The following is a 57671-nucleotide window of genomic DNA, read 5'->3' as shown; positions in this document are numbered from 1 at the left end:
CGACGGCCTGCGTTCGATGGCTCATCCCGGGACCGCCTACGACGATCCTCTGCTCGGCAAAGACCCGCAACCCGACCACATGCGCGAATTCGTCGTCACCGAGCAGGACAATGGCGGCGTGCACCTCAATTCCGGCATTCCCAACCGGGCGTTTTATCTGGCGGCCAAGGCGCTGGGTGGATTCGCCTGGCAGGGCGCAGGCCATGTCTGGTATGACGCGCTGTGCGACCAGCGCCTGAGCAGCGAAGCGTCCTTCAGCGAATTCGCAAATCTGACCATCGAGCATGCGTCCAGGCGCTTTGGTGCGGAAGAACGCCTGGCAGTGGCGCAGGCCTGGTCTGATGTAGGTGTCGAAACCAATCAGGAGCCATCATGAAAACCTTGCCAATGCTGGGGGACGACGCAGTGATCCATCTCTCGCGCCAGGGTGGCGTCGCCGCCATTCACGCCCTCACCCGCCCGCGCAGCATCGAGTTTGCGCAATGCGACATCGAACAGCGCTTGCGTATCTGCACCGTACTTGAAGGCTGCCTGGCATTCGCCGAACCGGCTTCGGGCCGGGGCGATCAACGCTTCTTTGAAATCGAAGTGCACTACCGCAGTGGCGAGCAGGATGACCGGATGGTGTTGAAGGTGCCTGAAGAAAAGGCCCCGGGTAATCTGGTGCACTTGTGGGACAAGGGCGAAGTGTTGTGAGTCCGATATTACCGGCACTGCAGGAGCAAACTTGCCCCCACAGTAACCAGCTCATCGCGCAAGCAGGCGGACCTATTTCTCCACCGGCGTAATATCCACAATCGTCCCGTTGGTGATCATCACCATCATGTACTTGTCATGCACCTGCACCCACTGCGCTTGCTCTACCGGGGCTTTCAGACCCTTGGCCTTCCAGTTCTTCAGGGCTTTTTCAGGGCGCTGGTAGATGTCCGGCGCGCGGTCGTTGACGTTCAGTTCACGGGTATTGGTGGCGCTGGGCTGAACGGTTTTTTCAGGTGAGTCAGCCGCTTGAACAATGGGACTGATACCGGCAACGCCAGCGGCAATGACCAGGGCGGCGATGAGGGTTTTGCTGTTCATGGTGGATTCTCCAGAAATGTTGTAGTACCTGAACTCCGACTACGCGGGTCGAAAATCATTCATTCAGGGCGCAAACATTCCCTGGCACCGGCAAACATGCACCATTCATACAATCATTGCCGGCTCGTGGCAGACGCCTGCTGCGGCAGGCTTTATCCTTGTGGCCCCCGCCGTACCGAGTCCTGGAGTCAGTCATGCCCCACGAAGGCAACCTGTTGCAAGCCGCTGTCGTCTTTCTGTTCGCGGCGGTGCTGACCGTGCCCCTGGCAAAGCGCCTGCAACTGGGCGCGGTACTCGGCTATCTGTTTGCCGGGATGATTATCGGTCCAGCGGTGCTGGGCCTGATCGGCAATCCACAGAGCGTCAGCCATATCTCCGAGCTTGGGGTGGTGTTGCTGCTGTTCATCATTGGCCTGGAACTGTCGCCTCGACGGTTGTGGGTGATGCGTAAAGCAGTGTTCGGGGTGGGCCTGGCGCAGGTGTTGCTGACCGGTTCGGTGATTGGTCTGACCGCGCTGTTCATGTTCGGCCAGTCGCTCAACAGCGCCATCGTGTTGGGTCTCGGGCTCGCCCTCTCCTCCACCGCCTTCGGCTTGCAGAGCCTCGCCGAGCGCAAGGAACTGACCAGCCCCCACGGCCGCCTGGCGTTTGCCATCCTGTTATTCCAGGACATCGCGGCGATCCCGTTGATTGCCATGGTGCCGCTGCTGGCGGGAGGCGATCACACCTCCACCGTCGCCGAGGATGTGAATCACGGGCTGCGGGTGCTGGGCAGTATCGCCGTGGTAGTGATCGGTGGACGCTACCTGCTGCGGCCGGTGTTTCGTGTGGTGGCCAGGACCGGCTTGCCTGAGGTCTCCACCGCCACCGCGTTGCTGGTGGTGATCGGTACGGCGTGGTTGATGGACCTGGTCGGGGTATCCATGGCCCTGGGCGCATTCCTTGCCGGATTGTTGCTGGCGGACTCGGAGTATCGCCACGAACTGGAAGCGCAGATCGAACCTTTCAAGGGATTGCTGTTGGGGCTGTTTTTCATCAGTGTGGGCATGGGCGCCAACCTGAGCCTGCTGCTGAGCGCCCCGATCACGGTGCTCGGCCTGACCCTGTTGTTGATCGCGATCAAGCTGCCCCTGCTGTTTGTCGTCGGGCGCCTGGCCGGTGGTTTGGGCAAGGTCAGCGCGATTCGCCTGGGTATCGTGCTGGCGGCTGGCGGCGAGTTTGCCTTTGTGGTGTTCAAGATTGGTCGCGACCAGGGTCTGTTTGAACCGCGCCTTTATGATCTGCTGGTATTGACCATCACTTTGTCGATGGCCGTGACGCCGCTGCTGTTACTGCTTTGCGCACGCCTGGTGAGCCCGAAGGTGCAGCCGGTGGTGGTGCCGGAGAAATTTCGCGAAATCGACACCGATACCCCCCGCGTGGTGATCGCCGGCATGGGCCGCATGGGGCAGATCGTTGCGCGGATCCTGCGGGCGCAGAACATCAAGTTCGTCGCCCTCGACACGTCGGTGGAAACCATCGAACTGTCCCGCAGCTTCGGCGGAGTGCCGGTGTTCTACGGCGATCCGATGCGCCCGGAAATCCTCAGCGCCGCCAAGGTCGAGCAGGCGGAATACTTTGTGATTGCTACCGACGATCCGGACACCAACATCAAGACTGCCGAGGTGGTTCACAAGCTCTACCCCCATATCAAGATCATCGCCCGGGCCCGCAACCGCCAGCATGTGCACCGCTTGGTGGACCTGGGTGCAGAGGCGATTCGTGAGACCTACTATTCCAGCCTGGAAATGAGCCGGCGCACCCTGGTTGGGCTGGGCCTGACCCAGGCCCAGGCGGATGCGCGAATCAAGCGGTTCAAGCACCATGACGAGCAGGTGCTGGAAGCGCAGCATGCGATTTATGACGATGCGGCCAAGGTGCTGCAAACCGCGCAGGAAGCCCGGGCGGAGCTGGCGAAGTTGTTTGAGTCGGATCAGCTGGAGGAGGAGAAGTTGGGTAAGGGTTGAGGTTTTTAGTGAATGGAGGACCGCTATCGCGAGCAGGCTCACTCCCACAACGCGGTACATCTGGATAAACGACAAACTCAAAGGAATCCACAATGGCCACTGACCAACCCGCCCCTGCTCTCAAGGAAATCTTCAACGCCGAGCGCCTCAAGCATATCGCCGCCGAGATGACCGCGGTGTACCCCGAGTTCAAAGCCCGCGCTTTCCTGAAAATGGCCAACGAAGGCCTCGACGGATTGTCGATCATGCAGCGCATGGCCCGGGTCAGCGAATGTCTGCATGCAGTGCTGTCCTTAGGCTACGAAGAATCCCTGGTCATCCTGCGCGCCCTGGCCCCTCGGTTGAACAGCAGCTTCGTCAGCCTTTCCTTGCCGCATTACGTGGCGACCTACGGCGGCCACGCCTTCGAAGCATCCATGGACGCCCTCAGGTACTTCACCGCCTTCGGCTCATCCGAGTTCGCGATCCGGCATTTCCTGCGCAGCGACTTCGAGCGAACCCTGGCGGTGATGCAACAATGGTCGCTGGATGAAAACGAGCACGTGCGGCGCCTGGCCAGCGAAGGCAGCCGGCCGCGTTTGCCCTGGTCGTTCCGGCTGGAGCGGATTCAGGCAGATCCGCTGCTTGCAGCGGGGATTCTCGATAACCTCAAGGCAGATGACAGCCTTTATGTGCGCAAGTCCGTGGCCAACCATCTGAACGACATCACCAAGGACCATCCCGACTGGGTGCTGGACCTGATCGAGGGCTGGTCGCTGGACAATCGCCACACGGCGTGGATCGCCAGGCACGCGCTGCGCAGCCTGATCAAACAGGGTAATCGAAGGGCGCTTGCAATAATCGGCGCGGGCGGCAAGGCCGAGGTCGAGATCACCCAAGTGCAAGTCGAACCGGCAGTGATCAGGCTCGGCGAAAAAATCACCCTGTCGTTTAAAGTGCAATCGACGGTCGAGCACAGTCAGCGGCTGGTTATCGATTACGCGATCGACTACGTCAAGGGCAACGGCAGCACCTCGGCGAAGGTGTTCAAGCTCAAGGCGCTGACCCTCCCGGGCCAGGCCTGCGAGCGGGTCGCCCGTGGCCAGCAGATCAAGGAACTCACCACCCGCAGGCATTACGCGGGCAGGCATGCGGTGCATATCCTGGTAAACGGCGAGCGCCTGGCCACGACGGCGTTCGAGATCCTGCCCTGATACACGGGTTCTTTGGCGTACTCCCCGTAGGAGCTGCCGAAGGCTGCGATCTTTTGATTTTACAAAACAAGATCAAAAGATCGCAGCCTTCGGCAGCTCCTACGCGGGGGAACGTTGTTTGCAGGTTAATCCTCGCCCAGCAGCAACCCCTGCTCACTCTCACACAACGCCACCACGTAATCCCACAACACCCGCAACCGCACCGATTTGTGCAGCTCGCGGCGGGTGCTGATCCAGTAGCTGCGCAGGATGTTTTCGTCCGGCAGCAACGGCACCAACCCCGGATCGGCACTGGCCATGTAGCACGGTAGCACCGCAATCCCCAGTCCCGAGCGCGCCGCCTGCTGCTGGGCGATAACGCTGGTGCTGTGAAAGACCACCTGGGGGTTGCGACAAAAATTGTTGAGGAACATCAGTTCCTGGCTAAACAGCAGGTCGTCGACATAGCCGATCCAGGCGTGCCGGCCGAGGTCCTCGCGGCTGCGCAGCGGCGGTGCGCGATCGAGGTAGTCCTGGCTGGCATAAAGCGCCAGGCGATAGTCCGCGAGCTTGCGGGTGACCAACATGTCGGCTGCCGGCCGCTCCAGATGGATGCTGATCTCGGCTTCGCGGTTGAGGATGCTGACAAAACGTGGCACCGCCACCAGTTCCACTTCCAGTCCTGGATAGCGCTCGAACAGGCCATTCATGCGGCTGGCGAGGAACATGATGCCCAGCCCTTCGGTCACCCCGACCCGGATCTTGCCCAAGGGCGCGGTCGACTGGGTGATTTCTTCCTGGGCCAGCAGCGCGACATTTTCCATCGCCTCGGCATGTTTGAGCAGCGCTTCGCCCGCAGGCGTCATTTGATAACCCTGCGCGTGCTGCACAAACAACGCCGTGCCCAAGCTTTTTTCAATGGCGTCGATATGCCGGGCGACGGTGGCATGGGTGGTGTTCAACCGCCGCGCGGCGGTGAGCAAGCGCCCGCTGCGCTGCAACTCGAGAAAAAACCGCAGGTCATTCCAATCGAACATGAATCGTCCTTAGGGCTAAGCTGTTTAAAAACGCACAGCGGCTGCGCAAAAACTAACATTCTTTAAACGAAAGCTAACAACTAGGATGACCGACAACAAGAACAACAATACGAGGTCAGGGATGCAGACTTCCCTTGATGAATTCGACTACATCGTAGTCGGGGCCGGTCCGGCCGGTTGTTTGCTGGCCAATCGGCTCTCGGCCAACCCGCAACACCGGGTGCTACTATTGGAAGCCGGCGGCCGCGATAACTACGCGTGGATTCATATTCCGGTGGGTTATCTGTTCTGCATCGGCAACCCGCGCACCGACTGGTGCTTCAAGACCGAGGCGCAACCCGGCCTGCAAGGTCGTGCCCTCAGTTATCCACGAGGCAAAGTGCTCGGCGGTTGCTCTTCAATCAACGGCATGATCTACATGCGCGGCCAGGCTGGCGATTACGACAGCTGGGCGGCTGACGGCAATGCTGGCTGGAGCTGGAACGACGTGCTGCCGCTGTTCAGAAAAAGCGAAGATCATTTTGCCGGCGACTCACAATTTCATGGCGCAGGCGGAGAATGGCGAATCGAGCGCCAGCGTCTATCCTGGCCGATTCTTGATGCGTTTCGCAGCGCAGCCGAACAAAGCGGCATCGCCAGCATCGACGACTTCAATCAAGGCGATAATGAAGGCTGCGGCTACTTTCAGGTCAATCAGAAGGCCGGGGTCCGCTGGAACGCGGCCAAGGCGTTTCTCAAACCGATCCGCCACCGGCCCAATCTCACCGTACTCACCGACGTCGAAGTCGACCGCGTGCAGCTGGAAAACGGCCGCGCATCGGCGGTAATCACTCGTTACCAGGGACAACTGAGAACCTTCAGGGCTCGCCAGGAAATTGTCCTGTGCGCTGGCTCGGTGGGATCGCCAAGCATCCTGCAGCGCTCCGGCATCGGCCCTCGCCCCCTGTTGGAAAAGCTCGGCATCGGCGTTGCCCATGAGCTGCCAGGAGTCGGCGGCAACCTGCAGGACCACCTGCAACTGCGGCTGATCTACAAGCTGGAAAACGCCCGCACCCTGAACCAGATTGCCGGCAGCGTGTGGGGCAAGATGGGCATGGGCCTGCGCTACCTTTACAACCGCAGCGGACCACTGTCGATGGCGCCCAGTCAGTTGGGCGCGTTTGCCCGCTCGGGGCCGGAGCAGACTTCGGCCAACCTCGAATATCACGTGCAGCCACTCTCGCTGGAGCGCTTCGGCGAGCCGTTGCACGCTTTCCCTGCCTTCACCGCGTCGGTCTGCGACCTGCGGCCGAAAAGCCGCGGACGCGTGGAGATCCGCAGCGCCAACGCGCAGGACGCACCGCTGATCCAGCCCAATTACCTGAGCCACCCGGAAGATTTGCGCGTGGCCGCGGACGCCATTCGCCTGACCCGCCGCATCGTCGCCGCGCCGGCGCTTGGCCGCTTCAAGCCGGTGGAATATTTGCCCGGGGACAGCTTGCAGAGCGAAGAAGAACTGCACGAAGCAGCTGCGCGGATTGGCACGACGATTTTCCACCCGGTCGGCACCTGCCGCATGGGCAGTGACCCGAACGCCGTGGTCGATGCGCAGCTCAGGGTGCACGGTATTCCTGGCTTGCGCATTGCCGACGCCTCGATCATGCCTAGAATCATCTCGGGCAACACCTGTTCGCCTACGCTGATGATTGCGGAAAAGGCCGCTGAACTGATCCTTAATCCAGCCACAAGGACTATCAACACGCCAAAGGAACTGGCCACCAACCTTTGAGATTCAACACCACCCTGTAGGAGCTGCCGCAGGCTCGGGCCGCGATCGGACGATCTTTTGATGTTGCATTTTTAAGATCAAAAGATCGCAGCCTTCGGCAGCTCCTACAGGGGAATGCATACATCGAAGTAGCGCCACCAGCCCACAAGGCCGACGGCGACAGTGGAACAACAAAAACAATCACTGTGAGGGATACCGATATGTCAGAACATGTTCAGCCGCTGGAGTCCGTGGGCCATGCAGAGATCGGCCGCGACACCCGCAAGGTTATCTTCGCCTCGTCACTCGGGACGGTCTTCGAGTGGTACGACTTTTTCCTCTACGGCGCCCTCGCGGCGGTCATCAGCAAGCAGTTTTTCGCCGGGGTCAACGACACCACGGCGTTCATCTTTGCCCTGATGGCCTTCGCTGCAGGCTTCATCGTGCGGCCGTTCGGCGCGCTGGTTTTCGGGCGCCTGGGCGATATGATCGGGCGCAAGTACACCTTCCTCGCCACCATCATCCTGATGGGTGTGGCGACGTTCTGCGTCGGCCTGCTGCCGACCTACGCCAGTATCGGCATTGCCGCGCCTATCATCCTGGTAGTACTGCGCATGCTTCAGGGCCTGGCCCTGGGCGGTGAGTATGGCGGCGCCGCGACCTATGTGGCGGAACACGCGCCGATGGGCAAGCGAGGCTTTCACACCAGCTGGATTCAGTCCACCGCGACCCTCGGCCTGCTGCTGTCGCTGCTGGTGGTGCTGGGTTGCCGCTACTTCACTGGCGACCAGTTCGAAGTCTGGGGCTGGCGGATTCCGTTCCTGTTTTCCATCGTGCTGCTGGGCATCTCTACCTGGATCCGCCTGAGCCTGCACGAATCGCCCGCATTCGTGAAAATGAAAGAGGAAGGCAAGCTCTCCAAGGCGCCGATTCGCGACTCCTTCGGCAAATGGGAAAACCTCAAGGTGGTGCTGATCGCCCTGTTCAGTATCAACGCCGGACAAGCCGTGACCTTCTATGCAGCGCAGTTCTACGTGCTGTTCTTCCTTACCCAGTTCCTCAAGATGGACCCGGCCCTGGCCAACAGCTTGCTGATTGTCAGCGTGATTATTGGCGCGCCGTTCTTCATCTTCTTCGGCTGGCTCTCGGACAAGGTCGGGCGCAAACCGGTGCTGATGCTCGGCTTGCTGCTCGCGACCGCGCTGTACTTCCCAATCTTCAAATCCATCGCCCATTACGCCAACCCGGCCATCGATCAGGCCAGCCGCCAGTCACCGATCACCGTGCTGGCCGACCCGGCCACCTGCACCTTCCAGTTCGACCCGGTGGGCAAGGCGAAATTTGACAGCCCGTGCGACAAGGTCAAGACCTTCCTGGTCAAGCAGGGTCTGCCCTACAGCAGCGAAGCGGCCCCCGCTGGTAGCGCCGTGCAGGTCAGTGTCGGTGACGTGAAACTGGATGGCTTCGACGAAGCGGCCTTGCGCGGTGCGGTGACCCTGGCGGGGTATCCGTCGCAAGCCGATACGCAACAGGTCAACAAGACCATGATCGTGACGCTGATGGTGGTGCTGATCATCATCTCCGCCATGTGCTACGGCCCACTGGCAGCGCTGATGGTCGAACTGTTCCCGACGCGCATCCGCTATACCTCGATGTCCCTGCCCTATCACATTGGTAACGGCTGGTTCGGTGGGTTCCTGCCGACCGTGTCGTTCGCGCTGGTGGTGTACACCGGAGATATTTTCTACGGGCTCTGGTACCCGGTGTTGATCACCGGGGTGAGCCTGGTGGTGGGGTTGATCTGTTTGCGTGAGACGAAAAACGTCGATCTGGACACCAACTGACGGCAGACGAAAAAACGCCCCGCACATGCGGGGCGTTTTGGTTAACCTGAGTACATTGGGTCACTGCAATCACCAGACCGAGGCATCTGTCTTCATGATCATTTCTTCTGCATCCGACTATCGCGAGGCGGCTCGCCGCAAACTCCCGCGCTTTTTGTTCGATTACATCGACGGCGGGGCTTATGCAGAGCATACGTTGCGGGCCAACAGCGCCGATCTGACCGGCATCAGCCTGCGCCAGCGCATCTTGAAGAACGTCGAGACTCTCAGCCTGGAAACCAGCCTCTTCGAGCAGAAACTGGCCATGCCAATGGTGCTGGCACCGGTCGGCCTGACCGGCATGTTCGCCCGTCGCGGCGAAGTCCAGGCGGTCAGGGCCGCGCAAAACAAGGGGATTCCCCTGTGCCTTTCGACGGTGTCAGTGTGTTCGATTGAGGAAGTCGTGGCGCAGAGTCAGCAGCCGATCTGGTTTCAGCTGTATGTGCTCAAGGACCGCGGCTTCATGAAAAACGCGCTCGAACGGGCCAAGGCCGCCGGGGTGAAAAACCTGGTGTTCACCGTTGATATGCCGACACCTGGGGCGCGGTATCGGGACGCGCATTCGGGCATGTCCGGACCCTATGCTTCGACCCGGCGCATGCTCCAGGCCGTGACCCGCCCCGACTGGGCGTTCAACGTCGGCCTGATGGGGCGCCCGCATGACCTGGGCAATATCTCCAGGTATTTGGGCAAAGCGGTGACGCTGGAAGACTACATGGGCTGGCTGGCCAACAACTTCGACCCGTCGATCAGCTGGAGCGACCTGGAGTGGATTCGCGAATACTGGCAAGGACCGATGATCATCAAGGGCATCCTCGACCCGCAGGATGCCAGGGATGCGGTCAGCTTTGGTGCCGATGGCATCGTCGTGTCCAACCACGGCGGCCGTCAGCTGGACGGCGTGCTCTCGACCACCCGGGCCTTGCCGCCCATCGTCCAGGCTGTAGGCAGCGACCTGACCGTGCTGGTCGACTCGGGCATTCGCTCGGGGCTGGACGTGGTGCGCATGCTCGCGCTGGGTGCCAAGGGTGTGCTGCTGGGACGCTCGATGGCCTACGCGCTGGCCGCCGATGGTCAACGCGGAGTAGAAAACATGCTGGATATCTTCGCCCGGGAAATGCGCGTGGCGATGACCTTGACCGGGGTGACGTCGATCGATCAGATCGACGAAACCACGTTGGTGCAGGCCCGGAACCTGTAATCAAAAACTCGCCTTCACCGACATCATGAAATTACGCGGGTCGCCATAGTAATTGCCGAATGTCTCGGTGCCGATGGTCGCGTAGTAGCGCTTGTCGAACAGATTGTTGCCATTGAGCGCCACCGACCAGGTGTCGTCGATGCGGTAACCGATGCGCCCGTTCCAGATGGCATAACCGGACTGGCTGAGCTTTTCCCCCGACGACGGTGAGACCCGGAAGTTATCACTCTGGGCGTTCACTCCTGCACCGATGGTGAACTTTTCCAGTGCTCCAGCGAGCGCATAGTCACCCCACATGCGCAGCACATGGCGTGGCACGTAGCTGTTGAACGCTGCGCCATTCAGGCTGCTGTCGATATCGTCGAGCGTCCTGGTCTGGGTGTAGGTGTAGCCGGCGAGCAACTGTAGGCGCTCGATCACTTCACCGCTGATCTCCGCCTCGAAACCCTGGGCTCGCACCTTGCCGGCGTTGACGTAGCAGTAGCCGTCCGACGACGGGCAGGAGGAGTTGTAGTCGGTCTGCGCCTGGTCCTTCTGGATAGTGCGGAACAGGTTGAACGAGCTGTTCAGGCGACCGTCGAACCAGGCGCCCTTGATCCCCAGTTCGTAGCTCTGGCCCACCAGCGGCTTGAGCGCTGCACCGTCTTCGGAGCGGTAGTTACCTTGCGGGGTAAAGATATCCGAGTAGCTGGCGTAGGCGGTGAGGTTGTCGTTGAGGTCCAGCAGCACACCGGCGAACGGCGTAACCTGGCCGGTCTCGGTGGTGCTGGAGTGCTCGGAGGTTGCAGAATTGATGAACACGGAGTCGGTGTCGGAGTTGTACCAGCTCACCCGCCCACCCACGACCAGGGTCAGGGGATCCGCCAGCTTCAGACGCAAGGTCGAGTACAGGCCCTTCTGTTTGGTGACGGAATTGACCGGGCCACCGCGAGAAGAATTGTCGATGAAGTAACTGTCATCGGGCTCGGGGATATGTTTATCGGGGTTGAACACATTCTGCCGTTGGGGCAGGAACGCCACCGAATAGAAGTCGTCCTTCTTCGAGCGACTGGCGTTGAAACCGACCACCAGCTCGTGTTGCTGGCCAAACGCGGCGAACTTGCCATCCACGTAGGCATCGAGTCCGTAATCGACTTGATCATAGTCGTACAGGCTGCCAAGCATGCCGGTGGTACCAACGCCAGGAGTGACTGCGCCGGAAGCGAAGGCGTACTTGATGTCCTGGGTGTTTTTTGTGTAGACGCTGGCGACCTTCAGCGCCCAGTCCTCGTTTAGCTGGTGCGTAACGTCGCCAAACACCGTGGTGCGCTGGCTGCGCCAGGTGTTCCAGGACGGATCCAGGCAGGTGGATCGACTGAGTTTCAGGTCGCTGCCGTCCCTGTAGCGCGGCAGCCCGCCCCAACATGGGTTGGCATCGACGTCTTCATAGGCAACGCCCAGGCCCAGGGTCGTGTCGGGGCTCAGGTCGAAATCGAGCGCGCCGTAGTAGACCTGGTCCTTGCGACTCGCGTCGTCGACGAAGTAGTGCCGGCTCTGCTCGGCCACGACTGCTCGGCCGCGCAACGTACCCGACTCGTTCAGCGGGCCACTGGTATCAACCTGACCACGGTAGTTGTCCCAGCTACCGCCGGACAGGGTGATGTCGGTATGCGGCGTGCTGGTCCCGCGCTTGCGAACGAAGTTGACTCCGCCGGCCGTACCGCCCGAGCCTTTCATCATGCCTGCAGCGCCGCGCAGCACTTCGACCCGGTCGTAATAGGCCATGTCACCGCTGAAGCTGTCGGCCTGGACGTAGAGGTTGCCCATGTCCAGCGGCACCCCGTCGTACTGATACTGGCCGGACATGCGAAAGCCCCGGGAATAGAAATATTTGCCACCCATGGTCGAGTCGTACACGGTAATGCCCGGGGTCTTTTCCATGACCTGGTCGATGGTGTTGAGGTTCTGGTCGTCGAGCATCTTGCGAGTGATGACGGTGACCGACTGCGGTGTTTCCCGCAGTGAGTGTTCGCCCTTGCCGATGGTGACGGCGCCCGTGGTGTACGAGCCGCTGTCTTCGGTGGTGGCGCCGAGCAGTTGGCCGTTGATGTTGGTGGCGCCGAGCTCGAGCGCTGAGCCGATCGTGGGAGCAGGACGCAACACATAGGTGCCATTGGCTTGTGGCTCGGCCTGCAGACCGCTGCCTTGGAGGATCCGGGCGAAGCCTTCACTGGTGCCGAATGCGCCTCTGATTCCCGGGGAGTTGAGGCCTTGGGTCTGTCGCGCATCGAACGAGATGGCGGCACCTGCGGCACTGGCGTAATGGCTGAGCACTTCGGTCAGGCTGCCGGCGCCGATGTCGAAGGTTTGCACTGGATTTTGCTGTTGCGTGGGCGCGGCATTCGCTACGGCTGGCCATGGGCCAATGGTGGTTGCTGCGAGCAATCCGAACTTTACTGCGATCGCCAGACGACCTGGCGTGTATACCCGAGACATGCTTACTCTCCCCCAGAACCCATCAATAAAAACTCACTGAGGGATGAGCCGAACGGTGGTGATAAAAAGTGCAAAGTGGTTGGAGATTATTTGCATTCAGGGCCATTGCTTTCCCTGCGTAGGAGCTGTCGAGTGCAACGAGGCTGCGATCTTTTGATCCTGCTTTGCGTACATATCCGTTTCTGCGGTAACGGCTTCCATTGGTTCCGCTTTTACAGCGGGTCACTTGGAACAGCGCCAAGTAACCAAGCGCTTTCTGCCCCACCACTCGGCACCTTGCCTAGGCTCGGTGTGCCCTCACTCCGGCATTGCTCCGCGGGCCCGCCGCGATGGGCCCTCCCTGGCCCAGCGCGGCTAAACCGGCATCCTTGCCGGTTTACCCGCTACGCAATACCTGCGTTCGGCCAGCGTGGTTAACGGGGCGTCCGCGATCAAGAACCGGGCCGTGGCGGCCTTCGGGCCGACCAAGGCATCAAGCTGGCGCGCTACGCTGGTTCGTTCGCGCACATCCTTTCTGGCTGACGCAATTCCCTGCTACTGAGAAACCGTCACCCAATACCGGCTATGCCTGGTAACACGCAACGAAAACCCACTCTCCAACGCTGCCAGCGCCATGTCCGTGTTATCAATCGGAAACGCCCCTGACACCCGCAAATCAGCAATACGAGGGTCACATCTCAGCACCCCCGACCGATACCGTGAAAGGTCTGCGAGCAAGTCAGACAGCGGGCGGTCGATGGCGATGATGCTGCCCTGTTGCCACGCCCCCACCGACGCATCGTTGCGCCGCACCGAGCCCAGCGTCAGGGCATTGAAATCCATGCGCTGGCCAGCCTCCAGGCGCACCTTCGAGGCGCCTGCACTGACCTCAACAGCTTTCTCCAGCACCGCCACCTCTCCACCCTCGGCCTGGGAGCGGACGATAAAACGTGTTCCCAACGCCAGGATCTCCGCCTGCGCGGTGAATACCTTGAATGGGCGCCGCGCGGGATCTGTGCCTGTTGTCACCAGAATCTCCCCACGCACCAGCTCCAGCACTCGCTGCTGGCCATCGAAGCGGATGTTGACCGCAGTATCAGTGTTGAGCAGTAATGAACTGCCGTCCGCCAGCCGAAACTCGCGGCGCTCGCCTACCGCAGTGCTGACGTCGGCGACCAGGGCTGCAGTGGTTTCACTGCGCCAGCCCAGCCATCCTAAAGACCCGGCGGATGCCAACACCAGCACACTGCGCAGAACCTGGCGGCGAGATCTGTCCGCGCCACGCAGGGCCGGTGACGCCAGGCTTCCCGGAACGCTGGCCATCTGCTCACCCACGGCCGTTATCCGCTGCCAGGCCAGGTGATGGGCAGGATCAGCGTTTACCCATTCACTCCACGCCGCTCGATCCACGTCGCTGGCAAACCCGGATTGCAGCCTGGCGTACCAGCGGGCTGCCAGGCTGATCGCCTTCAACTCGTCTGATGACAGACTCATGCCAGCTGCAACTGAATCTGCATCAGGCAGCAATGCTCCATGGCCTTGGCCATGTGGTTGTTCACCGTCCGCACGCTGATGCCCAGGCGCTCGGCGATCTGTGGGTAGGTCAGGCCGTCGAACTGGGACAAAATAAAGACTTGTTTGACCTTACCCCCGAGGCCCTGCAGCAGCCGATCGATTTCCATCAACGCCTGCAACAGGATCGCCTGCTCTTCCAGCGACGGATGCTGGGATTCCGGCATCGCTGCCAGCGTTTCCAGATAGGCCTGTTCCAGCGAGCGACGCCGGAACAGGTCCACCAAAAGGCCTTTGGCGATCATCGACAAGTAAGGTCGAGGTTCGCGGATCTCCAGCGCGTTGCGCGCCTTGATTACCCGGACGAAGGTGTCCTGCGCCAGGTCCGCCGCATCGAACGTATTGCCCAGGCGCTTGCGCAGCCAGCCGTTCAGCCAGCCATGATGGTCGCAGTACAGCTCATTGACGGCACTGCGCAGGGACAATTCGTGGGTGGACATGACAATGGAATAATTCGCGACTGATAATGACTCGCATTGTCATATTTGTTACAGATGATGGCAATAGCCAAGCATTGGATCAAACCTCGGCTTCAAGCAGTTCGAATTTCACCTGATCGGGGTAGAACGCCACATAACCCTTGATCTGGTCGACTGATATCTTGGGGTTCTCATAACTCCATACCGCATTGGCGCCTTCATGTCCCGGAATCTGCAGGCTGAAATACGTCGCATCGCCCTTGTACGGGCAGTAACTGGTGTGATCGGTGCGAGCGTAGTACTTCTCGTCGATGTCTTCGCGCGGGACGTAGTACACCGGCGGGTAATTGGCCTCCATCAGGATCAACGCCCGCGCGGACGCCGCCACCTGGATTCCGTGAAATTTCACCAGCAGACAGCCCGGTTGCTCTGCGATGGTAATGACAGCAGGGGGAGTTGACGTTGACATGGAGTGGTTTCCTCTTGGAAGACTTGACTCAATCGGTGCATAAGCCCGGGCAGCCAAAGCTGCGCCAAAACCTGTATCAACAGCTATCAGGTATAACCCAAGTTAAGCCTGCGCGAGCGCTTCACAGCCGAACGGAGCGCACAAGCCCGGCAACAACCGGACACTCCAAACCTGTACATCCATACAGATAAAGGTTGATCCCTCGCGCGGCAACCGCCATTCTCTGCACCTCTCGCACACTGAACAATGATGGTGGTCATGCGGCTGTACCTCTGTGAAAAACCTTCCCAGGCCAAGGATATTGCGGCCGTGCTCGGTGCCCGACGTCGGGGCGATGGCTGCTGGCTGGGAACGGACGTCACTGTGACCTGGTGCATCGGACACCTGCTGGAAACCGCGCCGCCGGATGCCTACGACGCACGCTACAAGCGCTGGGTGCTGGCGGACCTGCCGATCATTCCGGACAAATGGAAAATGACCGTCAAGCCGCGTACCGCCGGCCAATACAAGACAGTCAAGCGCCTGCTCGGTGAGGCGGATGAGCTGGTGATTGCCACGGACGCCGACCGCGAGGGTGAAATGATCGCCCGGGAGCTGGTCGAACACTGCCGTTATCGCGGGCCGATCCGCCGGCTGTGGTTATCGGCGCTGGACGACGCGTCGATTCGCAAGGCCCTGGCTGCGCTCAAGCCGGGAGCCGAGACCTTCAGCCTGTATCACTCGGCCCTGGGCCGCTCAAGGGCCGACTGGCTGATCGGCATGAACATGAGCCGATTGTTCACGCTTCTGGGTCGCCAGTCCGGCTATCAAGGGGTGTTGCCGGTTGGTCGGGTGCAAACGCCGACCCTGCGCCTGGTGGTGGATCGCGATCGCAGCATCGCCGATTTTGTCCCGGTCGCCTACTGGGCCATTGACGTGCAACTGCTGCACGACGGCACCACCTTCACCGCGCAGTGGCGGGCGGCGTCCGAGGTTTGCGACGATCAGGACCGCTGCCTGAACCCGCAACTGGCCCGGCAGGCGGCAACAGCCATCGCCCACGCAGCCAGCGCCCGGGTGGTCAAGCTGCGCACCGAGCGCCTGCGTGAAGTGGCTCCCCTGCCCTTCGACCTGGGCACCCTGCAGGAAGTCTGCTCGAAAAAACTCGGCCTGGGCGCCCAGGAAACCCTCGATATTGCCCAGGCACTCTACGAAACCCACAAGGTCATCACCTACCCTCGCAGCGACTGTGGTTACCTGCCCGTGAGCCAGCACAGTGAAGCGCCCGGAATCCTGGCCGCGCTGAAACAGGCCGACCCCGGCCTGAACGCCTTGAACGATCACCTGGAACCGCACCGAAAGTCCCGCGCCTGGAACGATGCCAAGGTCAGTGCCCACCACGGGATCATTCCCACGGCGGCGGCGAAGAATCTCGAGCGGCTGGCCGGCAAGCAGCGAGCGGTTTACACCCTGATTCGCGCACGTTACCTGGCGCAGTTCCTGCCCAACCACGAGTACGACCGCACCCAGGCCGACTTTGATTGCGCCGGCGAAGCGTTGCGCGCAGTCGGCAAGCAGATCATCGAACCTGGCTGGAAACGCGCCCTGCCAGAAGCCCTGGCTCCGGCCAAGGGCCGCGAGGCACCGGCGCCGCAAACCCTCCCGGCACTCGCCGAGGGGCGTGACTGCCAGGTGGCCGACGTCAAGCTCAAGGACCTCTGGACCCAACCGCCCAAGCCCTTCACCGAAGGCGACCTGATCAAGGCGATGAAAAACGTCGCCAAGCTGGTGGAAGATCCGCTGCTCAAACAGAAACTCAAGGACACCACCGGCATCGGCACCGAAGCCACCCGCGCCTCGATCATTCAAGGCCTGCTCGACCGGGGTTACCTGGTCAAGAACGGCAAGGCGCTGGCTGCCACTCCGGCGGCGTTCAGCCTGATCGACGCGGTGCCGCGGGCCATCGCCGACCCCGGCACCACGGCGATCTGGGAGCAGGCGCTGGACATGGTGCAAAGCGGCGAGATGAGCCTGGAGGAATTCGTCACCAAACAGGCGGCCTGGATGAGCAAACAGGTGGCCCGCTGCTCAGGGCTCAGCCTGACCATCAGCGGTCCTGCCAGCCCCGCCGGAAGCGGGGCAACACCATGGAAGAACAAACGCAAACCTGCCAAGCGCAAACCCGCGACCAACACCCGGCGCGCGGCAAAACCCGCGAGCAAAACCTGAGGGCACTTCGCAGCCATGCTAATGGTCTAGTGTTGCTCAAGCCCGGCGTCAGCCCTCTTTTCTGAAAAGGCCTCGAACATGATCATCGTCCATCACCTGAACAACTCCCGCTCCCAGCGGATTCTCTGGCTGCTGGAAGAGCTGGCGATTCCCTACGAACTGAAACGCTACCAGCGTGACCCGAAAACCAACCTGGCACCGCCGGAGTTGAAAGCGGTGAACGCCTTGGGCAAATCCCCGGTCATCGAGGATGGCTCGCAGAAGTTGATCGAGTCCGCAGCGATCATCGACTACCTGATCCGCCGGCATGGCGAAGGTCGCCTGCAACCTGATCCGGCAACTGCGGCCTATGATCAATACGTGCAATGGCTGCACTTCGCCGAAGGCTCGGCGATGCTGCCGCTGATGCTCAATCTGTACGTGGGTCGCCTGGGAGAAGCCGGCGCGCCATTGCTGCCACGGATCAACTCGGAAGTTGCCAATTACCTGGGCTACCTCGACACAGCGCTGAGCAAATCCGATTATCTGCTGGGCAGTGAATTCAGCGCTGCGGATATCCAGATGAGCTTTATCGGCGAGATCGCCAGGGCCCAGGGCAAACTCGCTGGATATCCGCACATCGCAGCCTGGGTCGAGCGCTTCCAGAAGCGCCCTGCCTACGCTGCGGCACTCAAGACCGGTGGGCAGTACGATTTCGCCCCACACTGATTGACCCAACCAGGAGTCACTTGGGATGCCCTCGGTAGAACTGCACGCCGCCCAGCGCGATGACCTGCAAACCATCGAAAACCTGATGCAGTTCTACATGTACGACTTCAGTGAATGGCTGCCACTGAAGTTAGCAGGGCACGGCTTCTTCAGTATCGAGCCGAAACTGGACTACTGGAGAAGGCCGGCCACCCAGGCTTTTCTGATCACAGTCGACGGCGAACTGGCCGGCTTTGCGACCGTCGACAATGAAACCCATCTCGAGGGCGCGCAATTCAACCTGGCTTATCTGTTCGTCAGCCGACGCTTTCGTGGCCAAGGCGTCGCTAAGTTTGTCGTCTCTGCCCTCTTGAGCCGTAACCCGGGTCAATGGCAAATTTTCCATATCGATGCCAACCAGCCTGCACAGAGGTTCTGGGCGGGCCTCATGCCAGTTCTCACTGGCAGCAAGTGCAGCGTGCATCAACGGCCAGTTGACGGCTATCCCTGCACCTTTTACCGCTTCGAATACCGGCCAGCGTCAGCCTGAGTGGGGCTCTGCGCTTCGAATCGCTAATTCCAAACTGCTTTGTCGGACAATATGTAGTGACTGAAAATAATCACTACATAACCATTGACGCCTCCGATTTGCCTCTGCATGATGCAGACATCTCCCCGATCGGGAGTACGGCAACATGTTTGAGCAAGCTCGTCTGACCGCCGAGCTGTTATTCCCGGATACACGCTGCCCACAAGGCAGATTGAAGAAGCTGACCTGGCCCGAACGTCCAGTACAAGGACGAGAAGCGCTGGCGATCAATCCTCATGAAGCTTGTGGCCGACCCTCAAAAGTCGGCAGTGGCCTCCAGGCTTTCGCTGCTTCTCTTCGTTGTGACGCTATTGCGTAGCAGTTATTCAACACGACTACATGCAACAGACGCGAGACCTCGCCACATTCGGCGGATGAACGCTGACGTCCTGGTTTCGGTGCCAGGGATCAACTAACCGATGGGCTACCTGTATTAGCGAACCAACTTTGAAAGATCACCAAATGGTCAAGGGGCATATCATGAATCTGAACAATCAACCTACTATCGAAGAACTGGCTCGCATGTTCGCTGCGCAAAAAGACAGCCATGACAGTCATATCCTGTGGATCAGCAAGTCGGGCCAGGTTCATATCGACTGCCTGGCAACCAACGCCGATGAAGCGGAATTCGACAAGCAGAACCAGAACCTGCTTGCCCGACTGAAGATGTACCGTCGCGGCCAGGGCTATGTTGGCAAGAAGGCTGCCGCCGACAAGGATTTCATCGGTAGTGTTCTGCAAACGCTGAAACAGGCGTGGGCATCGATGCAGAACCACAATGAAGTTCGGGTGATTGACCGTTTCTACTGATACTTCAAACATTTGAACTGAAAAGGGCCCGCTCTCACTGAAGAGCAGGCCCTTTTTTTGTAGCTTGAATTGCCTTAGCGTTTAACGCCCAGATCAATCTGGGTCATGCGGCTACGTATGGTGAAAACCCCGTCTCCTGAGAGAATTGCACTGCGGGCGAACAGACGGCCACTCTCCCAGTTCGAAAGCCCCAGTTCCGGCTTGTTCAGTGCGTACTGGCCGTCGACCCAACGCGTGATCCCGTTACCCACGAATGGCGCGTTCACTGCGTTGTAAAAGCGCTCCTGGGTGTCGGCATCCTCACTGATCAACGACACGGTAAATTGCGGGCTGTAGCTATTGAACAAGGTGATCGCCTGATCCAGGTCATCAACGATTTTCAGGCTGACTTCCGGGGTTTCTTCCCACTCCCATTCGCGCCCAAGTTGATCCTCGGGCAAAGGCTCGGCCAGCGCTTCGGTGCGATAGCCGTCGGCGCGATACACCTCGACACTCGCCGTTTGCCAATCCGCCGGCAAGTACTGTTCGCTGCCTTCGACGATGTGCAATTTGCAGCCCTGGCCCCGGGCGGTACCGGCTTGTTGCAGGGCGTCGAGAAACGCCGGCACCAATTCAGTCGCCCGGTTGCGGTGAATCAGGCACACGTTCAGGGTGTTGCAGACTTTACGGTCGAGGGAGTTGCGCACCACGGCGGCGAAGCGCCCGGCGTCTGCGTCCTGGTGCGCGACCAGCCAGGCGCCTCCGGTACCGTGCAGACTGACGGCGGTGCCGGCCTGCTGGGCGATACTGCCCAGTTGACTGACCGCGCGCCCCGAACCCCGGGCCACGGCCAGGGACAGGCGCCGGTCAGCGAACATCGCCCAACCGGCGGCGTGATTGACACTTTCCACCAGTGACACGGCGCCTGCAGGCAAACCGGCATCGGCGAGCGCAGGGTTCAACGCATGGGTGACGATGGCCTGGGCGGTGCCCAAGGCATCACTGCCGATGCGCAGCACTGCAGTGTTACCGGTGCGCAGAACGCCAGCGGCGTCGGCGAACACATTCGGCCGGCCCTCGAACACGAAGGCGACGATGCCCAGGGGCGAGACGACTTGCTCGACTTTCCAGCCGTCATGCTCGACGCAGCTGATGACTTTGCCACGGCTTGCCGACGCATCGCGCCAGGCCTTGAGCCCGGAAATCATGTCGCGACGCATGGGTTCGTTGGCCAGCAGTCGCGTAGTGGAACGTCCCCGCGCCTTGGCCCGCTCGATATCCGCGAGGTTTGCCGCCTCAATCAGCGCCCAGGTCTCCTGGCTTTCCAGGCGTTGCGCAAAGCGATCAAAGAACTCGCTGATCGCCTGATCCGGCACAGCCGACATCGCCTTGAACGCCGCTTGCGCACGCTCGATCGCGACACCTGCCGCTTGCTGGTCAGCCACCGGAATCAACAGCAACTCACCACTGACCTGCGCCACCAGAAGGTGGTCACCGGGCCGAAAACGCTCGGCCAGTTCAGGGCTGACGACAGTGACACGATTCCCGGCAAAAGGAATGGGCGTGCCAGCGACTAGACGATCGAGCGCAAGAGACATGAAATGGTTTCACCATGCAATGGGCGGGCGCAAAAGGTACCGGAAAATCCGCAAAGCGTCATTCCCGGCGCAGGCAGACTCAGCCTCGACACGCTGTTGGCGGGCATTTTTTGGCGCCGCAACACGCATTGAAATGTTACCGTGGCAAGCTTCACACCCCTCACTCGCGTAGACAGGAGCCACCATGAGCGTAACCACCCAATGGATCGAGATCGATAGCGCCGACGGTAAATTCGGTGCGTACCTGGCGATTCCCCACACGCAAAAAGGCCCGGGGATCGTGCTGATCCAGGAGATCTTCGGCGTCAACGAGCACATTCGCTCGGTCGCCGAACAATATGCTGCCGACGGCTACCTGGTGATCGTCCCGGACCTGTTCTGGCGCAGCGGCCCGCGCATCGAGCTGACTTACGACGAAGCCGGCTGGAAACGCGCCGTTGAACTGATGAATGCCACGGACATCGACAAGGCCCAGGACGACATCAAGCTGGCCATTGCCGCGCTCAAGGACCAGCCTGGCCTGGATGGCGGCGTGGCCTCGATCGGTTACTGCTTCGGCGGCCTGCTTTCGTACCTGATTGCAGCCGACGGCCTGGTGGATGTGGCGATCGCCTACTACGGTGGCGGCATCCAGAATCAGCTGGACCGCGCGGATGACATCGGCGTGCCGCTGTTGCTGCACTTCGGCGAAGAGGACAGCCACATTCCACTGGAAGCCGTGGAGAAAATCGCCGAGCGGTTCGAGAACAACGAGTTTGTGGAAATTGTCGTCTATCCGCAGGCCGAACATGGTTTCAACTGCTCGCATCGCGCCAGCTACAACCAGCGCGCGGCGGCTGAGGCCCATGGCAATACCCTGATCTTCCTGGGTCAGGAACTGTAAGACAGCCACAAACGAAAAAGGCACCTGAGGAGGTGCCTTTTTTGTGGCCAGCGTCCTGGCCGGCAGGCAGCCCTACAACTGGTTTTCCACGGCCATTTTCACGAACCGGCTATCAAAGCGCAGCTTGATATTGTGCGGGTCGCCCAGGGTGGTGCCGTCGGCAAACTGCATGCCCACCGCGTCGGCACTGGTGGCGGCCTGTCCGAGCAGGCCCTTGGCAAAGGAGAAGGTACGGACCTTGTCCATGGTGTGGCGAATGGCAGCCGAACTGGCAAAGTCAAATGCACTGACGGGTGTGTAGAACAGCATGGTCTGGGTCAGTTGTTCTTCGTAACCCTTGAGGTCGGTGCCCGATCGCTCGGCCATCGAAGTGCGCGCCGCAACGGCCTGGGCGTTTTCGCCAGACATCATCTGCAGCGTTTCGAACCACGCCCCCACCAGCGCCTTGCCCAGTTCCGGATTAGCCGCCAGCGTCTCGGTGTTGACCGCCATCATGTCGATGATCTCGCCAGGGATCTCTCTGGAAGTGAACACCTGCACCGCCGTCGGCGATTGCTTCATCACCATGCTCAGTTGCGGATTCCACAACGCCGCTGCGGTGACACCCGAGGTGCCGAAAGACGCCACTGCGTCGGCATCGGAGGTGTTCATGATCTTGATGTCGCGCTGGGACAGGCCATGGATATCCAATGCGCGGGACATCAGGTAGTCGGAGACCGACAGCTCTACCAGATTGACCTGCTGACCCTTGATGTCGGCGAAGGTTTTGCCGTTTTTCAGGACGATCGCATCGTTGCCATTGGAGTAATCGCCGAGGATCAGGCCGGTGGTGTCGACGCCGTTGGCGCTCGGTATGGTCAGTGCGTCCATGTTGGTCATGCCGCAGGCGTCGAACGCACCGGCCGCGTACTGGTTGATGGACTCGATGTAGTCGTTGAGCTGCACCAGTTCGATCTTGATCCCGTATTTATTCGCCCACTTGTCGATGATCCCGTGCTCACTGGCATAACCCCAGGGCATCCAGCCGGAATAGATCGACCAGGCGACCTTGAAGTGCTGTTTTTTCTCGCCGGCAGACGCACCGAAAGTCAGGCAGGACAACGACAGCAACAGGACTGCAAAACGACTGAACACGCACGAGAATGCCTTCATGAAAACCTCACGGGTGATGAATGGGGAATGCGTCGATGTCAAACCAGCGATTGGGCGTAACGACTCAAGGTCGGTGCTTCGCGCTCGTACCACTGCACTGCGTCATCAGTGAATCCAGTGGCCTGGGCAAAACTCACCTGCGGTTCCAGGGTGTCGATCACGAACCGACGCTCGTGGGGCGTGCCATCGACCCACAGCGTCTGGATCAGATGTTTGCCGTCGCCCGCACACTCAAACCCGTCCAGCGCAATCAGCGCCTGGCCGAGCCGTGCGGCACGGGTCGAGAGGGTCACGCAGAAGCCGTCCTGCAAAGAACCTTGCGCCACCGAGGTTTCAAAGTTGAACGCCCGGCTCAACCAGTGGGGGTCATCAACGTGTTGCGTCAGCTGGTCGCGCAACGGCGTATTGCCTTCCAGCGCATGAGCGCGGCCCAGCACCAACGCAGCGTGTTCACCGCAGACGATCAAACCACCGCCGCGGTGATGCACTTCGCCGCTGTGCAAATCCTTTTCCTCCAGCAAACGCAGGCCGATCAGTGCTCCAGGCCGTGACGACTGCAGCCGCCAGTCCTCGACGTAAGCGCCACTGGGTGCGAACTCAATCATGCAATTGCCGACGCGCTTCAAAATGGCGGGTTCCGGCCAACGGTTGTGCAACTGCAAGGAAGTATCCGAGTGCCAGCTCAAGACCTCGCCCTCCCAGGCACACAAAGCTTCCCAGCCTTCGTAGTTGGCAAGCACCTGCAGCTCTTCGCGGCTGCACGCCGACAGCGGCTTGGCAGGCACCTGATGCACCGCCTGGGGCAGACGCAAATCGATGGTGAAGTTCCGACTCTGGAACCAGCACACCTCGGTTTGCACATCAGTCTGACCATCGGCGAAGCTGATCGCCCGACGCTTGAAGAACCCGAGCATCCAGTCTGGGACACCCTGCGCCGGCTGTTGTGGGTAGTCAGAGAGCAATTCGCACAGGTGCATATCAGACCTCCCCGACCATGGCAGCACGTCCGAAGGACGACAGGCCCCTGGCGTCTACGGGCAATTGCAGTTCGCCGGCCGCCACGCGCTGCTTGAGGTAGCGAAAGGTTTGCAGGGTTTGCGCATAAAGGTGGTCGCCACAGGAAACCGGCCCGTAACGACTCGGAACTGCAGGATCGACCAGCTGCGGGATGGGTTCGATGACGGTGTCGTAGTCGCAGGCGCAAAACATCGGGAACGAATAACGTTCCTGGGCCACCTTGCGCACCCGATGCGCGGTGGCGACGTAGGTGCCGTTGCTCAGCACTTCCATCATGTCGCCGATGTTGATGACAAACGCATCGTCCACCAGCGGCACATCAATCCACTGCCCTGCCCCGTTCAACACCTCAAGCCCAGGCGCCGTCGGCAACAGGATGGTGAAACACTCATAGTCGGTGTGTGCGCCGATCCCCGGACGATCCACCGGCGCATCGGGCGAGTACGGATAGTGGATCAAGCGCAATTGGCTGGGCGGGCTGGTGACACGCTGGCTGATGGCGTTTTCCGGCAGGCCCAGCGCCAGTGCGAAGCCGCGAAACAGCGTGAGACTGAGGCTGAACACGGCCTCGTAATAGGCTTTGATATCCTCCTTGAAATCTGGCAATCCCGGCCAGCGATTCGCTCCGAGCATGGGTCGGCGGCCTTGCGGCGACAGGTAGTCGAAGCCGACGTCGAACGCTTCCTTGTGGTCGATACTACCCTCGACAAACTGCTCCTCGCCTTCAGGGACATAGCCGCTGTGATTGCTCGACAGGCCAATGTAATCCTGCATCTTGCGCTCGAGCGGCTGGGCGAAGTACTGAACCGTGCGATGCTTCAAACGGTGGATGACCTGCGGATCGACGCCATGTCCGGTGACGTAGAGAAAACCCGCCTGTGAAGCCGCCGCTCCCAACGCGTTGGCAGCCTCGATACGCGCGCTTGCGCTGGCGGAAAAAAGCCCGCGAATATCCACGAGGGGCAAGGTCCTGAACGCTGAGTGCGGGGTGATTCGAGGCGTGGGCGCCATAAGTAACCTCCTGATGATTAGTCAAAATGTCACCTGGTCGTCCAGATATCGCGAAGCCCCTGGGGCCTCCGGGTCGTCCCGGAATGTGCACACCGCAAGGAGTGCCAGATGGGGATAGCAATGTGTGTGCCACGTCAGCCACGGCGCTGCCATGGATTGCTATCTTTCTGATTTTTGTGAGTTTAGCGTTGCTAAAGGGCAGCAACGCTGGCAAATGTCGAAAGCGTGAATGGCACCAGAATGGACGCGTGGACAGCAATTCTGTACTCCAAATGAGCAAAAAATCACTTCGCATCCCCACCACGCGGCTTGTAAAACCTGAACCTGCCGATATCTGCCGTCTTGAGGTATTTGCCTGCCCAAACCGGCCGCACGGTCTTGTCATGGAAGTACATTGCACCCGCCGTCCGGTCTTTGAGCGTCCCGTTCAACGCCTTGCGCGAGATCTCCTTGGCGATCGCATACTCGGTATCCTCCTTGACCTGATCCGGGCGCCCGTCGCACCACCAGGAAAACTGGCAGTTGCGGGCTTCGGAGCCCTGCTTGACCACCGCGCATACCGTGTCCGGAAAACCTTCGTGCCCCAGGCGATTCATCACCACGCTGGCGACGGCTTCCATTTCCCTGGTCTCGCGCCCCTTGGCCTCCCAATAGATGGAGCGCGCAAGGCAGGTGATCGCATCATCCAGCGGCGCCGAGCCGGCAGGATCAACCGCCTGCACCTCCGAGGTGGTAATCGCTTCGGCCTTGGGCACCGGGGCGTCGGCACCTTTCTCCGCCGCTTTATGTTCCAGGACCTCAGCCTTGTCCTCGGCTTTCTGCTGTTCAAGTTCCGTGGCCACGACCTGGCCGCCAATCAGGGATATTGCCAACCAGGTTGCAGTCCACATCAAGCGCATGATCGACCCTTCTGAAAAGAACCGGATTCGGCAGCACATGATCGACGCTGTTGGGCGTTGTATCGGCGGCCTGGCTTGATTGTAGTAGGCAGAATTCATTTCATCCGGCGGCCAATAAAACTGTTTCCAGGCGCAAAAAGGCATTGCGCAAGCGGGGGTGAAATCGCGCATCATGGGCGCAATCTGCCCAAGGGGATTTCCATGCGCTTCATTCCATCCGTTATTCGCCTCGCCGCGTTGTCGCTGGGCCTGTCATTTGCCGCCCAGGCGCTGGCGGCAGATGAGAAACAACTGATCGATTCGATCAACCTCTACCGCACCCAACCCCAGCGTTGCGCTGATCAGGTTTCGCCGGAACTGCCGCCACTCGCTGGTGATCCACGCCTGGCGTTGTCCGCCACCAACGTGCGCAATCTGCAGCAGGCGATGTCCAGCGCGGGTTACCCGATGGTCAATGTGCAGGCGATTACCCTGTCCGGCCCACGCGATGCGCAATCGGCCATGCAAGCCATTCGGGAAAGCTTTTGCCACGTGGTGCTCGACCCGCAGTTCGTCGACATTGGCGTCAGCCGCGACGAGCGCGACTGGCGCATCGTGCTGGCGCGCCCGCTGATGGCCGCACGCCTGGGCGACTCGCAGGCCGAAGGCCAGAAGGTCCTGACCTTGCTCAACAATGCCCGCAGCCAGGCCCGCCAATGCGGTACGCAGTCCTTCGCGGCCACTACGCCGCTGGCCTGGAACGCCAGCCTGGCGAGTGCCGCCGAGACTCACTCGCGGGCCATGGCCTATAACAATTTCTTCGACCACAAAGACCGCGATGGCCGCATGCCGGGTGACCGGGCAGAACTGGCCGGCTACATAGGCCAGCAGATCGGCGAAAACATTGCGGCCGGGCAAGACACCGTGGGCAAGGTCGTCGACGGCTGGATCGCCAGCCCCGGCCACTGCGCCAACCTGATGAACCCCGACTACAAGGAACTGGGCGCGGCCTATGCGGTAGACCCGAAAAGCGACGCGGGAATCTACTGGACGGCGATGTTCGGCACCCAGTAATCCCGGCAGGTATCAATTGCTTCGATCTTTCACATCATGAAGACGAATTTTTTATTTGTGTACGAGCTGTTCAAGATGGCTGCACTTTTCACAATTTAAGGAAGAAGCCTTCATGAACCTCAATTTTGCGTTTGCCTGCATGATCGTCGTGTCCTTCGCGATCGCGCTGGGCCATGGCTAAGTCAACAAGTTGTCGCAGCATTCTGGCAAACTCTCGCCGCGCCCCCTTTCAGAGCAGCCAGCAATGCTTTTTTCCCTTGTTTCGAACGGTACACCCCTGACCCCGGATCGACCTGATGCGACGATCCCCTGGTGGAGTTTTACCAAGACCGTGCTGGCGGCTGCCGCCCTGTCGCTGGTACGTGACGGCCTGATCGCGCTGGATCAGCCGCTGCCCGAAGGCCCCTATACCCTGCGCCAGCTGTTGCGTCACGAGGCCGGCCTGGCGGATTACAGCGAACTCGCCGATTACCATGAGGCGGTTGCTCGCGGAGACACGCCTTGGCCGGCGGATGAAATGCTGCAGCGTCTTGATGCAAGCCGCCTGCGTTATGCACCAGGTGAAGGCTGGCGGTACTCGAATGTGGGTTATCTGCAGGTGGCGCGGCTGATCGAGCGAGTGACGGGCCTGGGCCTGGATCAGGCACTGGCACAACAAGTGTTTGCCCCACTGGGCCTGTCGCGGGTGCGCCTTGCCAACTGCAAGGCCGATCTGCACGGCGTCAACATGGGTGCTGCCAGCAGTTATGGCCCGGGCTGGGTCTACCACGGCTTGCTGGTCGGTCCGCTGGTGGAAGCAGCCTTGTGCCTGGACCGCCTGTTCGCCGGCGACCTGCTGGCGCACTCCTTGCTCACTGAAATGCAGTCAGTGCGCACGCTTGGCGGTCCGATCCCTGGACGTCCATGGATCGCGCCAGCTTATGGGCTCGGCCTGATGCACGGTCCGGTCGAAGGCGGACGCATCCTCAGTGGGCATACCGGCGGCGGCCCGGGCAGTGTGGTGGCGGTTTATCGCAGTGTGTGTGCAGCCCAAATCACCACCTGCGCGGTATTTTCCGATGGCGCCGACGAAGGCGCCGTGGAGGCCGAAGCCGTCCGTCTGTTGAGCGAGCAGTGGGTTTAGGACTTAAGCGCCTGACACCTGCACATCACCCCGATAAAACCTGATGACATTGCGAGGGGCAATGGGATCCCCTGCGCACGCAAACACTACCAATCCGGTGAAACACGTCTATAACCAGTGTTCGCATGATTTGGGTCAGGGAACCCGGACGGGTCCCCCGATACATTGATCTCTTGCAAACGGTGGACAAGTGAGTGTCCGCCAGGAGATTTCCCCGTATGAAAATCTTGAAAATAGCGGCCAGTGATTCGGCGATTGATTGCTTCCAGACTTACCGGCAAGTGGTGTCGATCAGTCAAACCGACTACACCGACATTGCCGTCGCGGTGTTCTCGGTGGAGGACGTGATGGCCGGCGCCCTGGAATCGCTCCAGCGCACCGGCTTTGATATCCCGATTTTCCTCGCCACTTCCCCAGGTACCGGCAACCGCGCGCGCGATGTCTACAAGCATCTGGAAGACGTGCTGCTGCAGGTCAACGGCATCTTTGACCGTTCGCGAAACAACGCCGAATACCATGGGCACCAGCTTGAGACAGCGGCCAAGGCCTATGAAGAAAGCCTGCTGCCACCGTTTTTCGACTCGCTCAAACGCTACACCGAATCGGCCAACGTCACATTCGCGTGCCCGGGCCACCAGGGCGGGCAGTTCTTTCGCAAGCATCCGGCCGGTCGGCAGTTTTTCGACTTCTTTGGCGAGACCCTGTTTCGCGCCGACATGTGCAACGCCGACGTCAAACTGGGCGATCTGCTGATCCACGAAGGCCCGGCGCTGCTGGCGCAAAAACACGCGGCCAAGGTGTTCAACGCCGACAAAACCTACTTCGTACTCAACGGCACCTCCGCCTCGAACAAGGTGGTGACCAACGCTTTGCTAACCCCGGGCGACCTGGTGCTGTTCGACCGCAACAACCACAAGTCCAACCACCAGGGTGCGCTGATCCAGGCAGGCGCCACGCCGGTGTACCTGGAAACGGCACGCAACCCCTACGGCTTTATCGGCGGCATCGACGCCCACTGCTTCGAAGAGAGTTACCTGCGTGAGTTGATCGCCGAAGTGGCACCGGACAAGGCGCAGCAGCCGCGGCCGTTCCGCCTGGCGATCATCCAGCTGGGCACCTATGACGGCACTGTCTACAACGCGCGTCAGGTGGTGGATCGCATCGGCAAGTTGTGTGATTACATCCTGTTCGACTCGGCCTGGGTCGGCTACGAGCAGTTCATCCCGATGATGAAAGACTGCTCGCCGCTGCTGCTCGACCTGCACGAGGATGACCCGGGCATTTTCGTCACCCAGTCGGTACACAAGCAACAGGCCGGTTTCTCCCAGGCCTCGCAGGTGCACAAGAAAGATCGCCACATCAAGGGCCAGGCGCGCTACTGCAACCATGCGCAGCTGAACAATGCCTTTATGGCCCAGGCCTCGACCAGCCCGTTCTACCCGCTGTTCGCCTCGCTGGATGTGAATGCACGCATCCACGCCGGCCGCAGTGGCCTGAAGCTGTGGGATGACTGCGTGAAATTCGGCATCGACGCGCGCAAGTTGATTCTGGAAGCCTGCACCATGGTCCGTCCGTTCGTGCCCGCGACCATCGAGGGGCGTGCGTGGGAGGACTACCCCACTGAAGAAATCGCCAACGACCTGCGGTTTTTCGAGTTTCATCCCAAGGACCGCTGGCATGCTTTCCAGGGCTACGGCGAGAAGCAGTACTTCATCGACCCGTGCAAATTGTTGTTCACCACCCCGGGCATCGACCCGGTGGATGGCAGCTACACCGACTTCGGGATCCATGCCGGCATCCTCGCCAACTTCCTGCGTGAAAATGGCATCGTTCCGGAAAAGTGCGACCTGAACTCGATTCTGTTCCTGCTGACCCCGGCTGAAGACTGGGCGAAGATGACGCACCTCGCGGCACAGATCGCGCGCTTCGAACGCTTCGTCAACGACGACGCACCGATGAGCCGGGTCCTACCGGCCATTTATGCGCGGTACGAGGCGCGTTATCGCAACTACACGATCCGCCAGCTGTGCCAGGAAATGCACGACCTGTACCGCAGCCACAACGTGCAGCACTTGCAGAAGGCGATGTTCCGCAAGGAGCACTTCCCGAAAAAAGCCATGAACCCGCAAGCGGCGCAGTTTGAGTTCATCCGTGGCAACACCGAACTGGTGGCCCTGGCCGACGCCGATGGCCGGATCGCCGCCGAAGGTGCGCTGCCCTACCCGCCTGGCGTGCTGTGCGTGGTGCCCGGGGAAATCTGGGGCGGTGCGGTGCTCAAGTATTTCCTCGCGCTGGAAGAAGGCATCAATTCCCTTCCGGGCTTTACCCCGGAGCTTCAGGGGGTTTACTTGAAGGAGGTTGAGGGACGCATTCGCGCTTATGGGTACGTGATCAAGAACTGACGGTGGATGCCCAGGTCGCCGCTCAGTGGCTGGCGACCTGCCGATTAACAACGCCACCCCCTTGTAGCAGCTGAGTTCGCATCTTTTGGTCGGCGGTCTGGCCCTCTCTCTTGCAAGAGAGGGCCTGTTAAGGTCAGTCGTTGAGGATGTCGCGATCCTTGGTTTCCGGCAGGAAGAAAGTGCCCAGCACGGCCGTCATCACCGCGATGACGATCGGGTACCACAGGCCGTAGTAGATATCACCCGTAGCCGCGACCATGGCAAACGCCACCGTCGGCAGGAAACCACCGAACCAGCCGTTGCCGATGTGGTATGGCAGCGACATCGAGGTGTAGCGGATGCGCGTCGGGAACAGCTCCACCAGCCACGCGGCGATCGGGCCGTAGACCATGGTCACGTAGATCACCAGGATGGTCAGGAGCAGCAGCACCATCGGGTAGTTGGTCTTCGCCGGGTCAGCCTTTTCGGGGTAACCGGCCTCCTTGAGCGAAGCACTTAGGGTCGCGGTGAACGCGTCGTTGCGGGTCTTGAAGTCGGCCGCCGGCATGCCGGTGCCTTCGAAGCTGGTGATCACCTTCTCGCCGATGCGCACCTGCGCCACCGTGCCGGGCGCGGCCTTCTCGTTCTTGTAGGGGATAGCGCGCTTCGCCAGAAGGGTTTTCGCCAGGTCACAGGAACTGGTGAATTTGGCCTTGCCCACCGGGTCGAACTGGAACGAGCATTGCTCAGGGTCGGCTACCACCGTCACCGGGTTCTTTGCCTGAGCGGTGAACACGTCGGGGTTACCGTACTGGGTCAGCGCATGGAAGATCGGAAAGTAGGTCAGCGCCGCAAGAATGCAGCCGGCCATGATAATGCCCTTGCGGCCGATGCGGTCGGACAGGCTGCCGAAGATCACGAAGAACGGCGTACCGATCAGCAGTGAACCGGCGATCAGCAGGTTGGCCGTCTGCGGATCGATCTTCAGGGTCTGCAGCAGGAAAAACAGCGCGTAGAACTGCCCGGTGTACCAGACCACCGCCTGCCCCGCTGTGCCGCCCAGCAACGCCATGATGACAATCTTGAGGTTGTCCCAACGAGCGAAGGACTCGGTCAGCGGCGCCTTGGAAGTCTTGCCTTCAGCCTTCATTTTCAGGAACGCCGGCGACTCGCTGAGTTGCAAGCGGATGTATACCGAGATCACCAGCAACAGCAGCGACAGCAGGAACGGAATCCGCCAGCCCCAGGCCTCGAAGTCTTCGGTGCCAAGAATGGTGCGACAGGCGAGGATCACCAGCAGCGACAGGAACAACCCGAGGGTCGCCGTGGTTTGAATCCACGAGGTGAAGAAGCCGCGCCGGCCTTTCGGTGCATGCTCAGCCACGTAGGTCGCAGCGCCGCCGTACTCGCCACCGAGCGCCAGGCCTTGCAGCAGGCGCAGGGTGATCAGGATGATCGGTGCCGCTACCCCGATGGTCGCGTATCCCGGCAGGAAACCCACCACGGCGGTGGAAATACCCATGATCACAATGGTGATGAGAAAGGTGTGCTTGCGCCCGATCATGTCGCCCAACCGCCCGAACACGATGGCACCAAAGGGCCGTACGGCAAACCCCGCAGCAAACGCGAGCAGCGCGAAGATGAAGGCGGTGGTCTCGTTTACCCCGGCGAAAAAGTGCTTGGCGATAATCGCCGCGAGTGAGCCGTACAGGTAAAAGTCGTACCACTCGAATACCGTGCCCAGGGAGGACGCAAAGATGACCTTGCGTTCCTCCCTGGTGATGCCCTGTTTGGGCGAGCTGCCCGTGGTGGTGTCGTCGATTGCGGCCATGAGTGTTCTCCGTGCTTCTCTTGTTGTAGGCCGGAGTACCTCACTACCTTCGCCGCACCCAGGCCCTGGGGCTGATGTCATCGGATTACAGACTGCGTAACGCATGCGAACAGGCTGACGGCCTCGCATCGCTGCAAGGTTTCCTAAGCATAATCAGCTTCTCCCAGTTAGCCAGCCGACAGGGCGATTTACCTCACGCGGCTAGCCACAGGCGCCCATTTGCGGCACCAGGCTGATATCGACCCGGCGATTGGCCGCACGGCCGCTCTCGGTATCGTTGCTGGCGATCGGTTGGCTGGAGGCCAGACCCTGCACGGCAAAGCAGCTGTCGTGGATATCGCCCATCTGTTGCATCCAGCCGCGCACCGCAGTGGCACGGGCATGGGACAGCTGCAGGTTGTGCTCGGGGTTGCCGCTGGCATCGGTGTGCCCGGCAATCACGATCAGCCAGCCGGGCTGTGCCTTGATGTTAGTCAGAGTGTTGATCAGGAGCTTGGTCGAATCGGGCTTGAGCGCCGAGCTGCCGGCATCGAACAGCGACATGCTGTCCAGGCGCACGGGTGCGGGAATGGTCTGCTGGGGCTCGAATAGCTGGGTGAAGGCGTCACTGGTATCGCTGGTGTTGCGCCACCAGATCGTACCGATCAGGCCGATTAGCGCGGTCACGGCGCACAGACCGAAAGCCACCCTGCGTTTCGATGACTTTACTTCGGGCATGGGACTGACCGGCAAAATCACCACCGGCATCGCCAGTGCAGGCCGCACTCGCCGCGTTTCCAGCGGCAGCATCGCGCCTGTAAACGCGTCGCCCTGCAACCGCGGCATCATATTTTCGATCTGCTGACGCAACGCCTGCAGGGTGATCAGGGGGGTGTGAACCTGAAGGCTCAGGCGCTGATGTAAACGCTCCAACTCATGGCCAAGGTAAGCCAGCGCCGGCAGATTGCGCCCCTCCAGTTCCTGGCCGCGCAGCAACCACTGCAGCTGCGTAAACAGCCACCCCAGGATGTCCACGCGTGCCGACGACACCGGCGGCCACAAGGTCGGCCATTCGCAAATCAGCCCTTCGAGCAATTCGATGCCATGGGCGATACCGTCCAGGCCGTAGCGCTGACCCCGAGCCAGGGTGAAGGCAACTGCCGTCTGCAGGTCCGCCCCGTTCTGCTGGAACAGGGTCAGGCACAGCTGCTCCACCCGCGCCCAGTCCACATCCGGGCAAGCCGGGTGAGAGAGTTTGGCCAACTCATCGCGAATCGCGACAAACTCACCAAAGCCGCGGGGATCACCACCGACCCGCACGCGCATTTCAAACAACGCTGTCATCGCGCTTCCCTTCCGTTATGAGTACGACGATTTCGCCAACCAGCTCTGGCGCTTCAGATGGCGCACCAGGACATTGCCCTCCGGTGCCAGGGTCGTGCCGAAGCTCACCCGCTGACCACTTGCGAGTTGCAGGTCGAGGCCGTATTCCAGATGGCCGGGCAGCGTCTGCGGCAGTAGTTCGATACTTAGCGACTTAAGTCGCGGTTCATATTTTCTCAGGGTGGCCGCCATGGTCTTCATCAATTTATGGGACGAGGCAGGCAACCCCTGGAGAACCGTGCCCATGTCCGGCAGCCCGTAATCTGCCAGGTGGGCGAGCGTGCCGGCGCGGCTGTTGAGGATGCGCTGCACGTTGTCCAGCACCGACAGGGTGTATTGATCCTCCTCGGCGACCTGATGCAACTCCAGGTCGCCGTCGAAATTCTGCAGCAGCATTTCATACAGCGACGGATTGAGATCAGGCATCGGTCAATCCTCGGCCAATGGCTGCAAGGTCAAGCGGTTGTCGCCCAGATGAATGACCCGTGCGCGGTCCGGATCCAGCTCATCGCGCTTGAGGATCAGACGCCAGGTCTTGAGCTGGTTGTCCGGCTCGCGCAGCAAGGCGACCACTGCAACGACCTGCGCATCCTGGTCCAGCGGCATGCCCAGCAACGCACCCTCCCCCGGTTTTACCACCAGGGCTTTCTGCTCCAGCAGCGCGCTGCCCAGCAGCCTGTCGTCCTGGCTGAGCAATTCGTCATAGGCGGCCTTGTCCAGCGCCTTGCTGTCGCGCAGTTGGTACACCCGCACCAGCGTCGGTACCGACAGGGCGTTCATGTCGGCGCCGTCGGTATTCATCGCGGTACGGGCACTCAAATCCAGGTGCAGGGTTTTCACTTGCTTGTAGAAGATCGACCGCGCAGTGGCCGAGGTGCTGTCCGAGACGGACTGGGTGATGCCACAGCCGGTGAGCAGTGCGCCGAATGCGACCACCCGCAATGCATTAAAAACGGTAGGCGACATGCTGAATTTCTCTGTCCTGAGGATTTTCGGCCAGGCCCTGGTAGCGGCCCAGGTTAATGGTGATGCTCTCGTTCACAGCGTACTGTTCCAGCCCCAGCGCTGCGGTCATGCCGAGTAAGACCGGATCACTTCCCAGCACCGGCTGCGGCAAACTGCGTACCGGCAACGACAACTGCAGTTTTGCCGTGCAACGCCAGCCCAGGTACACCCGCAACAGCACCCGCAAATCGTTGTACAACTGACCACCGGGCAACCAGCCACGCGCCTCGTCCGGGTCTTCAGTGAAGAGAGCCAGGTGCAACTGGCTGTTGGCGTCGTGCCCGACGCTGCCCAGCGGTGCGCCCTGGGACAGGCGCACCGGACGCGCAACGGACAGGCTTGCCGGCTGCGCCAGGGCAACTTTCTGCGGCCAGTGCGGGGTTATCCGGCTACTGGTATGCGGCGCCAACAACTTCACCAGCGCACTCACGCCTTCGGCATTACGAGTGGGCAGGCGCATCACACTCAACAACGCAAGAAAGCGCGAGACTGGCGTGGCGATCTGCTTGGCGGTGCCTTCAATCCCCAGGCCGATCAAGCCCAGCAGGCATTGCGAGGTCGCGTCGGTGCCGCCGGCCTCGAACGTGGCCGGGTAGGAATACTTGCGCCAGATCCGGTAAAACTGGGTGAAGATCCGGTGGTTGAAGATGTCGAGAAACCCCTCCAGCGCCTCATGTCCCTCGCGACGCTGGGCAATGTCATCGAGGAATGCCGCCGGCATCGGCGAGTCCACACCGTACAGGCCCAGCAGGCGCGTGCGCACCGTGGCCGGGCGCAGCGGATGGTCTGCGTCAGTCTCGATCGACTTCAGCTCGCCGGCAGGAAAGCCCATACCGGGGTCAGGCCGAAAGCGCACCGGGTCATCCGCCGGGTGGGTGGTGCTGCCCAGTGGCGGGTGATCCGGCAACGCCTGTTCCAGCAGCTGGCAGAAGCGATACAGATTGGCCTCGGCCACCCGCCCCTGCAGCGCGTCCAGCAATCCACTGGCTTTCAGCCTGGAATACGCTGACTGTGTGTTTCGTTCCATCGCAGGCATTTCCCGGTAGGTTGAAGGATCAGCGTGAGCTGGTTGAACAGGTGGATATCGGCGTACAAACCAAAGAAGCGCTGGAGCATTTCGCCGAACAGGCAGATATCGCCCTCACCGCTGAAGCCGTTGGCGTCCAGGGTCACTTCGATGTCTACGCCGCGCAGCAGGAAGCCTTTTTCGAAGCGCTGGATCAGGTGGTGTTTTACCTCGACGATGGCCGCCAGGCGCCTGCGGTTGAGTTCGCTGCCGGTCCAGTCGTACAGCGCCAGGGTGCCGCGCAGGACTTCGGCGTTGTCGAGCATTGGCAGGAAGTTCGAGCCGAGATGGCTGAGGACCCGCCAGTGGAAACGGTCGCGGTTGGGCGGATAGCACGGCAGGGTCGGGGCGCACAGGTTGCGTACGCGCAGGCCTGTAGTGGAGGCGTTGGCCAGGGTGTCCAGTAATGTGCTTTGCAGGGCTTTGCGCGGGAGTTGGCCGTGGGTGCCGGTCAGTTTCAGGGACAGGCTGTTGTTTTTGCTCAACGCATCCTTGTCGAAGCCTTCGCCACCGAGGATCAGCCAGGTGTCATGCAGGCCGTTGGCTGCACGCTTGAGCCGCGCGTGGAAGTAGCGCTCGGGGGCGTCGTCTCGGAGCATGCCGCCCTTGTGGCGGAAGCTGCTGAAGGGTACGTATTCCAGCTTTCCGCCATCATTGGAAGCGCTGACCTCATCCACCGAATAGATTTCCGTATGACCGTCCTGCAACCGCATCGGGCGCAACAGGTATTCAGTCTGCAACGGCGACAGGACCAGCGGATCGGCTTCCAGCGTGTACAGATTGATGACCGGTACCGCATGCAGCCGGATGTGCTCGACGGTAAGATTAAACGTCCGTGGCCACGACTCGCGCAGCACCACTTCCAGTTCGAACCAGGTCGCTGTCGGCGTAAAGCTGACTTGTTCCAGACCGCACAGGTTCACGAACATGAATTTCTCGCGGAAGCTGAAGTACTCCAGCAGCAACTGATAACCACTGAAGGCGCTTTCACCTTTGGGCCAAAGCCGGTCCTCGTCGCCGAAACCCTTGGGTGAAAAATAGCCTTCGAATTGCCGGCGCTCCTCGCCTGCCTGGCGTATGTACATGGACTGAGCGTTCAACGTAAAGGCTTGATGCAGGGCGCTGGCCAATGGCGCATCAGCGCTCAGGTACAGCGGTATCCGGCTTAAGTCCATGTCGCTCCATGGGCTCAGTTCACCGCGGGCGAACCGCAGTCGCAATAACGAGCGGCCGTCCGGTTCATAGGCAAGACGCACAGACTCCAATGCGAGGGGCCGCAAAGTCAGGTCCTGAGTGGTGCTATAGCGGCAACGCGTGCCTTGGGGGCCAATAGGCTGCGACAGCACTTCGAAGCCTGCGGCAATCAACTTCTGTTCTTTGTGCTGCGTGAGATCCGGGACCAGCTCGACTATCGACAGCGATGGAATGGTTCGCAGGTAATGCGGCCACAACAGGCTGACCAGGCCTTCAGTGAGTTCCGGTAGATCATCGTCGAGCTTCTCGCGCAAGCGGCCCATCAGAAAGGCGAAGCCTTCGAACAGGCGCTCCACGTAAGGATCGGTCGCCCCGGGTTTGTCCAGGTTCAACTGCGCGGCACGCTCGGGAAAGGCTTCTGCAAACTCCTTGCCGGCCTCACGCAGGTAGCGCATCTCGGCATCGTAGTAATGCAGTGTCAGGTTGTCCTTGCTCATAATTAAAGTCCTGAGAATTGAATTCAGCCGCAGAGCACTGCGGCGCGTACCGGATCCAGGGCAACCAGCGCCGCCAGCAGCGACTCCATGCGTCGGCCAAGGGTGATTTTGTCGGCGTCGTTGCGTTGAGCTTTCAGGCGCAGCAGCTTGAGCAGGCGGGCCTTGACCTCGAAATTCAGCTCTGGCTCCCAGGTGTCCAGACCGTGGTGTTGCGCAGCGGCATCCAGCTCACCCAGCAGATGCACCGCGAGCTCGCTCTTGCTGTATTGCTCGGCCACTCGGGCCATCAGCAGCCGTAGCAGCCAGCGCTGGCGCGCGGTTTTAATGTCGGGGCGTGCGGCCAGCCAGGCCAGGGCCTGGTCCACCCCATTACTGTCAGCCTGCGCCAGCGCCTCGACCTCAAAAGACAGGATGTCGTTGTCTGTGCCCGTTGCGATGGCGGCAGGAGCAGGTAACCACTGCTGCGAGCGATTACCGCTGACATGCTGGATGATCCATTCCCGGGTGGTCTCATCGGCGAAGGGCGTTCCGTCGTTCCAGCACAGTACTTCCAGACCCGGCAGGCGCTCGAGGAACATGCCCAAATCGCGCTTGGTGATATCAGCCCAGTCGTCATGGGGCGCAGGCAGCTTGCTCAGCGCCTGGCAGGCGTACCACTGCAGATCCAGCCAGAAATGGTTGACGCCCTCGGTATACATTTGCTCCGCCTGAATGAGCAACTCGCTCCAGTCCTGTTGCAGATGCAGGCGCTTTAGCTGGGCGCGATACTCAGCCCTAGGGGGTGACAGGCGAGTCACTCCAGCGGCGTCCTGAGGCGGAGTCTGATGCAGGGTGTCCCAGCGCAGACTGCGGATCAGACGCTGGGCCGCCAGCCGTCCAAGCGGCTGCTCACGCAGGTATCCGGCCAGGATCCGACCACTGTCGAGAAGGTCGCGCCCGGATTTGATCGCCTGGGCAGTCGGCGCGGCCATCGGTGCATGGACGTCGTGGCGCGTGCTGTTTTGTGGAACCACCGCATCCACCCCGCCGGACTGCGCCAAACGTGCAGACAACGTGCTATACAGCGCGCCAAGGTCTGGACGCTGGTCCTGCGGCCAGGTATCAAGCCCGCGCTCCAGCCAGGCCAGCGCTGCCACCGTGCGCTCCGACTCCTCCTTCACCACTTCCGGGTACTGGGAAAGGCAATCCAGTACCTTGGCGCTGGTCAGCCACTCCAGCGCCAGCTTTCGGCTGATGGGCCGCGCGGGGAGGATGTCGCCGGCGAAACGTTCCACCAGCGCGGCGAGCAGACCGAGGCCGTCAGCCAGTCCACGTTCACCGTCCTTATGCAAGCGAGCCCACAGGTAATAGGTGGCGATTCGCAGGTCCTTGCAGCGCAGCGTGATCAGCTTTTCCCCCAGTTGCGCGACCTGCTCGACATCTGCGCCAGAGAGTTTGTTGACCTCTTCACGCATGCGCTGGAAGTCATCGTCGTAGCCTGGGTCTTCGCCGACGGGCGAGTCCGCTGTGACAGGTTGCAACCAGGCTTTCCAACGCTCAGCCTGCAGGTTGCCGAGGGCGACGGCATCACGTTCTCCCAGGCAGCGGGCGATCAAGGCTCGCAGACTCATAGGCTTTTCCTCTTTTGCACAGCTGGTTGCGGGTGATCGTTTTCACTCAGAAAAATCTGCGTCGGTAGTTTGAAATCCCGCAGCTTGAGCAACGCCAACGGTCCCATCCCCAGCTCAGTGCGCAGGTTCCAGGTCAAATCCAGGCCATCCGGGGCCCTGAGCTGCAGCCTGTGCAAACTGTCGCTGTCGTTGAGCGGCGTAACCCGCGCCTGCTCCAGCAAGCGGATCAGCCCCCAGGTGCCTTCGTAATCCCCGAACAGGCGTTGGTTGGCCACCACGCTGACCCAGCTCAACCGTGTCCCCGGATGGCTGGTGAACCCCGGCCAACTGAAGCGCTGCCAGCTTTCTTTCTGGTTGAAGTAATCGTGTTTTTCGCCGTTGAGCACGAAGATGGTCTGCACCACATCGCGCACGGGTTTACCCCGTAGTTCGAAGCTGATGCCCATGCCGCCATCGGTGTAGAGAACGTCGGCCAGGTGGCTGAGCTGATTGATCGAGGCGAGAAATTGTGGGTTGAAACGCAGACCCTGGCTGTGCCGTGGATCGGCGACCCAGCGGCTGCCCTCTTTGCGCAGCACGCCGCCCAGCTGTTGTTGCAGGAACTGTTCGATGCGCCCCGAGTCAGCGCGGATCATCTGGCCGAGCATCGGCAGAGACGAATCGCTGGCAGTGGCGGCGAAGGGATAACGGCCGGCGAAAGCGGCATGCCAGTCAGTGACGATCGCGCGTTGCCACTGCTGGTTGAGGCTCGCCGCCGACGGTTGCAGCACCCGTTGCCAGGCTTGCTCCAGCGGTTGCACAAACAGCGTCTCACCTACCCTGCCCCATTCCGCCCCGAGGCTGGCGGCGACCAGGCTGCCGTAGGATTGGGTGTCGGTGAGGTCGACGTTCTGGCCCTGAAACACGGTTTGCGCCAGGGCTTGGGTCATGGCCTGCGGGTCGGGGGCGGTGCTGACTTGCTGCAGCTTCAGGCGCACGCGGGTCACGCGGTTGAGGAAGGCATGCAGGTTCAGGCGGTCACCCTGGTTTTCTTCCTTTCCAAGCAGAGCGAGCAGCGGGCCGAAAGTCGCGTCGAGGGGGCTGGTGCTAAATGGAGCCTGTTGATCGATCACCGGGATCTGATCCTGATTCATCAACTTCTGCGCGGACTTCACCAGCGATTCGGCCAAGGCCGGTCCTCGCATACCCGCCTGGCCTTGATAGGACAGCGTATTCATCAAGGCAATCAGCGGCGACTGGCGTACATCACTCATCAACGTCAGCTGATCGATCACCGCACCCAGACTGTCGACGTTCTGCCAGCGCAGGCTGTTGAGGAAATCCAGCCAGGCGCGGGCGTAGTCCTGGAAGTAACGCTCGGTCAGGCGTTGTTTGAGCACGTCCGGGGTCAGCTCGGCGGCGAGGTCTTTGGGGTGGTCGCTGAGGACCCAGTCGATCTCCTCGCGACGGGCCTCGGCAATGGCGTCGATGGCTTGGCGTACCTGGCCTTCCCAGGCCTGGCGGGTGAACACGCCGGGGACGCTTTTCCGAGTGCTGAACAAGGTTTGGGCATCGGTGTCGTTGACCATCTGGTTCAACGTCAGGTCGGGGTAATGGTTGGCCACGCCGTCAAGGACTTTTTGGTACTGGGTGGTCTCCGCATTGCGCTGGCCCATCTGTCCGAGCAATACGCGGCGGGCCTGGGCGACCAGGGTTTGATCGGCTTCGATGCGCCAGTCGGGATGCGTGGGTAATTGCTCGGCGTAGAACTTCCATAAGGTGGGTGACAATGCAAACCACAACCCCGGGGACATGCCTTCGCGCTCGGGTTGGGCGTTGATCAGGGTCTTGCTCAGGAAGGCCGCGTCGGCTTTGTCTGGGCGCGCCATCATCAGGTAGGCCTTGAGTTGGTCGTAGGCCTCACCGGCCCGTTTGCCACGCTCGGGGCTGTCGGGGGGCAGCTTGATCAGGGCGTTGAGTTTGGCTTGAAGGTTGGCTGCGGCAGGGTCTCGTAGCAGGCGGTTGTTGGCCTCGACGTAGATGGGCCAGACTACGTCGGAGAGGTTTTGATTCTGGTTGAGGCCGAAGCGTTGGTGCCATGGCGAACCGTGTTCGGCGCGGTAATCCAGGCGCGATAATTCACGCACCAGTTGATCGAGGGCCTGCAGTTGGGCGTCGCCTTCAGCGGATTGACTTAACGCTGCCAGGGAGGTTTGCACCTGGGCGATCTGGGTGCGGTTGCTGAGGTAGGACAGCCCCAAACCGGCAATCCACACCAGCGCCACGCACACGGCGATTTTGGCACCCATCTGGATCGGGTGCCGACTCAAGCGACGATTGTAAAAGGCCCTGTCGTCGAGCACGCCCTGCCAAGCCGGGTCAACGGGCCAAAGGTGATTGTCGTAATCTTTGTGCACTGGCAACGGCAGGCTGAACCACAACCCGCGTAACGGCACTCCCCGTCCGAACTCGCCAAACAACGGCAGCAGCGCCTGCCGCCAGCGGGCAATGCCCTCGACTTGCAGGTCGCGGGACAGGCGCAGCATGAAGTCGTGTTTCATATCCGTTTGCAACTGCACCCAGCCGCTGTCGTGCAGGGGTTTGATCAGTTGCTCAAGGCTGGTTTCCAGTTCCAACGCGGTGGCGTTAGCAGGCAACAGGCAGCCGACCGGTTGCGATGGACGTTGAGGCTGGGGCCACTGGCTGTCGCAGACTTGCCAGAGGTACAGGGGCAGTTGCCATTTCAATAGGCGGGCCAGCTTTTGCAGATGGCGTGCGCCGGTGCCCATGGCGGCACTGTCGCTGGTTTGCTCTTTGCTGAGGGCCCAGATCACACCATCGAGCGCGCGCCACCGGCTCAGGCAGCGGTATTGTTTGAGCTGGGCTTCGACTGGTTTGACCGAGATGCTGCCGCCCCAAATCAGAACGGTGTCCTCGCCTTCCAACCAATGGTTGGCGGCAAGGCCGGGGGCGATGGCCTGGACCTGCTCAGGTTCGCCGACAACAAGCAAAAGACGGATTTTGTAGCGCCAGAAATCACCATGGCGGTTTCGCAGTTCTGTACGAAGTGCGGCGAGATTAAATTCAGGCTTGGCAGGCGGCGATAACGCCTTGTCCTGATCCGGGTAAACCCTGTTCGCCTTCTCCTGCTCACGATGACTCAGTTGCCGCAAATAAGTCAGCAAGCGAGGCCCGAAAGCAAGCATTGCCGCGATGGAGATCACCAGCAACGAAGCCAGCACCTGCTGATGGTCTTCGACCAGCCCTATACGATCGCCATAGGTGCTCATTGCCCATCCCAGTGCAGCTGACAAAGCGACGATCCACGCCGCCGCCCCACCTCGGCGCCACATGTTATTTGAAGGTTTCATGCCAATTCCCTGCTGGTGATGGTGCTGATCCAGTGCTGCGATTGATCGTGTGCCAACATCAGCAATGGCCGCTGTTGGTGCCGCGCTATGTCTACGCCAAGCGCAGCCACCAGCCAGTGACTGAAGGGTCCTGACACGCCACTGAAGCTCTCTTGAACCCACTGTTTTTCAATTGGCAGGGAAGTGCCACGAGCGCTACCGACGATAGCGATCTGGCCCAGCGCGGGTCGCCAGTCCGCACTGTCTGCCAGCACGGCTGTCGCCTCACGGGCGCAGGTTTGGGATTGCAGGAACAGCGGCAGCTCGGTCTCGAGCGCGGTGATATCCAACGGCATCGGTCGCAGCAGTTTTCCGTGAACCGGCAGCCCCCACGCATCGGCCAATTTATCCGGGCACAGAAGTAACGCCGCCAGCCCGTCGGAATAGGCACTCTCGCCGCTCACTTGCACGACGAGGATCAACTCGAACTCGGCGCTGGCTGTCTTCAGTTTTTCGTCGACCCACTGACAGGGCAATTCAGAGGTCACGTTGACAGTGGCGCATGGCGGTTGACCCGTTGCAGTGGTCCAGAGCGTTTGCCAGGCATCACGCAATTGCTCGGGTTTATCCGTAGCAACATCACTGAGCAGAGTGACCCGCAACGTCTGCTCTTTAGGCAAGGTCACCAGCACGGCCGCCATTGCCTGCACTAACAACTGCAGCCCGGCCTGTGCGCGATCGCCCTGCGCCGGTAATGCCGCAATTCGTCGAGCCTGTCCGTCACGCGGCGGCAAAATAAGAGCAGTCTGAATCAGCGTGCTGGCGGACACCTGGTCCGGTAAAACCACACAGCTGGCGTGTACGGCCAGATGGCGTTGCGCCCAGTCTTGCCAGGACTGCTGCACGTTTCGCGCCTCTTCGTTGAGGAACTCGTGACGCTCAAGCGCGTTGCCATAGGCGTAGGCACGAGCACTGAAGATCAACACCCAGGCAAGCAAAGGCGCAGCAGCCAAAATCCAGATATTGAATACCTGCATTTGCGGCGCCCGGTTGGAGGCATAAACAAAAAACAGTAGTGCGCCGACCGCAATTGCCACGCCCGCCGCTAATGCCCAACGAGCTATGAAAAGGGGCGCGGGAGCTTGCACCTCTTCGGCAGTAAGCCGATCCCATGCCATGGCTTAGCCCACCCTGTAAGGGTAAGTGGTGGACGAGCCAGATAGCACCGGCCAGGCACGGGAAATTTTATCGACTAATAAATCAATTGCCTTGAACATAAATATCGGACTCCATCATCTCCGCACCGAAGATGTGCATTTGTTTAATATTTAGTTAGTTTCGAAATGCTTCACCACAAACGCTCGGGAAACTCGACCTTTGTTAAAGGGAGGGCACTGTCTGGTATCGGACGTGTAAGTCCTTTAAGCCCGCTCTTCCCTTCAAACTTCTCGCCGTTCTTGCCGAAAAGTCGATAAGCGAAGGAAGTCAATTCATTCCCCCACTCATCTGCCACTGCATAGCGCCCATATCCGGGCATCTCCTTTTCAGGCAGAAGTTCGGGAAGCAACTGCGGACGGCGGTCCGGACAGCGAGAGTAGTACCTCGGTGAAAAACAATACGAATCGCGGCCCGTTCGGATAGTTTGTAGCTTATAGTAATCAGGCCGCGCTTGACTCTCGGCCACTACACTGCCATCGGGGTATGTAAACTTTATAAAATCTCCAACCTTGTGTACTTTCGGTGCTTGAGAGGTGACTAAATATTCAGAATGCAACACGGGTTTAAAATAGATTTTTCTCGCGTTCAATGCTCGATACATTAAATAGATGTGCCCTCTGCCGGCAAGGCTAACGCGCTTCCTGTATCCACCCAGGAAGCTCTCGTGAACCCAAGGGAAATAATCCCTTTTGATTACAACATCACCATCAACCTTGAAGTCCGCGCCTCCTTGTGGAGAATTGTTGTGGTCGAACATCACTACAACACCCCCACCCGCCCCATATTTTACAGACTCACCAAAGCTTGTCGGGGTGGCATACGCGACACCAAATGTCACATTTGCCAAATGCCATTTACAGGCTCCACCGCCATCCTTAGGCACGTCGGCCACATATAGGTCAGTGTTTCCTTGACGTTGCAGTCGCAAATCGATGCCATGATACCCATCTAATTCAACTCGCTGCCCGCTAGCCCCATGAGTTATGCGCTTGCAAGTAGCTGAGCGATACATCACTTCAAGAGTTTCTACCTCTAAATCCTTAGGCACCTTCACAGTGATATTGATTTTCTCGCTATCTGGAGGGGGCGAAAGGCTTCTGTCCCTCGGGCTGGCACACCCGATCAAGCTGAAAAACATACAAATAAACGTAATTTTAATTTTTAAAGTCATAGATGTTTCCTCCGCTGCTATGGCTTAACCCCAGGTTTTCTCGTAATAGGCTAATGGGTCAGCCACGCCGTCGAAACGCAGTAGCGCCTCTGCACCACCGTCCAACTGCTGTGTTGAGCGCAAGGCCTGCCCCATCAAAGTCTGCAAGTGAAGAAACATACGATTACGAGAATGCTCATCCTCGGGAATGTTTGCGGCATGCTCTCTCATCTGCTGCTCGAACTTCTGACGTTGCGACTGTCGTTCCAGCAAAGGCTCGCGTTCAGGATTGATCGACTCAAGCAGTTGGTTGTGGATGTAGGGCTGATACTCCGACATGAAGTGGTTTCCGAGGCCCAATAAACGGCCGGATTTAGCATTACCCAGAGGAGGGAAATATTTGGCTCGATTGGCACTGTCCAGCGAACCAATCAAGCGCCCTTGTGCCTGTTCAGCCTGCTGGTCATCATCTGGGCCAAGACTGGGCACGAGGTACAACTTGGCCTTCTCGGGTAGGCGACGGGCAATCGTGTTGTGATATGGAGCGCCCAGACCGTCTTTGTTGCGATAAGCTGGATAATCCGAACCGCGAGTCTGCAGGTGTTGCTCGGTCTTGAAAAACATGGCGATTTCGCCATGATGACAAAATGGATCGCCACGCTTAATCAGGGCATTAGTCGTCAGTTGCAGCATCGACCATGCAAAACCCAAAGTCGTACCCAAAGGACCATATAGGTCATACAAATAGTTATCCAGAGCAGCTTCTGGAGGAACGCTGGGGATCAGGTCAGTGTCGTTGACATGTCGGAAGTGCATTAGTTGTTCGAAAGACTCCAGAGCATTTAGAGTGAAGGTTCGAGGCATTCCGTAGGTGTAGAGCAAAGGTTTCTTTTCTTTGATCGAGACGGCATAGATGAGGCCTAAAGCCCCGCCAAGGCTATGCCCACAAACAAACAAGTTCTTGCCATCGACGTTCCCATAGATCATTTCTTCAAAATGCTTAGCATATATTCGTCTAGCTATTTTAAACGCATCGCGAAAGCCTAAGTGGACGCTACCTTTGGACGCTAGATCACCACACGAGACTTTTGTTTCGCAACTTTCTGAAATCTTAGGTTCGACTGGCCGAAATGTCACATCAGTACGCAAATCAGCAAAACCATCCATTTCAGTACCCCGCCAGGCTACCAAAATGTGCGATGCACTAATTGCGTAACAAAATTGGGTACGTCCCTCTGGCTCATCGGCCTTCGCTGTGTCTAATGATCTGGCGATAGAGTACCGATCGTTAAATGGAACATCCGTGACTACACAGGGCCATGCTTGGCCGTTATCCCAAACACGCGGTGTACGCGACAAGTCCAGACATTGTTGATCAAAAAATTCTTCGACCCCTCCTAACTCCAGTGCAGGCCGACTGCTGTATGCCAATATACTCACCAGCCCCAAGTTGTAAGCATTAACAAGGCTGTACTCGGATTGGTGATGTAGCACCATCGACCAAGCCCGAAACGGACAAACTTCAAGAACATGCTGCCGATTCAATTGTTCGTCGCTCACAGTGAAGCCTTGAAAATTCTGATCAGGAAAATGGAACAGGTACTCTTGACTTGCATCATCTAGTGAAGGAGTGAAACCTGGTTCCCGATCGCACAGCTGCCCAATACGCAGATAGTGATACCCCTTACCCGCAGCCCGCGCCTGTAATTCGATCGGTGAGAATCCCACACGTTGAGGGCCATACAGCGGCGTAGCATCACCCAAACCAGGGCGGCGCGGCTCCGGCCGGGTCGCACGTAATCGACGACTCTGCAGTTGCTCCGCCAGTGGATCTGCTTCCAGCAGCAGGGTGATGGCTAGCGGGTGCAGACCTTCAATCCGGATCAGACCTTGACCATCACTTTGTCCAGTGTACTCAGGCACCATAGCTTCGCGAGTAGCCTCATTGGTTGCCCGGTATGGCATGTTCGCAAGCGGATCGCCCTGCTCATCCAACAGCTGGAATTCAATCCAATATTTTCTAGAAGCACCTGTCTGAAAATTTTTGCGTGGATTAAGTGTATCTGTCCGATGTGATGCGTCGTTCATGCCTGCCCCTTGATATTGATTGATTTAACAACTGCGGCGCAGTCGGTTATTCCAAAATGAACAAACGACAAGCACGAATAATTCGAATGCTCAGGCATCGCCTGAAACTTGGGAGTGTCAGCCCCGCTGTGATTTGCACGCCCAAAACGTCGACAAAAGCTTCGCGACTTCTGAGATCACTAGAAGACCAAGCAAAACCATCACCGAGGTTACTTCCCCGTATTTCACAAGCACCGGTATAAATGCCAGCGAAGGTACAGCCAGCAAGAGTCTCATCGGCGTCTGCAAGCACACCAGATAACGGACATAATTAGTACAGCGAAAGAACATGACCATCGAAATCACGATAGAAATATTCAGGAAAAGCGAGAGTGTCAAAAGTACACCAGACACCCATCCATGCTCCGCACTCAACTGAACGTAGGACTGTATATCGCTAAACAACGGAACCTTCCCCTCTGAGAAATTCAGGAAGCACACCCACGCGATGTACAAAAAATCCGCCCCACCCCAAAACATATATACATATCGGGCTTTCATTAACTGATCCCCTTCAGCTCATTGACGGTGTCCGCTATCGCAGGTTGCCAGTACCACGACTTGCCACCTTTGACCCACGCGTCATCGCCTTCCAGAAATGTTTGAGCTATATATCGTCTACTGCCATAAAGATGGTGGGCGGATTGCGCTACGATAGGTTCATCGGCATCTTCGAGAAAGCGCTGCCACTCCTGAACTTTGTCGCGTCTGGTATTGGCATAATCCTTGCCATCTGACCCGAATAGTCGTCCCTCATCTCCCATCGACATTAAACGGTTAAGTAACATCGAAGCCGTATTTTTTAAGCCATGGTAATTATGATCAATTGTCACCCAGCACCCCGGGCCGGATTTTGATAGATCATCCGGAGCTGCAATTGTGAGATTTCCAGGCACCAACGTATGAACGCTCATAGTCTGGCCATTTTTATCCGTTACCCCACTAAACACCTCCCCTTGCTGGGTGGTAATTCGATAGCGGGTAAACGGTTGCGGCATCTGAGCTTCATCTTTCAAGTCGTACCCGGCGGAGTAGCCGCCGGGTAGCGGTGAAGCGACAGTAGTGAGGCTGGCAGCACCCGTTTGTTGTACATGGGCGGCTTTGAGGTAAATGTTGCCGGGGGCACCCAGTTCTATTTCGCCGCCTTTCAAGCGAATGTAGGCCCCGCCGCAATTAAGGACGAGTTCTTGCGGGGCGGTAATTTCTACGCGCCCGGCCACGCTTTCGATCTTGACGTCGGTCTTCGCCAGCGCGTGCAGGCTGCCGCCCAGCGCATGCAAATCGACTTTGCCTTTGCCTGCTTTCAGTTTTAGGTCTGCGCTTGTGGCGAAAACGCTGACGCCTTCCTCAGCAACTGCCGTGATGTGCTTCCCGGCGCTGATGTCAGTATTTTGTGCGGCAACGATCACGACGCTTTCAGCTCCGGAGGACAGGCAGACGGCTTTCGGGCTGACTATGCCGATGCCCGCAGGCGCATGCACCAGCACGCCAGGTTGGGCCAAACCCATGAGTGCCTGGGCTAGACGCTGCTGGCTATCGGTATCGCCAGCGGTCGACGCTGCGCTGCGTGCGGCTTGGGCGAGTGAGCGAGCCAGCGACAACGCATCTTCGAGCTGGGAGATAGCCGCCTCCATGTCGAGCTGGCCACCTTCAGCCTTGGTCTGTTCATCGGCGCTGATGAAGAGCCCCTTCCCTGCCCTGATCGCTCCTTTGCCATCGGTGCGCAGCTCAAACCCTTCACCGCGCTTTTGTTTGCCTGCATTAACCAGATGGCCAAGATTGAGCTGGCTCTTGCCGCTGTGCTCAGTACTGAGCTTGATGTGTTCCACCCCCCGGTCATCTTCCATGCGCAGCTTGTTATTCGCCGGCGTGCGCAGCACGTTGCGCCGGTAGTTACTCTTCGCCAGCGTCACATGATCGGGATGTTCGTTGTCGTGCAGCGCATGCGCGATATACGGCCGGTCCGGGTCGCCCTGCTCGAAAGCCACCGCCACTTCGGTACCCGGGATTAACGGAAAATGCAGCCCATAGGTATCCCCGGCATAGGGCCGAGCCAAGCGCAGCCACATGCTCTCCCCGCCTTTCTCCCACGTATCGCGGTCGAACATGAAGCTCACCCGATAACGCCCTTTTAGGTCGATCTCGGAGTACGGGTAATTAACCGTCGGGCTGGTCAACCGGGCCGGAATGGTGCCAGCCATTTTTGGCTTGGGCGGCACAGGTGGGCGAAAGCACACGTCGGGCGACCAGGGGATGGACTTGAAGTTGACGGTAAAGGTGCGGTCGCGGGCGCCGCGAGTGCTCAGGTGGGTGAGCACCGAGCCGAGTTTGAAGCTCTGCAGCGGGTCGCCTTGGATGTCGAGGATCTGGCCTGGCGTGAGCATGGCGCTGCTGCTGACGCCGCTGAGGCGCGCCTGGTTGTTGAGGTAGCGTTCGTGGCGCAGGCGGGCGTAGAAGTAGCCGCTTTCGGTGGGCAGCTTTTCGTAAAAGTCGTAGCGATTGCTGAGCTCGGTATAGGGTTCGGCATAGTGGTAGGCCTCGCCGTAGGTGGTGCGGACACCGCGGGTCTGGTCGATTTCGCCGTCCAGATAGGCGTGGATGTCCTGAGGGTTATAGCTGCGGATATTGACGTGCTTTTCCACCACCTGATGGCTGGTCTGCAGGTCCCACACCGCGTCCTGACCGTCGCTGTTGAGGCCAGAGGGTGTGTAGGTGGGCAGTTCGATCCGCGGTTGTTTGTAGTGGCCGTAGTCGTCATGGAAATACACGACGCCCACGTTGTATTTTTCTTCGCTGTCGAAGCGGTACCAGATGCCGACATCGGCCAGCAGGCGGTTGAGGAAGGTCAGGTCCGATTCTGCGTATTGCATGACCTGTTCGCGCCTGGGGTATTCGCGGGTCAGCTCAAAGCGGAACTCGTTGTTCTCGAAGCTGTGGCGATCACGCAGGATGTTTTTGACGATCTGGTCTACCGACTGATTTTGGTAGATGCGGAACTGCTGGCCACGGCCGAGCAGTGCCAAACGGGGCTGCAGGGTTACTTCGTAGCGGGCTTCGTCAATCGACGCGGACAGGCGCTTGAAGGCAGTGATCACGCCGTGCACGGTGCGTAGCGGGTTGAAGTCGGGGACGATGAATCCGCGGGGGATCTTCGGTTTTCCGGAAGGATAGAGGCTGAAGCTGGCTATGCGGTTGAGGATTGTTTCAGCCGCGAGGTCGAGGTCGCTGGCGGTGAATTCGATGCAATAGGTGAAAGGCTGGCTGAGTTGCTCTTCGCCGTGGAAGCACAGGACGTCGAGGTGGGTGTCCACGCCGCTGACTTCAAGGATGTAGAGGTTGTGGTCGTAGGTGTAGACATCATGTTCATTGGTGAATTTGGTGGACATGGTCAGGCCCCCTCAATCGCGTCGACAAACTGCAACGTGATGCCTTCATCGTCGCTATAACCAAGTACCACACCCCGTGTTTTTTGCTGCGCTGCCTGGCGCTGCAGCAACTGCTGACTGAGCACCGGCAAAATCTGCTGGTTGAGCAGGCTGTCGATGTTGCGAGCGCCCGTGTCCGGCAGCAGGCAGGCGGCGACCAGGGCGTCGGTGAGCACGTCGTCTACCTGGCAGCTCAGGCCGTAATGGCGCTGCAGCCGTTTGCCGACCTGGGCGAGTTTCATGGCGACGATGCGCTTGAGTGCATCGGTTTGCAGCGGGCGGTAGATCAGGGTCTGGAAACGGGCGAGCAAGGCTGGCTGGAAGTGCTCGCGCAGGGTCGGGCGTAGCCATTCGTGCAGGGTGCTGTCGGATGCGTCGGGCTGTTCCTGCAGGCCGTTTTGCAGTTCATCGCTGCCCAAGTTTGAGGTCATCAGAATGACGGTGTTGCGGAAGTCAATTTCCCGCCCTTCGCCGTCTCGCATGAAACCGCGGTCGAAGACTTGATAGAACAGGTTGAGTACGTCGCGGTGAGCCTTTTCCACCTCATCCAGCAGCACCACACTGTAGGGCCGCTGGCGCACGGCTTCGGTGAGCACGCCACCCTGGCCGTAGCCGACGTAGCCTGGCGGTGAGCCCTTGAGCTGGCTGACGGTGTGGGCTTCCTGGTACTCGGAGAGGTTCAGGGTGATCAGGGATTTTTCGCCGCCGAACAGGCAATCGGCCAGGGCCAGGGCGGTTTCGGTCTTGCCGACGCCGCTGGTGCCTACCAGCAGGAAGACGCCCAGTGGAGCTTGGTCTGCGGTCAGGCCGGTCTTGGCTGCGCGCAGTCGTTGGGCGAGCGCGCCGAGGGCGTGATCCTGGCCGATGACTCGCGCGCTCAGGTGTTGTTCCAGTGCCAGCAGACTGGCCTGTTCGTCTTTGAGCAGGCTGCCCAGGGGCACGCCGGTCCAGTCGGCGATGACTTCGGCGACATTGCGTGCACTGACGTCCAGGGACAGCAAGGGGTGGTTGCCCTGGATGTCGCTCAGTCGTTGCTGCACTTCTGCGCACAGCGTCATGTCCGGCGATCCGGCCTGGCGCGCGTCTAGCAGTTGCCGGGTCAGCTCGAGTTCTTGCTGGTATTGCTGCTCGATGTCGAGTCGCTGGCGAGCGAACTCGGCGTGCTGTGCGGCGATGATCTTCAGGCGGTCGCTTGATGCAAAGCCGCTGAGCCGCGCATCTTCTTCCAGCGCCTGTTGCTCCAGATCGAGCGCCGCTTGCTGGGCCTTGATCCGCACCAGCGCCTGCGGTTCGCAGTCGAGGCTCATGCGCACTCGGGCGCTGGCGGTGTCGAGCAGGTCGACGGCCTTGTCCGGCAGCTGCCGCCCGGTCATGTAGCGCCGTGACAGGTTGACTGCCGCCTGCACTGCCGCGTCCTGGATATGCACGCCGTGGTGACTGGCGTAGCGCGCCTTGAGGCCGCGCAGCATCAGGCACGCGCTGTCATCATCCGGCTCGTCGACCTTGACCATCTGGAAGCGCCGCTCCAGCGCAGCATCGCGCTCGAAGTACTGCTTGTACTCGCTCCAGGTGGTGGCGGCGATGGTGCGTAGCTCGCCACGAGCGAGGGCCGGTTTAAGCAAGTTGGCGGCATCGGCGCCGCCGGCCTGGTTGCCGGCACCGATCAGGGTGTGGGCCTCGTCGATGAACAGCAGCACCGGGTGGGCGGACTGCTGCACGGCGTCGATCACGTTTTTCAGGCGCTGTTCGAACTCGCCTTTAACGCCCGCACCGGCCTGCAATAGACCCAGGTCGAGAGTGCGTACGCTGACAGGTTTGAGGCTGTCGGGAACGTTGCCGTCGGCGATGCGCAGTGCCAGTCCTTCGACCAGGGCGGTCTTGCCCACTCCGGGCTCGCCGACCAGGATCGGGTTGTTCTTGCGGCGGCGGCTGAGAATGTCGATGACCTGGCGGATTTCGTCATCGCGCCCGAAGACCGGATCGATCTGCCCTGCCCTGGCCTTGGCGGTGATGTCCTGGGTGAACTTGTCGAGCACGGCGAGCAAGGCGTCATTGGTCACTGCGCCGGGAGTTGCGGTATCGAAGCTTTGGTCCAGCGCAGCTTCTTGCTGCACCTGCGAACGCTCCTGTGAATGTTGATCAAGAATCCCAGACAGCTGCTGCAGCTGGGTTTCGCTGAGGCTGAGTAACGGCCAGGTGGCATCGCATGCCAACAGGCCGGGTGTCTCCAGCAGTGCGCCGAGCAGATGCGCCGAACGCAGGGTTTCCTGGCTGTCCAGGGATGCACGCAGCCAAGCGTTACTGATCAGTTGCTGCAGCCTGGCGCACAATTGCGGCTTGGTCCGCACGCTGCATGGAAGGCTGTCGAGGTAGTCGAGCAGGCCGCGCCAGAGGGCGTCCATGTCCCACTCGTAGCGCCGGGCAATCAGGGTCAGGTCGCCCTCGCCTTGCTCCAGCAACTTGAGCAGCCAGTGTTCAATGCTGATGTGTGCGTGGGCACGGCTTTGACACAGTGTGGCCGCCGCACTTAGAGCCTGGGCGCAGTAAGGGTTGAGGCGGCGCAGCAGGCGCGCGGAGTTTTGAGGCATGCGGAGGCATCCTGTTCGGAATTTTTGGTGTTTCGTCGGTGGAGCAAGACATAACTAGCAGCGAGGTGTGCAGGAAAGCTCGACCGCGAACGGTCAGTGCCCCCACACTCCAAACCAGCGGACGAGTGTCCGCTGGCTCTCATGCATTAAGCGGTCTCGCGCTCTTTCCACGAATCGGAGTGTTTAAGGGTGCCTTCGACGTAAGTCCAAGTGATCTTTTCGTAGCGGAACTCGATCTCTTCCAGGTGGTTGTGCTTCTCTTTGGAAGGGTCTTTTACGTCGTACATTTTTCCAGCGACTTTGACGATCTTTACGCCTTCCAACTCAACCCGGTAGTACTCGGTTTCGACGCCGTCGTCGTTAGTGCGATACCACTTGAACTCGGCAAACTTGATGGTCTGCCCAGTAGTAACTGCCTTGTAGATGAGCGGACTGGATGCGTCTATTTCCTTGGTAAACACGATGGGACCGTGCACCCGTGTCCCTTTCAGCTTGCCGGTATTGTCATCCGTGGCGATCGATATTTTATGGTCGTGGGCGAGCACTTCAATGCTGCCCTCGCGGTCTTTCACATCCACTGAGCCGTCGATTTTGGTTTGCTCATCTATTCGCAGCCAGAGGTGAATGGGAGTTGCCATGTGAAGCTCCTTATTTCAGAACATTGGCGTCGCGTTGTGCGACAGGGGGTTGCAGATCCGGCCCCAATTTGGGGAACTCACAAGCCCCCCGCTCCGGAACCAGACGAATTTCAACTCGCCGATTGGCCGAGCGACCGGCCTCGGTGTCGTTGCTCGCGATCGGCTGGCTTTTGCCAAAGCCCTGCACCGCAAAGCAGCTGTCGGGAATGCCGCCCATGCGTTGCATCCACTCATGCACCGCCGCCGCGCGGGCACGGGACAGCTTGAGGTTCTGCTCATCGCTGCCCACTGCATCGGTATGCCCGGCGATGATGATCAGCCAGCCCGGTTGGGCCTTGATGCCGACCAGGGCGTCGATCAACACCTTGGTTGACTCAGGTCTGAGCTGGGCACTGCCGGTGCTGAACAAGGAGAGGCTGTCCAGCCGAACGGGTCGGGGATTGCCTGCTGGAGTTGGCGCCAACTCCGGGTACCGGTGACCGGCAATCGTTGCCAGCACACGCTCACGCAGACGTTCACCGCGATACAGCCCCCAGCCCAATGCAAGCGGTTCGCCTAATCGGTAGTAGCCATCGAGGCGATCAGCGTCCACGCGCAAAACATCCAGTGCCGCCTCGCGCTGGGCGAACTCTGGACTGGCGCGTTGTGCGGTCAAGGGGATGGACGTGTAGCGACGCAGGTCGTCGCTGACCTGGCGTAGTAGCAAGGTGTTCTGCCAGGCCGAGTTGGCCAGAGCCACTACGGCGGCCACAGCGAATAGCCACAGCGCGATCACCTGCGCACGGCGCCTCGGCAACCGCAGCGCGCGGATCGGCAGCAGATGCAACAGCGCATCAGGGAATGGCAGTGTTGCATTGGTCATAGACAGCGCCGATCCGGCGTCCAGCAGCGCCACCCGTTCACGCAACCATTGCTGCCACAAGTTGCCGGGCTTGTTACCCGGCAGCGATGTGACGAACGTGATCGCGCACACCACCGGCAGGCTTACGGCATGGCGCGCTTGCCGATGCCTGAAGGCAGGCAGCACCTTTTCATCCAGCCAGGCTGCGGCACTGTCGAGCTGAATGCTCGTGCACAACCGATCCGTGTGGGTCTCGCTGCCGGCTGCATGACGTTGCCATTCGGCCAGGCCCAGGCACGCTCCTGCATCGCGAAGGCTGGGGCTGGCCTGGCCCGCTTCCCAGCTGAACCAAGGGCCTTCGCTGCGCAAGGCTTGCAGGTAGCTGACGAGTAGTACTGGCAGGGCGAAACCGCGTTTACGAATCTGCGCGAGCTGATAGTTGAAGGTGCGCAATTCTCCGCCGAGCACTGCGTCATCACAGTGTTCACCCGGGTTGACGCAAAACATCACGCACAGCTGATCGCCCCAGTCTGGTCGCATGGCCATGATGCTGTCAGTCAAAACTGGCAGCTGATCCAATGTGGGTACGCGTAGATAGCAGCCACGCTCGGTCGCCCGCACTGCGCAGGATTCCCCAAACAGACCGTCCAGACCGCTGCCGCAAACCAGGATCACCGGCTGACGATAGGCTGCCGGTGGCAAGGACAGATTGTCGACCTGCTCCAGAACTTCGCGCTGGCGTGCAGCCAGTCGTGCAGCCCGAGTCCAGGCCAGCGCCACACAGCCGATCACCATCAACGCGCCCGTTACGCGAATCCAGGTTGTCAGCGCAAGCAAGGCCAGCAGCACCAAGCCCAATGCGCCCGCCCACAACCACAGGCCTTGCTTGAGTTTGAGGGTCATGGCCGTGTCACGCCTGGCCAGGCAGAAGCGCAGCGATCACGCTCCTCAACTGCTGATCCATCGCCCACCAGACGACGATCAACAACAGGCCAACCGCCAGAACGTGGGACAGCGGAGTACGCAAGCGCAAACGTGCCAGCAGGCCCCGACTGGCCTGCACTTGAGTTGGCAGCGCATGCGCCGGCTGCAGGGGAGCTACTCGGGCATTAAGCTGCGCCAGCAACTGCGCCCGTTCAGGGTCATCCGCCTCGCGATACCGACCTCGAAACCCCAGGGTCAGCACCCGCTGAAAGGCGGTCAGTACCGACAGGTCCGGCGCCGGTTCGCGCAACACCTCGCGCATTTCCTCGTAGAGGAATTCACCGGCTTGATGCCGATTGAAAAACTTCGCCTGCAAGGACTCGCTGGCCCATTTGGAATGGGCCACGTCCGTAGCACAGCCGAGCATGGTTTCATCGAGCAGGGCGCATTGGGCGTGGCTGATCAACTCGATGCTGCGCTTGCTCAGGCCACCGCGCTCGAGTTGCCGGCGAACATATTCGACCTGCTCCACGCACAGACTCATCAGCTCTTCACCATTGTGTGCCGACGCGCCATGGCGCAGCTGTACCACCAGCAAGTAGCTGTCCTGCAACAGCGAGTCGAGATCAGGCACCACCGAGTCGGGTTGTTTCGATGCAGTCAGGTTCATGTGCGTAATACCGCAAACAGTTCAAGTTTCACGTCCACGAGCGTGCTCGGGACATAGAAGGCGCAGACCCCGGCGGCCAGCATTGCCAGACCCTTGGGATGGCCTAGATCGAGGGCGAAATATTGGTTTTCCAGGCGCAGCGGAATCGCCGCAGGCACATGGCTGAGCGCCTGCAACGGCACTCCGTCGAGCGCGGCGTTGATCAGGTGCACCACGTCATCCGGAGCACCGACTTTGCACAGGCGCGGGAACAGGCCCTGCAACTCGGCAGCAGGCATGCGGCAGCGCACCGACAGATAGAAGTCGGCACCGTCACGCTCCAGCAAGCGCGCATCGTTGAGTTTCACCTGCCAGCGGTTGGCGCCGGTTTCTTCCAGCGTCAGGGCAATGACCCGCGACGGCAGGCTGGCCTCAAGCAAGGTTGAGATCATGCGCAGGAGGGGTGGAAATACGTTCTCCAGCTGTTGATGCTGATAGGCCGGAATCTGGTCGAGATCGTGTTCCAGGGAAAAGGTCAGCAGGCTGCCGGCCAGCTTGGCCAGCTCCAGATAGACCTGTTCCGGATGTCGCGCAGGCCAGGCCTGCAGGTCAGCCAATACTGGCTGGTAGGTGTTGAGAGCGTTGAGCAACCAGAACAGCGAAACGTCTGCCACGGCAAAATCGGCCATGCGCTGATTGCTCTCGCGCCGCATGCCCATCAGGCGCTGGCGCTTGGCGGACAGCTGGGTCATCAGGTTGTCGAGCTGAGACCTCAGCTCTGGGTGTGCCGCGAAGCTGAGTAGCGGCGGCACGTAAGCGGAATCAATGGACCAGGCGCCCTGCCCGTCTCGCACCAGGCGTGCAATCGGGCAGGTGAGGTAATCGCCATTTTCGTTATGGTCAAAACGCAGGCTCAGCATATGCTCGAGCACGCCGATGGTTTGCTCCTCGTTGGAGTAGCTATCCTGCACCTTGCGCCAGTCCCGACGATAACGTGTAGGTCGATCGGTGGCAGACACTTCGAGCAGACAGTTGTCGCCATTGGCCTGTTCCAGTGGCAACGCTACTAAAACCGTGGCGTGGCGAATATCGTCGGGCAGTTGTCGGTCCAGCTCCAGCCCGGGCGGGAGCCGATCCACATGATCAGAGTCAATCAAGGTGCCGTCTGGCATGCGCAGCAACAGCTGGCTGGCCTTGAGCTTGCCCATTCGCAGGGCATCAGGATCGAACGCCACCGCCAGCACTCCCCAGGGATTTACCAGGGATAGATGCGCCAGTCGCTCATTGACCCAGGCTTCCCAGCGCGCCTGTTGCTGGAATTGCTGCGGGCACAGCAGTGCTCCCGCGGCCCACAGGGGGCGGTCGATCTTCATGCCTGTTTCTCCTGCGAAGTGACTTAGGACTTGGCCTTGGGCATCTGCGAAACCAGCGACAAATTGACGTCCATGCCTTCCACCTGGAAGTGCGGCACGGCGTACAACTTGATGCGGAAGAAGCCCGGGTTGTCCTCGATGTCCTCAACGGTGACCTTGCCATCACGCAGCGGATGAGACGCCTGCAGGTCATCGCCTGGATCGGTCATTTTGGTGACCAGTCCACTGATCCACCTGTTCAGTTCCTGCTCGAGCACCCGGCGATCCTTGGTCGTGCCGATGTTCTCGCGCTGGATCAACTTGAGATAATGCGCGATGCGCGATAGCAGGAAAATATAGGGCAGGCGCGCATTGATCCGGCTATTGGCAGTGGCGTCGGCGGTGTCGTACAGCGCTGGTTTCTGCGCCGAGTTGGCC

The 57671-nt window shown here is 60.0% G+C and carries 45 protein-coding genes (2 of these 45 cut by a window edge); 15 read left to right on the top strand and 30 right to left on the bottom strand.

The annotated features are described in order from the left end of the window. Together ACYZTK_RS00490 and ACYZTK_RS00485 are read left to right on the top strand one after the other, a co-directional pair. On the top strand, positions 1–376 hold the 3' end of the coding sequence (locus ACYZTK_RS00490) for a M4 family metallopeptidase (protein ID WP_462012633.1). The gene continues 683 nt to the left of window position 1, outside the view; 376 of the gene's 1059 nt are visible here — the last part of the coding sequence; its start codon lies off the left edge, out of view; it ends in the stop codon at positions 374–376. Beyond that, on the top strand, positions 373–696 hold the full coding sequence (locus ACYZTK_RS00485) for a protealysin inhibitor emfourin (protein WP_462012632.1): 324 nt from the start codon (positions 373–375) through the stop codon (positions 694–696). The genes ACYZTK_RS00490 and ACYZTK_RS00485 overlap by 4 nt, the downstream gene beginning before the upstream one ends. Before the next feature lie 72 nt (positions 697–768). Here ACYZTK_RS00485 and ACYZTK_RS00480 read toward each other — a convergent pair whose 3' ends face one another. Next, on the bottom strand, positions 769–1077 hold the full coding sequence (locus ACYZTK_RS00480; protein ID WP_462012631.1) for an RcnB family protein: 309 nt from the start codon (positions 1075–1077) through the stop codon (positions 769–771). Between the two features lie 194 nt (positions 1078–1271). Between ACYZTK_RS00480 and ACYZTK_RS00475 the strand changes: the two genes are divergently transcribed. Together ACYZTK_RS00475 and ACYZTK_RS00470 are read left to right on the top strand one after the other, a co-directional pair. Next, positions 1272–3083 (top strand): monovalent cation:proton antiporter-2 (CPA2) family protein, encoded by a 1812-nt coding sequence (locus ACYZTK_RS00475; RefSeq protein WP_462012630.1) that lies wholly within the window; start codon positions 1272–1274, stop codon positions 3081–3083. A gap of 92 nt (positions 3084–3175) precedes the next feature. Continuing rightward, on the top strand, positions 3176–4276 hold the full coding sequence (locus ACYZTK_RS00470) for a DNA alkylation repair protein (protein WP_462012629.1): 1101 nt from the start codon (positions 3176–3178) through the stop codon (positions 4274–4276). A gap of 125 nt (positions 4277–4401) precedes the next feature. Here the strand turns inward: ACYZTK_RS00470 and ACYZTK_RS00465 are convergent, their stop codons facing one another. Further along, entirely contained in the window at positions 4402–5292 is an 891-nt protein-coding gene (locus ACYZTK_RS00465) for a LysR family transcriptional regulator (RefSeq protein WP_462012628.1), read from the bottom strand. A gap of 121 nt (positions 5293–5413) precedes the next feature. On the opposite strand from ACYZTK_RS00465, the gene ACYZTK_RS00460 reads away from it, so the two are divergent. The 3 genes from ACYZTK_RS00460 to lldD all read left to right on the top strand — a co-directional run bounded on the left by ACYZTK_RS00460 (position 5414) and on the right by lldD (position 10123). Continuing rightward, a complete protein-coding gene (locus tag ACYZTK_RS00460; protein ID WP_462012627.1) occupies positions 5414–7060 on the top strand; it encodes a GMC family oxidoreductase in 1647 nt (548 codons plus the stop codon). A gap of 200 nt (positions 7061–7260) precedes the next feature. Continuing rightward, positions 7261–8883 (top strand): MFS transporter, encoded by a 1623-nt coding sequence (locus ACYZTK_RS00455; RefSeq protein WP_462012626.1) that lies wholly within the window; start codon positions 7261–7263, stop codon positions 8881–8883. A 94-nt stretch (positions 8884–8977) separates the two neighbouring features. Next, positions 8978–10123, top strand: coding sequence for an FMN-dependent L-lactate dehydrogenase LldD (gene lldD / locus ACYZTK_RS00450; RefSeq protein WP_462012625.1), 1146 nt, complete (start codon positions 8978–8980; stop codon positions 10121–10123). On the opposite strand, the gene ACYZTK_RS00445 is transcribed toward lldD, so the two are convergent. The 4 genes from ACYZTK_RS00445 to ACYZTK_RS00430 all read right to left on the bottom strand — a co-directional run bounded on the left by ACYZTK_RS00445 (position 10124) and on the right by ACYZTK_RS00430 (position 15037). Further along, the gene (locus ACYZTK_RS00445) at positions 10124–12598 is read right to left on the bottom strand and encodes a TonB-dependent siderophore receptor (RefSeq protein ID WP_462012624.1); all 2475 of its coding nucleotides are present in this window, start codon (positions 12596–12598) and stop codon (positions 10124–10126) included. 534 nt (positions 12599–13132) lie between these two features. After that, the gene (locus ACYZTK_RS00440; RefSeq protein WP_462012623.1) at positions 13133–14071 is read right to left on the bottom strand and encodes a FecR domain-containing protein; all 939 of its coding nucleotides are present in this window, start codon (positions 14069–14071) and stop codon (positions 13133–13135) included. After that, positions 14068–14589, bottom strand: a complete 522-nt coding sequence (locus ACYZTK_RS00435) for a sigma-70 family RNA polymerase sigma factor (protein WP_462012622.1) — start codon at positions 14587–14589, stop codon at positions 14068–14070. The genes ACYZTK_RS00440 and ACYZTK_RS00435 overlap by 4 nt, the downstream gene beginning before the upstream one ends. Before the next feature lie 79 nt (positions 14590–14668). Continuing rightward, positions 14669–15037, bottom strand: a complete 369-nt coding sequence (locus tag ACYZTK_RS00430; protein WP_462012621.1) for a DUF427 domain-containing protein — start codon at positions 15035–15037, stop codon at positions 14669–14671. Positions 15038–15295: 258 nt separating this feature from the next. Here ACYZTK_RS00430 and ACYZTK_RS00425 point away from each other — a divergent pair, with 258 nt between their 5' ends. The 4 genes from ACYZTK_RS00425 to ACYZTK_RS00410 all read left to right on the top strand — a co-directional run bounded on the left by ACYZTK_RS00425 (position 15296) and on the right by ACYZTK_RS00410 (position 19331). Continuing rightward, positions 15296–17245: a DNA topoisomerase III gene (locus tag ACYZTK_RS00425; protein WP_462012620.1), complete on the top strand. Its 1950-nt coding sequence runs from the start codon at positions 15296–15298 to the stop codon at positions 17243–17245. A 78-nt stretch (positions 17246–17323) separates the two neighbouring features. Continuing rightward, positions 17324–17953 carry a glutathione S-transferase family protein gene (locus tag ACYZTK_RS00420; RefSeq protein ID WP_462012619.1) on the top strand — a complete coding sequence of 210 codons (630 nt, stop codon included), beginning with the start codon at positions 17324–17326 and terminating at the stop codon, positions 17951–17953. Positions 17954–17978: 25 nt separating this feature from the next. Further along, positions 17979–18482, top strand: coding sequence for a GNAT family N-acetyltransferase (locus tag ACYZTK_RS00415; protein ID WP_462012618.1), 504 nt, complete (start codon positions 17979–17981; stop codon positions 18480–18482). A 519-nt stretch (positions 18483–19001) separates the two neighbouring features. Further along, complete coding sequence (locus tag ACYZTK_RS00410) at positions 19002–19331, top strand: hypothetical protein (protein ID WP_462012617.1); 330 nt, start codon at positions 19002–19004, stop codon at positions 19329–19331. A gap of 74 nt (positions 19332–19405) precedes the next feature. Here the strand turns inward: ACYZTK_RS00410 and ACYZTK_RS00405 are convergent, their stop codons facing one another. Then, entirely contained in the window at positions 19406–20908 is a 1503-nt protein-coding gene (locus ACYZTK_RS00405; protein ID WP_462012616.1) for an aldehyde dehydrogenase family protein, read from the bottom strand. 184 nt (positions 20909–21092) lie between these two features. On the opposite strand from ACYZTK_RS00405, the gene ACYZTK_RS00400 reads away from it, so the two are divergent. After that, complete coding sequence (locus ACYZTK_RS00400) at positions 21093–21791, top strand: dienelactone hydrolase family protein (protein ID WP_462012615.1); 699 nt, start codon at positions 21093–21095, stop codon at positions 21789–21791. Positions 21792–21863: 72 nt separating this feature from the next. On the opposite strand, the gene ACYZTK_RS00395 is transcribed toward ACYZTK_RS00400, so the two are convergent. The 4 genes from ACYZTK_RS00395 to ACYZTK_RS00380 form a co-directional block, all read right to left on the bottom strand. Continuing rightward, positions 21864–22943 (bottom strand): putative urea ABC transporter substrate-binding protein, encoded by a 1080-nt coding sequence (locus ACYZTK_RS00395; protein WP_462012614.1) that lies wholly within the window; start codon positions 22941–22943, stop codon positions 21864–21866. Between the two features lie 38 nt (positions 22944–22981). After that, a complete protein-coding gene (locus tag ACYZTK_RS00390) occupies positions 22982–23920 on the bottom strand; it encodes a hypothetical protein (RefSeq protein ID WP_462012613.1) in 939 nt (312 codons plus the stop codon). Position 23921: 1 nt separating this feature from the next. Then, positions 23922–24971: an isopenicillin N synthase family dioxygenase gene (locus ACYZTK_RS00385; protein WP_462012612.1), complete on the bottom strand. Its 1050-nt coding sequence runs from the start codon at positions 24969–24971 to the stop codon at positions 23922–23924. Positions 24972–25255: 284 nt separating this feature from the next. Then, a complete protein-coding gene (locus ACYZTK_RS00380) occupies positions 25256–25870 on the bottom strand; it encodes a cell wall hydrolase (RefSeq protein WP_462014985.1) in 615 nt (204 codons plus the stop codon). A 201-nt stretch (positions 25871–26071) separates the two neighbouring features. Between ACYZTK_RS00380 and ACYZTK_RS00375 the strand changes: the two genes are divergently transcribed. The 3 genes from ACYZTK_RS00375 to speF all read left to right on the top strand — a co-directional run bounded on the left by ACYZTK_RS00375 (position 26072) and on the right by speF (position 30448). Then, entirely contained in the window at positions 26072–26923 is an 852-nt protein-coding gene (locus ACYZTK_RS00375) for a CAP domain-containing protein (protein ID WP_462012611.1), read from the top strand. Positions 26924–27167: 244 nt separating this feature from the next. Further along, the gene (locus ACYZTK_RS00370; protein WP_462012610.1) at positions 27168–28046 is read left to right on the top strand and encodes a serine hydrolase domain-containing protein; all 879 of its coding nucleotides are present in this window, start codon (positions 27168–27170) and stop codon (positions 28044–28046) included. Between the two features lie 218 nt (positions 28047–28264). Beyond that, a complete protein-coding gene (gene speF, locus ACYZTK_RS00365; RefSeq protein ID WP_462012609.1) occupies positions 28265–30448 on the top strand; it encodes an ornithine decarboxylase SpeF in 2184 nt (727 codons plus the stop codon). A gap of 133 nt (positions 30449–30581) precedes the next feature. Here the strand turns inward: speF and ACYZTK_RS00360 are convergent, their stop codons facing one another. From ACYZTK_RS00360 to tssC, 19 genes are all read right to left on the bottom strand, one after another. Further along, a complete protein-coding gene (locus ACYZTK_RS00360; protein WP_462012608.1) occupies positions 30582–32258 on the bottom strand; it encodes an MFS transporter in 1677 nt (558 codons plus the stop codon). A 201-nt stretch (positions 32259–32459) separates the two neighbouring features. After that, positions 32460–33581 (bottom strand): OmpA family protein, encoded by a 1122-nt coding sequence (locus ACYZTK_RS00355; protein WP_462012607.1) that lies wholly within the window; start codon positions 33579–33581, stop codon positions 32460–32462. Between the two features lie 15 nt (positions 33582–33596). Then, on the bottom strand, positions 33597–34046 hold the full coding sequence (tssE, locus tag ACYZTK_RS00350) for a type VI secretion system baseplate subunit TssE (RefSeq protein ID WP_462012606.1): 450 nt from the start codon (positions 34044–34046) through the stop codon (positions 33597–33599). 3 nt (positions 34047–34049) lie between these two features. Beyond that, the gene (tssJ, locus tag ACYZTK_RS00345) at positions 34050–34586 is read right to left on the bottom strand and encodes a type VI secretion system lipoprotein TssJ (protein WP_462012605.1); all 537 of its coding nucleotides are present in this window, start codon (positions 34584–34586) and stop codon (positions 34050–34052) included. Continuing rightward, positions 34567–35652, bottom strand: a complete 1086-nt coding sequence (tssG, locus tag ACYZTK_RS00340; RefSeq protein ID WP_462012604.1) for a type VI secretion system baseplate subunit TssG — start codon at positions 35650–35652, stop codon at positions 34567–34569. Before tssG ends, tssJ begins: the two co-directional genes overlap by 20 nt. Next, positions 35616–37382, bottom strand: a complete 1767-nt coding sequence (gene tssF / locus ACYZTK_RS00335; protein WP_462012603.1) for a type VI secretion system baseplate subunit TssF — start codon at positions 37380–37382, stop codon at positions 35616–35618. Before tssF ends, tssG begins: the two co-directional genes overlap by 37 nt. Before the next feature lie 23 nt (positions 37383–37405). Then, positions 37406–38992 (bottom strand): type VI secretion system protein TssA, encoded by a 1587-nt coding sequence (tssA, locus tag ACYZTK_RS00330; RefSeq protein WP_462012602.1) that lies wholly within the window; start codon positions 38990–38992, stop codon positions 37406–37408. Beyond that, positions 38989–42342, bottom strand: coding sequence for an ImcF-related family protein (locus ACYZTK_RS00325; protein ID WP_462012601.1), 3354 nt, complete (start codon positions 42340–42342; stop codon positions 38989–38991). The genes tssA and ACYZTK_RS00325 overlap by 4 nt, the downstream gene beginning before the upstream one ends. Then, complete coding sequence (locus tag ACYZTK_RS00320) at positions 42339–43499, bottom strand: hypothetical protein (protein ID WP_462012600.1); 1161 nt, start codon at positions 43497–43499, stop codon at positions 42339–42341. The genes ACYZTK_RS00325 and ACYZTK_RS00320 overlap by 4 nt, the downstream gene beginning before the upstream one ends. 170 nt (positions 43500–43669) lie before the next feature. Continuing rightward, complete coding sequence (locus tag ACYZTK_RS00315; RefSeq protein ID WP_462012599.1) at positions 43670–44710, bottom strand: hypothetical protein; 1041 nt, start codon at positions 44708–44710, stop codon at positions 43670–43672. 24 nt (positions 44711–44734) lie between these two features. Further along, the gene (locus tag ACYZTK_RS00310) at positions 44735–46777 is read right to left on the bottom strand and encodes a lipase family protein (protein WP_462012598.1); all 2043 of its coding nucleotides are present in this window, start codon (positions 46775–46777) and stop codon (positions 44735–44737) included. A 117-nt stretch (positions 46778–46894) separates the two neighbouring features. Beyond that, positions 46895–47317 carry a hypothetical protein gene (locus tag ACYZTK_RS00305; protein WP_462012597.1) on the bottom strand — a complete coding sequence of 141 codons (423 nt, stop codon included), beginning with the start codon at positions 47315–47317 and terminating at the stop codon, positions 46895–46897. Then, positions 47317–50202 carry a type VI secretion system Vgr family protein gene (locus ACYZTK_RS00300; protein ID WP_462012596.1) on the bottom strand — a complete coding sequence of 962 codons (2886 nt, stop codon included), beginning with the start codon at positions 50200–50202 and terminating at the stop codon, positions 47317–47319. The genes ACYZTK_RS00305 and ACYZTK_RS00300 overlap by 1 nt, the downstream gene beginning before the upstream one ends. 2 nt (positions 50203–50204) lie before the next feature. Then, on the bottom strand, positions 50205–52829 hold the full coding sequence (gene tssH, locus ACYZTK_RS00295; RefSeq protein ID WP_462012595.1) for a type VI secretion system ATPase TssH: 2625 nt from the start codon (positions 52827–52829) through the stop codon (positions 50205–50207). A 146-nt stretch (positions 52830–52975) separates the two neighbouring features. Continuing rightward, the gene (locus ACYZTK_RS00290) at positions 52976–53467 is read right to left on the bottom strand and encodes an Hcp family type VI secretion system effector (protein WP_462012594.1); all 492 of its coding nucleotides are present in this window, start codon (positions 53465–53467) and stop codon (positions 52976–52978) included. A 10-nt stretch (positions 53468–53477) separates the two neighbouring features. Next, a complete protein-coding gene (locus tag ACYZTK_RS00285; RefSeq protein WP_462012593.1) occupies positions 53478–55211 on the bottom strand; it encodes an OmpA family protein in 1734 nt (577 codons plus the stop codon). A 7-nt stretch (positions 55212–55218) separates the two neighbouring features. Next, entirely contained in the window at positions 55219–55902 is a 684-nt protein-coding gene (gene tssL, locus ACYZTK_RS00280; RefSeq protein WP_462012592.1) for a type VI secretion system protein TssL, short form, read from the bottom strand. Then, positions 55899–57254: a type VI secretion system baseplate subunit TssK gene (gene tssK / locus ACYZTK_RS00275; protein WP_462012591.1), complete on the bottom strand. Its 1356-nt coding sequence runs from the start codon at positions 57252–57254 to the stop codon at positions 55899–55901. The genes tssL and tssK overlap by 4 nt, the downstream gene beginning before the upstream one ends. Before the next feature lie 23 nt (positions 57255–57277). Continuing rightward, a protein-coding gene (gene tssC, locus ACYZTK_RS00270; protein WP_462012590.1) for a type VI secretion system contractile sheath large subunit crosses the window boundary here: on the bottom strand, positions 57278–57671 show its 3' end. Its footprint extends 1145 nt past the window's final position; 394 of the gene's 1539 nt are visible here — the last part of the coding sequence; the start codon falls outside the window, past its right edge; the stop codon is at positions 57278–57280.

Source organism: Pseudomonas sp. LB3P31 (assembly GCF_054897945.1).
This window is presented reverse-complemented; position numbering and strand designations above follow the sequence as displayed.

Excerpts from the sequence above, each read along its gene's own strand:
- ACYZTK_RS00485 (WP_462012632.1), top strand. The coding sequence starts at position 373 with ATGAAAACCTTGCCAATGCTGGGGGACGACGCAGTGATCCATCTCTCG.
- ACYZTK_RS00480 (WP_462012631.1), bottom strand. The coding sequence starts at position 1,077 with ATGAACAGCAAAACCCTCATCGCCGCCCTGGTCATTGCCGCTGGCGTT.
- ACYZTK_RS00475 (WP_462012630.1), top strand. The coding sequence starts at position 1,272 with ATGCCCCACGAAGGCAACCTGTTGCAAGCCGCTGTCGTCTTTCTGTTC.
- ACYZTK_RS00470 (WP_462012629.1), top strand. The coding sequence starts at position 3,176 with ATGGCCACTGACCAACCCGCCCCTGCTCTCAAGGAAATCTTCAACGCC.
- ACYZTK_RS00465 (WP_462012628.1), bottom strand. The coding sequence starts at position 5,292 with ATGTTCGATTGGAATGACCTGCGGTTTTTTCTCGAGTTGCAGCGCAGC.
- ACYZTK_RS00460 (WP_462012627.1), top strand. The coding sequence starts at position 5,414 with ATGCAGACTTCCCTTGATGAATTCGACTACATCGTAGTCGGGGCCGGT.
- ACYZTK_RS00455 (WP_462012626.1), top strand. The coding sequence starts at position 7,261 with ATGTCAGAACATGTTCAGCCGCTGGAGTCCGTGGGCCATGCAGAGATC.
- lldD (WP_462012625.1), top strand. The coding sequence starts at position 8,978 with ATGATCATTTCTTCTGCATCCGACTATCGCGAGGCGGCTCGCCGCAAA.
- ACYZTK_RS00445 (WP_462012624.1), bottom strand. The coding sequence starts at position 12,598 with ATGTCTCGGGTATACACGCCAGGTCGTCTGGCGATCGCAGTAAAGTTC.
- ACYZTK_RS00440 (WP_462012623.1), bottom strand. The coding sequence starts at position 14,071 with ATGAGTCTGTCATCAGACGAGTTGAAGGCGATCAGCCTGGCAGCCCGC.
- ACYZTK_RS00435 (WP_462012622.1), bottom strand. The coding sequence starts at position 14,589 with ATGTCCACCCACGAATTGTCCCTGCGCAGTGCCGTCAATGAGCTGTAC.
- ACYZTK_RS00430 (WP_462012621.1), bottom strand. The coding sequence starts at position 15,037 with ATGTCAACGTCAACTCCCCCTGCTGTCATTACCATCGCAGAGCAACCG.
- ACYZTK_RS00425 (WP_462012620.1), top strand. The coding sequence starts at position 15,296 with ATGCGGCTGTACCTCTGTGAAAAACCTTCCCAGGCCAAGGATATTGCG.
- ACYZTK_RS00420 (WP_462012619.1), top strand. The coding sequence starts at position 17,324 with ATGATCATCGTCCATCACCTGAACAACTCCCGCTCCCAGCGGATTCTC.
- ACYZTK_RS00415 (WP_462012618.1), top strand. The coding sequence starts at position 17,979 with ATGCCCTCGGTAGAACTGCACGCCGCCCAGCGCGATGACCTGCAAACC.
- ACYZTK_RS00410 (WP_462012617.1), top strand. The coding sequence starts at position 19,002 with ATGAATCTGAACAATCAACCTACTATCGAAGAACTGGCTCGCATGTTC.
- ACYZTK_RS00405 (WP_462012616.1), bottom strand. The coding sequence starts at position 20,908 with ATGTCTCTTGCGCTCGATCGTCTAGTCGCTGGCACGCCCATTCCTTTT.
- ACYZTK_RS00400 (WP_462012615.1), top strand. The coding sequence starts at position 21,093 with ATGAGCGTAACCACCCAATGGATCGAGATCGATAGCGCCGACGGTAAA.
- ACYZTK_RS00395 (WP_462012614.1), bottom strand. The coding sequence starts at position 22,943 with ATGAAGGCATTCTCGTGCGTGTTCAGTCGTTTTGCAGTCCTGTTGCTG.
- ACYZTK_RS00390 (WP_462012613.1), bottom strand. The coding sequence starts at position 23,920 with ATGCACCTGTGCGAATTGCTCTCTGACTACCCACAACAGCCGGCGCAG.
- ACYZTK_RS00385 (WP_462012612.1), bottom strand. The coding sequence starts at position 24,971 with ATGGCGCCCACGCCTCGAATCACCCCGCACTCAGCGTTCAGGACCTTG.
- ACYZTK_RS00380 (WP_462014985.1), bottom strand. The coding sequence starts at position 25,870 with ATGCGCTTGATGTGGACTGCAACCTGGTTGGCAATATCCCTGATTGGC.
- ACYZTK_RS00375 (WP_462012611.1), top strand. The coding sequence starts at position 26,072 with ATGCGCTTCATTCCATCCGTTATTCGCCTCGCCGCGTTGTCGCTGGGC.
- ACYZTK_RS00370 (WP_462012610.1), top strand. The coding sequence starts at position 27,168 with ATGCTTTTTTCCCTTGTTTCGAACGGTACACCCCTGACCCCGGATCGA.
- speF (WP_462012609.1), top strand. The coding sequence starts at position 28,265 with ATGAAAATCTTGAAAATAGCGGCCAGTGATTCGGCGATTGATTGCTTC.
- ACYZTK_RS00360 (WP_462012608.1), bottom strand. The coding sequence starts at position 32,258 with ATGGCCGCAATCGACGACACCACCACGGGCAGCTCGCCCAAACAGGGC.
- ACYZTK_RS00355 (WP_462012607.1), bottom strand. The coding sequence starts at position 33,581 with ATGACAGCGTTGTTTGAAATGCGCGTGCGGGTCGGTGGTGATCCCCGC.
- tssE (WP_462012606.1), bottom strand. The coding sequence starts at position 34,046 with ATGCCTGATCTCAATCCGTCGCTGTATGAAATGCTGCTGCAGAATTTC.
- tssJ (WP_462012605.1), bottom strand. The coding sequence starts at position 34,586 with ATGTCGCCTACCGTTTTTAATGCATTGCGGGTGGTCGCATTCGGCGCA.
- tssG (WP_462012604.1), bottom strand. The coding sequence starts at position 35,652 with ATGGAACGAAACACACAGTCAGCGTATTCCAGGCTGAAAGCCAGTGGA.
- tssF (WP_462012603.1), bottom strand. The coding sequence starts at position 37,382 with ATGAGCAAGGACAACCTGACACTGCATTACTACGATGCCGAGATGCGC.
- tssA (WP_462012602.1), bottom strand. The coding sequence starts at position 38,992 with ATGAGTCTGCGAGCCTTGATCGCCCGCTGCCTGGGAGAACGTGATGCC.
- ACYZTK_RS00325 (WP_462012601.1), bottom strand. The coding sequence starts at position 42,342 with ATGAAACCTTCAAATAACATGTGGCGCCGAGGTGGGGCGGCGGCGTGG.
- ACYZTK_RS00320 (WP_462012600.1), bottom strand. The coding sequence starts at position 43,499 with ATGGCATGGGATCGGCTTACTGCCGAAGAGGTGCAAGCTCCCGCGCCC.
- ACYZTK_RS00315 (WP_462012599.1), bottom strand. The coding sequence starts at position 44,710 with ATGACTTTAAAAATTAAAATTACGTTTATTTGTATGTTTTTCAGCTTG.
- ACYZTK_RS00310 (WP_462012598.1), bottom strand. The coding sequence starts at position 46,777 with ATGAACGACGCATCACATCGGACAGATACACTTAATCCACGCAAAAAT.
- ACYZTK_RS00305 (WP_462012597.1), bottom strand. The coding sequence starts at position 47,317 with ATGAAAGCCCGATATGTATATATGTTTTGGGGTGGGGCGGATTTTTTG.
- ACYZTK_RS00300 (WP_462012596.1), bottom strand. The coding sequence starts at position 50,202 with ATGTCCACCAAATTCACCAATGAACATGATGTCTACACCTACGACCAC.
- tssH (WP_462012595.1), bottom strand. The coding sequence starts at position 52,829 with ATGCCTCAAAACTCCGCGCGCCTGCTGCGCCGCCTCAACCCTTACTGC.
- ACYZTK_RS00290 (WP_462012594.1), bottom strand. The coding sequence starts at position 53,467 with ATGGCAACTCCCATTCACCTCTGGCTGCGAATAGATGAGCAAACCAAA.
- ACYZTK_RS00285 (WP_462012593.1), bottom strand. The coding sequence starts at position 55,211 with ATGACCCTCAAACTCAAGCAAGGCCTGTGGTTGTGGGCGGGCGCATTG.
- tssL (WP_462012592.1), bottom strand. The coding sequence starts at position 55,902 with ATGAACCTGACTGCATCGAAACAACCCGACTCGGTGGTGCCTGATCTC.
- tssK (WP_462012591.1), bottom strand. The coding sequence starts at position 57,254 with ATGAAGATCGACCGCCCCCTGTGGGCCGCGGGAGCACTGCTGTGCCCG.